General features: G+C 71.9%; 48 protein-coding genes (2 of these 48 only partly in view). 28 read left to right on the forward strand and 20 right to left on the reverse strand.

All coding sequences use genetic code 11. From position 1 onward, the window contains the following. Both ACZ5L9_RS18635 and ACZ5L9_RS18640 read left to right on the forward strand, forming a co-directional pair. Positions 1 to 995, forward strand: partial view of an MFS transporter gene (locus ACZ5L9_RS18635; protein WP_464530710.1) — the 3' portion only. Its footprint begins 370 nt before the window's first position; the window shows 995 of its 1,365 coding nt (coding positions 371-1,365); its start codon lies beyond the left edge, outside the window; the stop codon is at positions 993 to 995. Between the two features lie 17 nt (positions 996 to 1,012). Continuing rightward, the gene (locus tag ACZ5L9_RS18640) at positions 1,013 to 3,334 is read left to right on the forward strand and encodes an arylsulfatase (protein WP_464530712.1); all 2,322 of its coding nucleotides are present in this window, start codon (positions 1,013 to 1,015) and stop codon (positions 3,332 to 3,334) included. Between the two features lie 8 nt (positions 3,335 to 3,342). On the opposite strand, the gene ACZ5L9_RS18645 is transcribed toward ACZ5L9_RS18640, so the two are convergent. Together ACZ5L9_RS18645 and ACZ5L9_RS18650 are read right to left on the reverse strand one after the other, a co-directional pair. Then, positions 3,343 to 4,686 (reverse strand): HupE/UreJ family protein, encoded by a 1,344-nt coding sequence (locus ACZ5L9_RS18645; RefSeq protein WP_464530715.1) that lies wholly within the window; start codon positions 4,684 to 4,686, stop codon positions 3,343 to 3,345. Further along, on the reverse strand, positions 4,686 to 5,996 hold the full coding sequence (locus tag ACZ5L9_RS18650) for a DUF3500 domain-containing protein (protein ID WP_464530718.1): 1,311 nt from the start codon (positions 5,994 to 5,996) through the stop codon (positions 4,686 to 4,688). Before ACZ5L9_RS18650 ends, ACZ5L9_RS18645 begins: the two co-directional genes overlap by 1 nt. Before the next feature lie 117 nt (positions 5,997 to 6,113). On the opposite strand from ACZ5L9_RS18650, the gene ACZ5L9_RS18655 reads away from it, so the two are divergent. From ACZ5L9_RS18655 to ACZ5L9_RS18685, 7 genes are all read left to right on the forward strand, one after another. Next, entirely contained in the window at positions 6,114 to 6,542 is a 429-nt protein-coding gene (locus ACZ5L9_RS18655) for an MOSC domain-containing protein (RefSeq protein WP_464530722.1), read from the forward strand. An 80-nt stretch (positions 6,543 to 6,622) separates the two neighbouring features. Next, the gene (locus ACZ5L9_RS18660) at positions 6,623 to 7,486 is read left to right on the forward strand and encodes a serine hydrolase domain-containing protein (RefSeq protein ID WP_464530726.1); all 864 of its coding nucleotides are present in this window, start codon (positions 6,623 to 6,625) and stop codon (positions 7,484 to 7,486) included. Further along, a complete protein-coding gene (locus ACZ5L9_RS18665; RefSeq protein WP_464530730.1) occupies positions 7,483 to 8,289 on the forward strand; it encodes a helix-turn-helix domain-containing protein in 807 nt (268 codons plus the stop codon). Before ACZ5L9_RS18660 ends, ACZ5L9_RS18665 begins: the two co-directional genes overlap by 4 nt. Positions 8,290 to 8,464: 175 nt before the next feature. Continuing rightward, the gene (locus ACZ5L9_RS18670) at positions 8,465 to 9,325 is read left to right on the forward strand and encodes an ABC transporter ATP-binding protein (RefSeq protein WP_464530734.1); all 861 of its coding nucleotides are present in this window, start codon (positions 8,465 to 8,467) and stop codon (positions 9,323 to 9,325) included. 11 nt (positions 9,326 to 9,336) lie between these two features. Beyond that, entirely contained in the window at positions 9,337 to 10,395 is a 1,059-nt protein-coding gene (locus ACZ5L9_RS18675) for an iron-siderophore ABC transporter substrate-binding protein (protein WP_464530738.1), read from the forward strand. After that, positions 10,392 to 12,515, forward strand: a complete 2,124-nt coding sequence (locus ACZ5L9_RS18680) for an iron ABC transporter permease (protein WP_464530740.1) — start codon at positions 10,392 to 10,394, stop codon at positions 12,513 to 12,515. The genes ACZ5L9_RS18675 and ACZ5L9_RS18680 overlap by 4 nt, the downstream gene beginning before the upstream one ends. Positions 12,516 to 12,595: 80 nt before the next feature. After that, positions 12,596 to 13,501 (forward strand): helix-turn-helix transcriptional regulator, encoded by a 906-nt coding sequence (locus ACZ5L9_RS18685; protein ID WP_464530743.1) that lies wholly within the window; start codon positions 12,596 to 12,598, stop codon positions 13,499 to 13,501. Between the two features lie 38 nt (positions 13,502 to 13,539). Here the strand turns inward: ACZ5L9_RS18685 and ACZ5L9_RS18690 are convergent, their stop codons facing one another. The 4 genes from ACZ5L9_RS18690 to ACZ5L9_RS18705 form a co-directional block, all read right to left on the reverse strand. Next, positions 13,540 to 14,562 (reverse strand): aldo/keto reductase, encoded by a 1,023-nt coding sequence (locus ACZ5L9_RS18690; protein ID WP_464530746.1) that lies wholly within the window; start codon positions 14,560 to 14,562, stop codon positions 13,540 to 13,542. Between the two features lie 10 nt (positions 14,563 to 14,572). Next, the gene (locus tag ACZ5L9_RS18695) at positions 14,573 to 15,463 is read right to left on the reverse strand and encodes an aldo/keto reductase (RefSeq protein WP_464530749.1); all 891 of its coding nucleotides are present in this window, start codon (positions 15,461 to 15,463) and stop codon (positions 14,573 to 14,575) included. Between the two features lies 1 nt (position 15,464). Continuing rightward, on the reverse strand, positions 15,465 to 15,878 hold the full coding sequence (locus ACZ5L9_RS18700) for a (R)-mandelonitrile lyase (RefSeq protein ID WP_464530752.1): 414 nt from the start codon (positions 15,876 to 15,878) through the stop codon (positions 15,465 to 15,467). Between the two features lie 111 nt (positions 15,879 to 15,989). Next, a complete protein-coding gene (locus ACZ5L9_RS18705; RefSeq protein ID WP_464530756.1) occupies positions 15,990 to 16,502 on the reverse strand; it encodes a tRNA (cytidine(34)-2'-O)-methyltransferase in 513 nt (170 codons plus the stop codon). 499 nt (positions 16,503 to 17,001) lie between these two features. Between ACZ5L9_RS18705 and ACZ5L9_RS18710 the strand changes: the two genes are divergently transcribed. Further along, positions 17,002 to 17,433, forward strand: a complete 432-nt coding sequence (locus ACZ5L9_RS18710; RefSeq protein WP_464530761.1) for a hypothetical protein — start codon at positions 17,002 to 17,004, stop codon at positions 17,431 to 17,433. Positions 17,434 to 18,074: 641 nt separating this feature from the next. On the opposite strand, the gene ACZ5L9_RS18715 is transcribed toward ACZ5L9_RS18710, so the two are convergent. The 6 genes from ACZ5L9_RS18715 to hutH all read right to left on the reverse strand — a co-directional run bounded on the left by ACZ5L9_RS18715 (position 18,075) and on the right by hutH (position 25,590). After that, positions 18,075 to 18,224, reverse strand: coding sequence for a hypothetical protein (locus tag ACZ5L9_RS18715; RefSeq protein ID WP_464530764.1), 150 nt, complete (start codon positions 18,222 to 18,224; stop codon positions 18,075 to 18,077). Positions 18,225 to 18,430: 206 nt separating this feature from the next. After that, on the reverse strand, positions 18,431 to 19,696 hold the full coding sequence (hutI, locus tag ACZ5L9_RS18720) for an imidazolonepropionase (protein ID WP_464530768.1): 1,266 nt from the start codon (positions 19,694 to 19,696) through the stop codon (positions 18,431 to 18,433). After that, positions 19,693 to 21,018, reverse strand: a complete 1,326-nt coding sequence (locus ACZ5L9_RS18725) for a formimidoylglutamate deiminase (protein WP_464530772.1) — start codon at positions 21,016 to 21,018, stop codon at positions 19,693 to 19,695. Before ACZ5L9_RS18725 ends, hutI begins: the two co-directional genes overlap by 4 nt. Continuing rightward, positions 21,015 to 22,259 (reverse strand): allantoate amidohydrolase, encoded by a 1,245-nt coding sequence (locus tag ACZ5L9_RS18730; protein ID WP_464530775.1) that lies wholly within the window; start codon positions 22,257 to 22,259, stop codon positions 21,015 to 21,017. The genes ACZ5L9_RS18725 and ACZ5L9_RS18730 overlap by 4 nt, the downstream gene beginning before the upstream one ends. 5 nt (positions 22,260 to 22,264) lie before the next feature. After that, positions 22,265 to 24,019 carry a urocanate hydratase gene (gene hutU, locus ACZ5L9_RS18735; RefSeq protein ID WP_464530779.1) on the reverse strand — a complete coding sequence of 585 codons (1,755 nt, stop codon included), beginning with the start codon at positions 24,017 to 24,019 and terminating at the stop codon, positions 22,265 to 22,267. Next, positions 24,016 to 25,590, reverse strand: coding sequence for a histidine ammonia-lyase (hutH, locus tag ACZ5L9_RS18740; RefSeq protein WP_464530782.1), 1,575 nt, complete (start codon positions 25,588 to 25,590; stop codon positions 24,016 to 24,018). Before hutH ends, hutU begins: the two co-directional genes overlap by 4 nt. Positions 25,591 to 25,873: 283 nt before the next feature. Between hutH and ACZ5L9_RS18745 the strand changes: the two genes are divergently transcribed. From ACZ5L9_RS18745 to ACZ5L9_RS18770, 6 genes are all read left to right on the forward strand, one after another. Then, on the forward strand, positions 25,874 to 27,784 hold the full coding sequence (locus ACZ5L9_RS18745; protein WP_464530786.1) for a glycosyltransferase family 2 protein: 1,911 nt from the start codon (positions 25,874 to 25,876) through the stop codon (positions 27,782 to 27,784). After that, complete coding sequence (locus ACZ5L9_RS18750; protein ID WP_464530789.1) at positions 27,781 to 28,995, forward strand: acyltransferase family protein; 1,215 nt, start codon at positions 27,781 to 27,783, stop codon at positions 28,993 to 28,995. The genes ACZ5L9_RS18745 and ACZ5L9_RS18750 overlap by 4 nt, the downstream gene beginning before the upstream one ends. A gap of 57 nt (positions 28,996 to 29,052) precedes the next feature. After that, positions 29,053 to 29,802: an IclR family transcriptional regulator gene (locus ACZ5L9_RS18755; RefSeq protein WP_464530791.1), complete on the forward strand. Its 750-nt coding sequence runs from the start codon at positions 29,053 to 29,055 to the stop codon at positions 29,800 to 29,802. Between the two features lie 254 nt (positions 29,803 to 30,056). Next, entirely contained in the window at positions 30,057 to 31,625 is a 1,569-nt protein-coding gene (locus ACZ5L9_RS18760; protein ID WP_464530795.1) for a GAF domain-containing protein, read from the forward strand. A gap of 53 nt (positions 31,626 to 31,678) precedes the next feature. Then, positions 31,679 to 32,209, forward strand: a complete 531-nt coding sequence (locus ACZ5L9_RS18765) for a macro domain-containing protein (protein ID WP_464530798.1) — start codon at positions 31,679 to 31,681, stop codon at positions 32,207 to 32,209. Positions 32,210 to 32,361: 152 nt separating this feature from the next. Beyond that, the gene (locus ACZ5L9_RS18770; protein ID WP_464530801.1) at positions 32,362 to 33,852 is read left to right on the forward strand and encodes a DHA2 family efflux MFS transporter permease subunit; all 1,491 of its coding nucleotides are present in this window, start codon (positions 32,362 to 32,364) and stop codon (positions 33,850 to 33,852) included. On the opposite strand, the gene larC is transcribed toward ACZ5L9_RS18770, so the two are convergent. From larC to larB, 3 genes are read right to left on the reverse strand one after another with little or no spacing between them, the layout of a single operon-like run. Then, positions 33,853 to 35,097: a nickel pincer cofactor biosynthesis protein LarC gene (gene larC / locus ACZ5L9_RS18775; RefSeq protein WP_464530804.1), complete on the reverse strand. Its 1,245-nt coding sequence runs from the start codon at positions 35,095 to 35,097 to the stop codon at positions 33,853 to 33,855. Further along, entirely contained in the window at positions 35,094 to 35,921 is an 828-nt protein-coding gene (gene larE, locus ACZ5L9_RS18780; protein WP_464530807.1) for an ATP-dependent sacrificial sulfur transferase LarE, read from the reverse strand. Before larE ends, larC begins: the two co-directional genes overlap by 4 nt. Beyond that, complete coding sequence (larB, locus tag ACZ5L9_RS18785; RefSeq protein ID WP_464530812.1) at positions 35,918 to 36,646, reverse strand: nickel pincer cofactor biosynthesis protein LarB; 729 nt, start codon at positions 36,644 to 36,646, stop codon at positions 35,918 to 35,920. Before larB ends, larE begins: the two co-directional genes overlap by 4 nt. A gap of 101 nt (positions 36,647 to 36,747) precedes the next feature. Here larB and ACZ5L9_RS18790 point away from each other — a divergent pair, with 101 nt between their 5' ends. From ACZ5L9_RS18790 to ACZ5L9_RS18825, 8 genes are all read left to right on the forward strand, one after another. After that, a complete protein-coding gene (locus tag ACZ5L9_RS18790; RefSeq protein WP_464530816.1) occupies positions 36,748 to 39,060 on the forward strand; it encodes an HAD-IB family hydrolase in 2,313 nt (770 codons plus the stop codon). A gap of 1 nt (position 39,061) precedes the next feature. Beyond that, entirely contained in the window at positions 39,062 to 40,249 is a 1,188-nt protein-coding gene (locus tag ACZ5L9_RS18795) for a zinc-dependent alcohol dehydrogenase (RefSeq protein ID WP_464530819.1), read from the forward strand. Then, entirely contained in the window at positions 40,246 to 41,826 is a 1,581-nt protein-coding gene (larAH, locus tag ACZ5L9_RS18800) for an NPN-dependent hydroxyacid isomerase, LarAH14/15/16 family (protein ID WP_464530822.1), read from the forward strand. Before ACZ5L9_RS18795 ends, larAH begins: the two co-directional genes overlap by 4 nt. Next, positions 41,826 to 42,743, forward strand: coding sequence for a lysophospholipid acyltransferase family protein (locus tag ACZ5L9_RS18805; RefSeq protein WP_464530826.1), 918 nt, complete (start codon positions 41,826 to 41,828; stop codon positions 42,741 to 42,743). The genes larAH and ACZ5L9_RS18805 overlap by 1 nt, the downstream gene beginning before the upstream one ends. Positions 42,744 to 42,754: 11 nt before the next feature. Further along, a complete protein-coding gene (locus tag ACZ5L9_RS18810; RefSeq protein WP_464530830.1) occupies positions 42,755 to 43,153 on the forward strand; it encodes an acyl-CoA thioesterase in 399 nt (132 codons plus the stop codon). 147 nt (positions 43,154 to 43,300) lie between these two features. Further along, complete coding sequence (locus tag ACZ5L9_RS18815; RefSeq protein WP_464530833.1) at positions 43,301 to 43,702, forward strand: hypothetical protein; 402 nt, start codon at positions 43,301 to 43,303, stop codon at positions 43,700 to 43,702. Positions 43,703 to 43,716: 14 nt separating this feature from the next. Continuing rightward, entirely contained in the window at positions 43,717 to 44,874 is a 1,158-nt protein-coding gene (locus ACZ5L9_RS18820; protein WP_464530837.1) for a sensor histidine kinase, read from the forward strand. Further along, the gene (locus ACZ5L9_RS18825; protein WP_464530840.1) at positions 44,871 to 45,506 is read left to right on the forward strand and encodes a response regulator; all 636 of its coding nucleotides are present in this window, start codon (positions 44,871 to 44,873) and stop codon (positions 45,504 to 45,506) included. The genes ACZ5L9_RS18820 and ACZ5L9_RS18825 overlap by 4 nt, the downstream gene beginning before the upstream one ends. Before the next feature lie 16 nt (positions 45,507 to 45,522). Here ACZ5L9_RS18825 and ACZ5L9_RS18830 read toward each other — a convergent pair whose 3' ends face one another. Beyond that, a complete protein-coding gene (locus ACZ5L9_RS18830) occupies positions 45,523 to 45,840 on the reverse strand; it encodes an antibiotic biosynthesis monooxygenase family protein (RefSeq protein WP_464530843.1) in 318 nt (105 codons plus the stop codon). A 97-nt stretch (positions 45,841 to 45,937) separates the two neighbouring features. On the opposite strand from ACZ5L9_RS18830, the gene ACZ5L9_RS18835 reads away from it, so the two are divergent. Beyond that, on the forward strand, positions 45,938 to 46,741 hold the full coding sequence (locus ACZ5L9_RS18835) for a DUF3159 domain-containing protein (protein WP_464530847.1): 804 nt from the start codon (positions 45,938 to 45,940) through the stop codon (positions 46,739 to 46,741). Between the two features lies 1 nt (position 46,742). Here ACZ5L9_RS18835 and ACZ5L9_RS18840 read toward each other — a convergent pair whose 3' ends face one another. Beyond that, positions 46,743 to 47,339 (reverse strand): LysE/ArgO family amino acid transporter, encoded by a 597-nt coding sequence (locus ACZ5L9_RS18840; protein WP_464530851.1) that lies wholly within the window; start codon positions 47,337 to 47,339, stop codon positions 46,743 to 46,745. Between the two features lie 70 nt (positions 47,340 to 47,409). On the opposite strand from ACZ5L9_RS18840, the gene ACZ5L9_RS18845 reads away from it, so the two are divergent. From ACZ5L9_RS18845 to ACZ5L9_RS18855, 3 genes are all read left to right on the forward strand, one after another. Continuing rightward, on the forward strand, positions 47,410 to 48,300 hold the full coding sequence (locus tag ACZ5L9_RS18845; RefSeq protein WP_464530856.1) for a LysR family transcriptional regulator ArgP: 891 nt from the start codon (positions 47,410 to 47,412) through the stop codon (positions 48,298 to 48,300). Between the two features lie 64 nt (positions 48,301 to 48,364). After that, on the forward strand, positions 48,365 to 50,194 hold the full coding sequence (locus tag ACZ5L9_RS18850; RefSeq protein ID WP_464530859.1) for a putative bifunctional diguanylate cyclase/phosphodiesterase: 1,830 nt from the start codon (positions 48,365 to 48,367) through the stop codon (positions 50,192 to 50,194). Positions 50,195 to 50,365: 171 nt separating this feature from the next. Then, a complete protein-coding gene (locus tag ACZ5L9_RS18855; protein WP_464530862.1) occupies positions 50,366 to 51,808 on the forward strand; it encodes a lytic transglycosylase domain-containing protein in 1,443 nt (480 codons plus the stop codon). A 237-nt stretch (positions 51,809 to 52,045) separates the two neighbouring features. On the opposite strand, the gene ACZ5L9_RS18860 is transcribed toward ACZ5L9_RS18855, so the two are convergent. From ACZ5L9_RS18860 to ACZ5L9_RS18870, 3 genes are all read right to left on the reverse strand, one after another. Next, on the reverse strand, positions 52,046 to 53,971 hold the full coding sequence (locus ACZ5L9_RS18860) for a methyl-accepting chemotaxis protein (RefSeq protein ID WP_464530867.1): 1,926 nt from the start codon (positions 53,969 to 53,971) through the stop codon (positions 52,046 to 52,048). 77 nt (positions 53,972 to 54,048) lie between these two features. Next, positions 54,049 to 54,819: an SDR family oxidoreductase gene (locus ACZ5L9_RS18865; RefSeq protein ID WP_464530869.1), complete on the reverse strand. Its 771-nt coding sequence runs from the start codon at positions 54,817 to 54,819 to the stop codon at positions 54,049 to 54,051. A gap of 105 nt (positions 54,820 to 54,924) precedes the next feature. After that, positions 54,925 to 57,422: the 3' portion of an ATP-binding protein gene (locus tag ACZ5L9_RS18870; RefSeq protein WP_464530871.1), read on the reverse strand. 964 nt of this gene lie beyond the right edge of the window; 2,498 of the gene's 3,462 nt are visible here — the last part of the coding sequence; its start codon lies off the right edge, out of view; the stop codon is at positions 54,925 to 54,927.

Here is a 57,422-nt window from a genome sequence, read left to right on the forward strand (position 1 = left end):
GAGCGCTGATCCTGCCCACGACCCTGTCGATCATCACCACGACGCTGCCGGCGGAGCGGCGCGCGACGGCGGTCGGGACCTGGGTCGGCCTCGCCGGGGCCGGAGCGGTCGTCGGGATGCTGAGCTCGGCGCTCCTGCTCGAGTGGTTCGAGTGGAACGCGGTCTTCGTGCTCACCGTGGTCCTGGTCGCGGCCGCACTGGCCGGTGCCGTCTTCTGGCTGCCCTCGATCCCGTCGTCCTCGCGCAAGCGGTTCGACCTCGGAGGCGCCGTGCTCTCCCTGGTCGGCATCGCCGCCCTGGTGGTCGGCCTGCTCGAAGGCCCCGATCGGGGGTGGGGGGACGCCCTCACGGTGACCTGCCTGGTCGTCGCCGTGGTCCTCCCCCTGTCGCGCTACGCGCCCACCGTGTCGGCCCGGTTCGGGATGAGGGCCACCATGACCACGGGCTTCCTGATCTCCGCGGCCGGGTTCCTCGTGTGTCGCCAGCTCGACGTCGACATCGCGTACGTCGTCCTCTTCGCGGGCCTGATCGGGATGGGCATGGGCGTCGCCCTGGTCAGCACCCCGGCAACGTCGGCCATCGTCACGTCCCTATCCGACGACGAGCAGGGTGTCGGTGCCGGGCTGGGCCAGACCGCCCGGCAGATCGCCGGGTCGGTGGGCATCGCCCTGATCGGCGCGGTGCTCAACTCCGGCTACTCCTCCTCGATCGCCGCCGTCACGCCGCCGCAGACCCCGGCCCCCGTCGCCGAGCAGGCGGAGGCCTCCATCGTCGCCGCCCAGGCGATCGCCTCGCACGCCGACCGGTACGGCGAGGCGATCAACCGCGCCGCCGCGCAGGCGTTCGTCGACGGATTCCACGACGCCCTCCTGACCGCCATCGCGATCAGCCTCGTCGGGGCGGCGTACGCGTTCTGGCGCTGCCCACACACCCCGGCCACCCACGATCACGACCCGGTGCCATCCACCGGGCCCACCACCCTGCCGCACCACTGAGAGGAATGTGCACCACGATGAACGAGGACTTCAACGGCGAGATCAAGCTCGACGTGCGCGACTCCACGCCCGACTGGGCGCCGTACGCCCTCACGGTGGCCCCGAAGGGGTCACCGAACGTCCTGGTCGTCCTGTACGACGACACCGGCCTGGCCGCGTGGTCGCCGTACGGCGGCCGGATCAACATGCCGACGATGGAGCGCCTGGCCGCCAACGGTCTCACGTACACCCAGTGGCACACCACGGCGCTGTGCTCCCCGACGCGCTCGACCTTCCTCACCGGGCGCAACCATCACGTCAACCGCTGCGCGACGATCATGGAGGCCACCGACGGCTTCCCCGGCGCGGCGGGCCGGCTGCCGGACGAGGCGGCGACGGTCAGCCACATCCTGCAGGACAACGGCTACTCCACGTTCTGGGTCGGCAAGGACCACAACGTCCCGGAGGAGGACAACGCACCCGGCGGATCCCGGTCGATGTGGCCGGTCCAGCTCGGCTTCGACCGCTTCTACGGCTTCCTCGGCGGGGAGACGAACAACTGGTATCCGGACCTGGTCGAGGACAACCACTTCATCGAGCAGCCCGCCCTGCCCGAGGACGGCTACCACCTGTCGAAGGACCTCGCCGACCAGGCGCTGAAGATGCTGCGCAACCAGCAGGCGTCGAACCCGTCCAAGCCGTGGTACCTGTGGTTCTGCCCGGGCGCCAACCACGCCCCGCACCACGCGCCGGAGGAGTACATCGCCAAGTACAAGGGCGCCTTCGACGACGGCTACGAGGCGTATCGCGAGTGGGTCCTGGCGCGGATGATCGAGAAGGGCATCATGCCCGACGGCACGACCCTGACACCGCTCAACCCGATGCCCGAGGACGTGGCGAACCCGGCCGACTTCGTCCGACCGTGGGACGAGCTCAGCGCGGATGAGAAGGCGCTCTTCGCCCGGTTCGCCGAGGTCTACGCCGGCTTCTCGGAGTACACCGACGCCCAGGTCGGGCGCATCGTCGACTACCTGGAGGAGACCGGCCAGCTCGACAACACGCTGATCTTCTACTGCGCCGACAACGGTGCGTCGGGCGAGGGCTCGCCCAACGGGTCGGTCAACGAGAACAAGTTCTTCAACGGCTACCCCGACGACCTCGCCGAGAACATGGCGATGCTGGAGCGGCTCGGCTCCCCCGACGCCTACAACCACTACCCGACCGGCTGGGCCGCGGCGTTCTCGACGCCGTTCCAGATGTTCAAGCGCTACAGCCAGTTCGCCGGCGGCACGTGCGACCCGATGGTGATCCACTGGCCGGCCGGGATCGCCGCCAAGGGCGAGATCCGCCACCAGTACCACCACTCCACCGACATCGTCTCCACGGTGCTGGACGTGTGCGGGCTGGAGATGCCCGACACCTACCGCGGGGTCAAGCAGCACCCGCTGGCCGGGGTCTCGATGCGCTACTCCTTCGACTCCGCCGAGGCACCGACGGAGAAGAAGGTGCAGTACTACGCGATGCTCGGCACCCGCGGGATCTGGAAGGACGGCTGGAAGGCCTCGGCGATCCACGCCCCGATCAGCGGCAAGGGCGGCTTCGAGAACGACGCCTGGGACCTGTACCACATCGACGCGGACCGCTCGGAGTCGAAGAACCTGGCCGAGGAGATGCCCGAGAAGCTCCAGGAGCTGATCGAGGCCTGGTTCGAGCAGGCGAAGGAGAACTTCGTCCTCCCGCTGGACGACCGCACACCGGTCGAGCTCACCTCGATCCAGCGGCCCATGGTGGAGCCGATCCGGGACCGGTACGTCTACTACCCCGGCGCCACCGCGGTGCCCGAGAGCGTGGCGGTCAGCGTCCGCGGACGCTCCTACAAGATCGTCGCCGACGCGCGCCTGGACGAGGGCGCCGAGGGCGTCCTGTTCGCCCACGGCGCCCGGTTCGGTGGGCACTCGCTGTTCATCAAGGACAACAAGCTGCACTACGTCTACAACTTCCTGGGCATCCCTCCGGAGCAGGTCTTCGTCTCCCCCGCGCTCACCGCCGGTCCGCACACCCTCGGCGTCGAGTTCGTCCGGGAGGGCGCCGGCCAGTACGGCGAGTCGGTCGGCACGGCGAAGCTCTACGTCGATGACAGCGTGGTCGCCGAGGGCCCGATGAAGGCGCAGTTCGGCAAGTTCACCCTCTGTGGCGACGGGCTCTGCGTCGGCTTCGACTCCGCCGACCCGGTCAGTGAGCTCTACGACAACGGCTTCGCCTTCACCGGCGGAGAGCTGCTCTCCGTCACCGTCGACGTCAGCGGTGAGTCCTACCTCGACCTCGAGCTCGAGGCAGCGGCGATGATGTCGCGCGAGTAGAGCGAGCCTCAGCTCGTCGGCACGAGCCCGCCATCGACGCGTCGGTGGCGGGCTCGTGCCGTACGGGACACCAGCGCGGCCAGCCACAGGACGAGCACGACGGGTGCGGCGACGGCCCCGAGCCGGTCGGCGGCGTCCGCGACCGGGTTGGCGTGGCCGAGCCGGGCCGCCAGCCAGCCCAGGGCGGCCACGCCGGTGGCGACGGCGGCGTCGAGCCGCAGCCAGCGGTACTGCTCGAAGCGGGCCAGCATCAGCAGCGGTGGCAGCACCAGCGCGACCACGATCAGCTGCATCGCCTCGATGCCGAGGTTGAACCCGAGCAGGGCGAGCACGAGGTGGGTCCCGCTGAGGTGGAGGGCGCGCAGGGTCTCGGAGAAGGTCAGCCCGTGGACCAGCCCGAAGCCGGCGGCGACCAGCGCCTCCCGTCCGGGGAAGATCGGCCTGATCGCATGGACGGCGGCGACCAGGATGCTCACAGCGATCGCCGCCTCGACCAGCTGTTGCGGCGCCGGTACGCCGAGTGCACCCAGCGCCAGCGTGATCGAGTGACCCAGTGTGAACGACAAGGTGACAGCGCCGATCCGTTGCAGGGCGCGCCGGCCGCCGACCGCGCCGCTCCACCGACGAGCCCGGACCAGCAGCGGCGCCGGCAGCAGCAGGGTGAGCAGGAAGAGCTGGTGGTCGGTGCCCTCCTGGATGTGCCGCATGCCCAGCGTCACCATGTCTCGGAACGCTGTACCGGCGCCGCCGGAGCCGAGGTCGACGTGCAGCCCCTCGACCTTGTTCGTGACGGTGCTGCGCTGCACGGTCCCGACCTCGTACGCGCCGCTGAAGTCGTCGCCGGTCGTGTCCGAGTCGACCGTCACGATCACGGTGTGGGTCGCGATCCTGTCGACGACGGCGTCGTACCCGAGGTTGAAGGAGCCCTCCTCCTGCGCGGTGTCGTTGCCGGCGGGCGGCGTCAGGGTGAACGTGGTGGCGAGCTGCTCGTAGAGGCCGGTGGTGGCGGTGTTACCGGCGGTGGCGACGCTCAGCGCGCCCTCGGCGACGGTCCACTTCGCGCCGTCGTCGCTGGTCGGGGCGAAGTGCTCGAGGAGATACGCCTCGATCGCGTCGGCGCTGGCGTCGACCTCGGCCTGGGTGCCGTCGCCGAGGTCGATCCCGCTCGCGTCCTCGAGGTCGTCCAGGGGGATGTCGACGGTGGCGACGATGTTCGTGTCGGTGACCGCGAGCTGGATCGTCGAGGTGGGGACGACGTGGGCCGACGCGGGCTGCGCGAGGCCGAGTGCTGCCAGCAGGACGAGCGCGAGCGTCGCGAAGGCGCCCGCCACCCGTGCCGGGACGCGGAGCATCAGCTCTTCGTCCCGCCGTAGTCCGTGGTGCGGTCGCGCCACAGCGAGTGCGGGTGGTTTCCCGGGAGCACGATGCCGTTCTGCATCGAGAACTCGATCCACACCGAGGGCCCGTCGATGCGGACGTAGTCGTTCTTCTCGGTCAGCGCGGTCGTGCCGGAGTAGGCGACGTAGGTGTCGTCCAGCTCGCTCTCGTACCGCTTCACGATGGTCGCGGCGTCGCTGTCGGCGACGTCGTCGACGTAGGTCGCGATGGCGGCGAGCACCCGCTTCCTCTGGTTGCCCGACAGGGTCGAGACCTTGACGCCCTCGCGGTCGGTCGGGAAGGCCCAGTCCTTGCCCGGGCCGAGCACGAGGTCGGTGTAGACGTCGGGGAGCCTCGCGCTGGCCAGCTGGGTGCTGGACAGGCCTGCCAGGAGCGTGGTGAACGCGGCCTCCTTGACCTTCAACGGCTGGTTGGTCCGGCCGTCGAGCTTGAACGCCGCGTTGGGCTCGATACCGCGGAAGGACGGGGTCGCGCCGACCAGCTTGCCGTCGGTGTACGTGTTGGCCACCGCGAGGTGGTGGCCGCCGAACTGGAACTCCCAGGTGCCGGAGTCCTGCGGGCTGCCCAGGATGGCCACGTAGAAGTTCCCGCGGCCGTACGTGTCGCCGCCACCGTGGTCCTGGAGGTAGTCGTCGGCGTTCAGGTGCTGGGTGATCTCGTCGTAGCCGAGTCCGCCGCGGGTGCCGGTCGCCGCCTTGAGCAGCGCGGTGAACGCGGCGAGCTGGGTCGTGTTCAGCTCGCCGAGGCTGATGCCGACGCGGGTGCTGCTGCCGGTGCCACCCGCCGCGCCGGCGCCGCCGGGTGCACCGCCGGCGCCACCGTTCGGCAGATCGGTCGGCAGATCGGTCGGCAGATCGGTCGGCATGCCGGTGGGCTTCCCCGTGGGCATGCCGCCGGGACCTCCGCCCGCGGCTGCACCACCTGCACCACCACCGGCCCCGCCGGCGAGGAGGCCCTGCGGGAGGTTCGACCAGCGGACCGCGTTGCTCAGGCTGTAGTCGAGCAGCGTCGCGGTCTTCTGGTCGTCGTCGAGGGTGGCGTAGAAGGCCTGCGCCAGGGCGGCAACCGAGCCGGCCGCGGCCGTGCCGGTGGCCACGGCCGTGCTGCTGGCACTCGCCGAGGCGCTGCCGGACGACACCGACGACGACGCCGCCGACGAGGAGTTGTTCGAGGAGCACCCGGCGGCCACGAGGGCCGTGCCGCTGAGCCCGGCCAGCAGCCAGCGACGGGAGACGGGTCGTTCGGTGAGCGCGATCTTGGTCATGGCTCGACCGTAGGGACGCTCTCTGGACGGCAGCGTAGGCCGGCCTGAGATCAGGCTAAAAGCAGGCGACCCCGACATGCGCCCTCCGCGCATCCACCCGTTTGCGAGGATGATGCGGTGCGTGTGACCGCGATCCACATCGCGCCGGGGCGTCGCCTGCCGGTGAAGTACGTCGAGTCCGTGACGGCCGAGGCCGGCAAGGGCCTGATCGGTGACCGCTACCACGGCGCCAAGCACCGGCACGTGACGCTCCAGGCGCAGGACGAGCTGGACGAGGCGGCCGCCGCCCTGGGCGTCGCGTTCCAGCCCGGCCAGACGCGGCGCAACATCACCGTCGATCGCGGTCCCGTCCCGACGAAGCCGGGAGAGCGTCTGCGGATCGGCGACGTCGACCTCGAAGTCGTCCGCATCGCCGCCCCGTGTCGGATCCTCGACGACACCATCGCCCCCGGTGCCGCAGCGGCGTTGCGACGTCGTGCCGGCACCTGCTTCCGGATCCTGGCGGGTGGCGAGATCCGCATCGGGGACGAGGTCATCTCCGCCTGACGAGCTCGTACCGGCTCCTCGGACCTGCCGAGGCGCCGAGCGATCGTTCGGCGCCACCCGTGGCTGGGCATACTGTGCCCGTGGCTCTCGCACCGGACGTCCTGGACCGCATCGTCGGTGCCGCGGCGGAGCTCGACTTCACCGCGTACGGCGTGCACGTCCGCACCGGTGACGAGACCGCCGCCCACCTCTGGGCCCCGGACGAGCGCCGCGACATCCACTCCGTCGCCAAGGGCGTCTGCGTCCTGGCCGCCGGGATGGCCTCCGATGCCGGGATCTTCGACGTCGATGCACCCGTGGCGCAGTACTTCGAAGGGTGGCGGCTGGGCGAGGGCGTCGAGCACGTCACGACCCGCCACCTGCTCGGCATGACCAGCGGCATCGACCAGCCCTGGACCGAGACCGAGATGACGGACTGGCCCGACCTCGCCCAGGAGTTCCTGAGCCGCCCGTCGGCGGGGCGGGTCTTCCAGTACGCGACGGCCAGCACCTATACCGCGATGCGGGCACTGGCCACCGTCGTGGGCGACGTCCGTACCTGGCTGCTCCCCCGGCTGTTCGAGCCGCTCGGGATCGACGACCCCGCCTGGGAGCGCTGCCCCCACGGCTGGATCGTCGCCGCCGGCGGCCTCCACCTGAGCAACGCCGAGATGGCCCGCCTCGGTCGGCTGATCCGCGACGACGGCGTCTGGGAGGGCCGGCGCCTGGTCTCAGCCGCGTGGCCCCGGGCCATGCACTCGGACTGGAGCTGGCACGACACCGACCCCGCCTACCAGCGCTACGCGCTCGCCGGGTGGGGCGGCCCCGGCAGGGCGTGGCGGCTGCACGGCGCATACGGGCAGATGCTGATCTTCCTCGACGACGCCGTCGTCACGATCACCGCCGACGACCACTTCGGCGCGGACCGGATGGCCGAGCACGTCGCCGCGATCCTGGAACGATGAGCGCCTCGGTCCAGGGCGCATGGCGCCGCGAGCCGCAGACCGTGGTCCTGCACGAGGTCGACTCGCCGCAGGAGGTCCCGGAGCCGTTCGCGATCCTGTCGGAGAGCGCGTACGTCGCGCCGCCGTTGGAGTTCCCGCGCCACACCCACCCGCTGCACGAGCTCGTCTGGGTCCGCGGCGGGACGATGACGGTCGACCTCGACGACCGGGTGGTCACGGTGCCCGAGGGACACGGCCTGTGGATCCCGGCCGGCACCGTGCACTCGGGCCGCACCACCGCGGGCACGTCCCTGTACGACGCGCTCTTCGACCCGGAGCGCTCGCCGGTCGGCTTCCCCGAGCCCGCGGCGGTCGACATCACACCCGTGCTCGCCTCCCTGCTGACCCACCTCGAGCGGACCGACCTCGAGCCGCAGGCCCGGCTGCGCGCGGAGGCCGTGGTGTTCGACGTCCTGGTCCTCTCCGACGAGCAGCTGAGCCTCCACGTCCCGCGGGCCGAGCGGATCGGGCCGATCGTGGCGGCGCTCCTCGAGGACCCGACCGACGAGCGCACCCTGCCGCAGTGGGCCGAGACCCTTCAGCTGAGCGAGCGCACCGTCACCCGACTCTTCCGGGCGCACACCGGCCTCTCCTTCAACCAGTGGCGCCAGGCGCTGCGCGTGCACCACGCGATCGCCCTGATGGCCGAGGGGCTCACCGTCCAGGAGGTGTCCGAGGAGATGGGATACGCCCAGCCGAGCACCTTCATCGCCACGTTCAAGCGCGTCGTCGGCACCACGCCCGGGTCGTACGGCCGCTCGTAGCCCTCAGCGGACGCGTCCGGGCCATGTCCGGTTCTCCGTATCGAATGGCGCAATGCCTCGATTGCGGACGCGAAGGCCGCCCTTTAGACTCCGTGAGGTAAGGCCAGCCTTACCTGACCTGCGGCACGTCGCGGGCTCCATCTTCCGCCCGACCCCGACACCGCGCAGGACTCCGATGAACACCGCCTCCCGACCGGCCGCCCCGCCGCGCCTGTCCGGCACCGACCTCGTGCTCGGCTTCGGGAACCACCTCGTGGTCGACGGCGCCGACATCGCCCTGCACCGCGGTCACGTCACCGCGCTGGTCGGACCCAACGGCTCGGGCAAGTCCACGCTGCTGCGCGGCCTCGCGCGCCTGCATCCCGTCACGGCCGGACACGTCCTGGTCGGCGGCGACGAGGCGAACGACGTGCCTCGCCCCGCCGGCGCGCTGAGCGCCCGTGAGTTCGCCAGGCAGGTGACCCTCTTCGCCCAGTCACGGACGGCCCCGCAGGGGCTCAGCGTCCGCGACGTGGTCGCCTTCGGGCGCCACCCGTACCGGCGTGCCTTGGCCGGCATCACCGCCGCCGACCGCGGCGCCGTCGACCGGGCCCTGGCCGTCACCGGCCTCGAGCCGATGGCGCACCGCGCGGCCGGCGAGCTCTCCGGCGGCGAGCTGCAGCGGGTCTGGCTCGCCGCCTGCCTCGCCCAGGAGACCGGGGTGGTCCTGCTCGACGAACCCACCAACCACCTCGACCTGCGCTACCAGGTCGAGACGCTCGACCTGATCCGCGACCTGGCCGACGAGCACGACGTCGCCGTCGGGGTCGTGCTGCACGACCTCGACCACGCCGCCCGGGTCGCCGACCGGCTGCTGCTGATGGCGTCGGGGCGTGTCCTCGCCGAAGGCGCCGCGCAGGACGTCCTGACCGCGGACAACATCCGCCTCGCCTACGGGCTCGACGTCGAGGTCAGCCTCGACGAGCGCACCGGGCGCCTGCGCATCGACCCGGTCGGCCGCCACTCCCCTCGCTCCCCCGCTCCCCACCGTCCCTGAAAGGACCCCGCATGACCCCCGCTCGTCGATTCACCGCCGCGGCCGCCGCAGCCGGCGTCGCCGTCCTGGCGCTCTCCTCCTGCGCCACGACGGACGTCAGCGCCAGCGGCAGCGCCGCGCCCACGCAGGCCCCCGCCTCCCAGGGCTGCGACGGCGTCACCACCGACTCGGGTCCCGTCTCGATGACCGACAGCCTCGGCCGCACCATCCAGCTCGACCAGCCCGCCAAGCGCGTGGTGGTGCTCGAGTGGCAGCAGACCGAGGACCTGCTCTCGCTCTGCGTCACCCCGGTGGGAGCGGCCTCCATCGGTGAGTACAAGACGTACGTCAGCGCCGAGAAGCTCCCCGACAGCGTCACCGACGTCGGCGAGCGTGGCGAGCCCGACCTCGACGCGCTCTACGGGACGAACCCGGATCTCATCGTCATCGAGGCGTACAGCAAGAACGACGAGCTGCTCAAGAAGCTCGAGCAGCGCGACGTCCCGGTCCTCGCCACCATCGGCGCGGACGCCACCGGGCAGATCGCGAACATGAAGAAGGTGTTCTCGATGATCGGCGAGGCCACCGGTCGCACCGAGCGCGCCGACCAGGTGCTCGACGAGTTCGACCAGCATCTCGCCGAGGCGAAGACCAAGGTCGCCGGCGCCGACCTCGCCACCAAGGACTTCGTCTTCTTCGACGGCTGGATCGAAGGCGGCAACGTCGTCATCCGCCCCTACGGCGAGGGCGCGCTGTTCACCGAGCTCGGTGAGGAGCTGGGCCTGACCGGCGCCTGGACCGACCAGGTCAACGACTCCTACGGCAGCGGCGGCGTCGATCCGGCGTACGGGCTGGCGCAGACCGACATCGAGGGCCTGACCGCCGTCGGCGATGCGAACCTGATCTACTCCAACGACGACACCAAGGACAGCTACGTCCCCCAGCTGGAGAAGAACTCCATCTGGAAGTCGCTGCCGGCCGTCAAGCAGGGTCGCGCCTACGCGTTCCCTCCGGGCGTCTGGGGCGCGGGTGGCCCGCGCTCGGCCGAGCAGGCCATCGATGCCTTCGTCTCGGTGATCACCGGGGCGTGAAGGCACCGGCAACCCTGCCACGTCCGGGCTCGACCGCGTCCACCCGCCCGGTCGAGCCCGGTGCCGGCGGGCACACAGCACTCGGCGGCGTCGCGCTCCTGGTCGTCCTCACGCTCCTGGTGGTGGTCGTCGGGCTGGTGCACCTGACGCAGGGCACCTCCGGCATGGGCGCGGGCGACCTCCTGCGCGCGCTGCGCGGCCAGTCGGTCGACACCGGCGGCGTCTCCGCGCACGACATCTTCCTCGGCTCGCGACTGCCGCGACTGTGCGCGGGCGCCGCGGTCGGCCTGGCCCTCGGCGTCGCCGGCTGCCTGCTGCAGTCGGTCACCCGCAACCAGCTCGCCTCTCCCGACACCCTCGCTGTCACCTCGGGCGCCTACTTCGCGCTCACCGCCGTCGCCGCGTTCGGCGTCACCGCCCCGCTGTGGGCCTCGAGCGGGGTGGCGTTCATCGGCGGGATCCTCGCCGCCGCCCTGGTGCTCGGCCTGACCGGCACGAGCGGCGGCACGATGACCACCCGGCTCATCCTCGCCGGCTCGGCGGTCGCGATGGCGCTCGACGCCGGCACCGCGATGCTGCTCATCCTCTTCAAGGAGCGGACCACCGGCCTGTTCGCCTGGGGCAGCGGCTCGCTCACCCAGCTCAATCTCGACGCCTCGGTGCGGGCCGCGCCGGTGATCGCCGCGGTGCTGCTCGTCGCGCTGCTGATCGCCCGGCGACTCGACGTCCTCGGTCTCGGCGAGGACGCCGCGTCCTCGCTCGGCGTGCCGGTCCGCTCGACCCGTCTGGTCGCCATCCTCTGCGCGGTGCTGCTGACCGGCGCGGCCGTGACGCTCGCCGGTCCGATCGCCTTCGTCGGCCTGGGCGCTCCCGTGCTGGCCCGCCTCCTCGCCCCGCGGGTGACGGCGCTGCGCCGGCACGCGTTCCTCATCCCTGCCTCGGGCCTGCTCGGGGCCCTGCTCATCCTGCTGGCCGACGTCGCGCTGCGCGCCGTGCTCGGCGCCACCGCCGCTGTCACGATCCCGACCGGCATCCCCACCGCCCTGCTCGGCGGCCTGATCATCATCCTGCTCGCCCGCGGCGTGCGCGACGCGCAGAGCGTACGGACGCCGCCCACCGCCCGTTCGGCGCTGCGGAGCACCCGGCGATTCGTCGTCGTCGCGTCGATCGCCGTCGCGCTCCTCGTGATCTGCGTCCTGCTCGCCCTGCTCGCAGGCAGCCTGTGGCTCCAGGTGGGCGACGTGGGGCTGTGGCTCCACCACAGCGCACCCGACCTCGTCGCCCGCGCGCTGGACGAGCGGGCCGCGCGCATCGCTGCGGCCGTGGCCGGCGGGGCGGCCCTCGCCCTCGCCGGCGTCGGGGTCCAGGGCGTGGTCCGCAACCCGCTGGCCGAGCCGGGGCTCCTCGGGATCACCGCGGGCGCCGGCCTCGGCGCGGTCATCGTGGTGACGACCGGCCTCGGCGGGGGCGGGCGCGGCGCGCTGGTCGCGATGGCCGTCACGACCGGGCTGCTGACCTTCGCGCTGACCACGGCGCTGGCCTGGCGCGGCGGACTCTCGCCGGACCGGTTCGTCCTCACCGGCATCGGCTGCGGGTACGCGCTGAACGCCGTCACGACGTTCCTGCTGCTGCGCTCCGACCCCTGGGAGACGCCCCGGATCCTGACCTGGCTGTCGGGGACGACGTACGGGCGATCGATCGGCGACGTGGTGCCCGTCGCCGCCGCCCTGCTGGTCGCGACACCGCTCCTCCTCGGCATCCGCCGCCAGCTGGACCTCCTGGCGATCGACGAGGACACGCCGCGGATCCTGGGGATCGCCACGGATCGCGCCCGGTTCGGGGTGCTGGCGCTGTCGGCCCTGCTCGCGGCGCTCGCGGTCGTGGCCATCGGCACGGTCGGCTTCGTCGGTCTCGTCGCCCCGCACCTGGCCCGGAGCCTCGTCGGGGCCCGCCACGGGCGCGTCATCCCGGTCGCGCTCGTCCTGGGAGGCCTGCTCGTGCTGGTCGCCGACACGCTGGGCAGGACCCTCATCGCGCCGTCCCAGCTGCCGGCGGGCCTGATGATCGCCTTGATCGGCGCGCCGTACTTCGTCTGGCTGCTGCGCCGCACCCGCGTCTGAGGTCGCGCCCGCGGCGTCCGATCCTGCCGGGTACTGCCCGGGCCTCCCTCGGGGAGGGCCGATTGCCTACGGTGGATGCCATGGACGAGGTCGACGTGCGTGCCCAGGTGCGGGAGTTCCTCAGCAGCCGGCGCGCCCGGCTGACGCCGCAGCAGGCCGGGCTGCCCGTGTACGGCGGCAACCGACGCGTGAAGGGGCTGCGCCGCGAGGAGGTGGCGATGCTCGCGGGCGTCTCGGTCGACTACTACGTCCGGATGGAGCGCGGCGACGTGGGCGGCGCCTCGGAGGGCGTGCTGGACGCGCTCGCGCAGGCGCTGCAGCTGGACGAGGCCGAGCGCGACCACCTGTTCGCGCTCGCCCGCGAGACCGGGCCCACGCGGAGTCGGCGCCGGGTGGTGCCGAAGACGGTGCGCCCCGTCATCCAGCAGGTCCTCGACGCCATCACCGAGGCGCCCGCGTGGGTCCGCAACGGGCGTCACGACGTCCTGGCGATGAACGCCCTCGCCCGGGCGCTCTACTCGCCCGTCCTGTCGTCCCCCGTCGCCGGCGCGACGGCACGCCGACCCGCCAACACGACGCGGTTCGTCTACCTCGACCCGGCGGCGACGAACTTCTTCATGGACTACGACGTCATCGCTGCCGACGCCGCCGCCAAGCTGCGCCTCGAGGCGGGCCGCAACCCGCACGACCAGGAGCTGATCGCGCTGGTCGGCGAGCTGTCCACCCAGAGCGAGGTGTTCCGGCAGCGCTGGGCCTCCCAGGACGTGAAGTTCCACCGCTCCGGTCGCAAGCGGCTGCGTCACCCCGTCGTCGGGGAGCTGGACATGAACTTCGAGGCGCTGGAGCTGCCGTCGGAGCCCGGGCTGCAAATGAACGTCTACACCGCAGACCCGAACACCCCCGCCCACGACGGGCTGCGCCTGCTGGCCTCCTGGGCAGCCACCCAGGAGGCCGGCGAGGCGCTCGACGAGACGACGCCGCGCTGAGCGATCAGGCCCGGCGAGCGATCAGGCCCGGCGAGCGATCAGGCCTGGCGGCGCCGGGCTGCGGGCGCCAGCTCGACCTCGCCGTAGCTGTTGTCGTCGGGGTTGAGCGTCACGCCTGGGGCGACGATCTCGTCGATCCGATCGAGGACGTCGCTCGACAGGACCACGTCGGCACCGGTCAGCTGCGACTCCAGCTGCTCCATCGTGCGCGGCCCGATGATCGCCGAGGTCACCGCGGGGTGGTTGACCACGAACGCCAGCGCCAGCTCGATCAGCGTGACACCCGCCTCCTCGGCGAGGACGGCGAGCCGCTCGACGACGTCGAGCTTGAGCTGGTTGGCCGCGCTCGTCATGTCGAAGCGTGCCGGCGGGCGGGCCGAGGAGGTCGGCGAGGACGCGGCGTCCCTGCGCCAGCGACCTGACAGCCAGCCACCCGCGAGCGGGCTGTAGGAGAGGATGCCCATCCCGTGCCGCCGAGCGGTCGGGAGCACGTCCTGCTCGATGCCGCGGACCAGCAGCGAGTACGGCGGCTGCTCGGTCACGAAGCGCTGCAGGTGCCGCTCGCGCGCGACCCACTGCGCCTCGACGATCTGGCTGGCCGCGTACGACGAGGAGCCGATCGAGCGGACCTTGCCCTGGCGCACCAGGTCGGTCAGGGCCGACAGGGTCTCCTCCACGTCGGTGTCCCGGCTGGGCCGGTGCACCTGGTAGAGATCGAGGTAGTCGGTGTCGAGCCGGCGCAGGGACTCCTCGACCTCGCGGATGATCCATCGGCGCGAGCCGCCGCGCTGGTTGGGTGAGTCCCCCATCGGCATGAAGAACTTGGTGGCCAGCACGACGTCGTCCCGTCGGCCCTTGAGCGCCTTGCCCACGATGCGCTCGGACTCGCCCGCCGAGTAGACGTCGGCGGTGTCGACGAAGTTGATCCCCGCGTCGAGGGCGCGATGGATCACGCGGATGGAGTCGGCCTCGTCCTCGTTGCCCCACGGCCCGAACATCATCGTGCCCAGACACAGCGGGCTGACGTGGACGCCGGTGCGCCCGAGCGGTCGGTACTGCATCGGTGCCACCTCAGGCTTCCGGGATCGGCATGTCGAAACGCTCGGGGCGGGGTACGTCGGGGTCGGGCCCGTTGCGTACGCCCGTGTCGAGCGCCTCGATCCGGCCGATCTCCTCGTCGGTGAGGGTGAAGCCGAGGACGTCGAAGTTCTCCGCGATCCGACCAGGGTTGGTCGACTTGGGGATCGCCGAACGGCCCTGCTGCAGGTGCCAGCGCAGCATCACCTGGGCCGGCGTACGTCCGTGCTCTCCTGCGATGGCCTGCAGCGCGGGGTCGTCCATCACGCTGCGCCGCTCCTCGCCCCAGCCGGGGTAGAACGTGATCCCGCCGATCGGGGACCAGGCCTGATCGAGGATGCCGTGCTCGGCGTCGGCGCGCCGCACGTCGGGCTGGGTGAAGTAGGGGTGCAGCTCGATCTGGTTGACCGCAGGCACGACCTCGGTCACGTCGAGCAGGTCGCGCAGGTGGTGCGGCATGAAGTTGCTGACGCCGATGGCCCGCACCTTGCCGTCGGCCAACAGGCGCTCGAGCGCCCGATAGGCGGCGACGGTCTTCTCCCACCGGTCCGGGGCGGGCTGGTGCAGGATCAGCAGGTCGAGCCGCTCGACGCCGAGCTTGGCCACCGCCTTCTCCCAGGCGTGCAGGGTCTCGTCGAAGCCGAAGTCGCTGACCCAGACCTTGGTCTCCAAGAACACCTCGGAGCGGTCCACGCCGGAGCGACGCAGCCCCTCGCCGACCTCGCGCTCGTTGCCGTACGCGGCGGCGGTGTCGATGTGGCGGTAGCCGACCCGCAGGGCGGTGTCGACAGCGGCGGCGGTCTCCTCGGGCGGGCTCTGGAAGACCCCGAAGCCGAGGGCGGGCATGGTGACCCCGTTGTTGAGGGTCAGGGTGGGGATGCTCATCTCAGGACTCCTTCGCCTGCTGGACGGCCGTGTCGTACTCCTCGTCGGTGACGTGCGCTCCCCAGGTGGCGTCGTCGTCCTCCCACATCGCGAGGTGGGTCATGAACTGGTCACCGAGGGCGCCGTGCCAGTGCTCCTCCCCGGGCGGGGTGTGCACGGTGTCGCCGGGCCGCATGACGATGACCCGCTGGCCGTCGGGTCCACGGGTGGCGACGACGCCCACGCCGTCGGTCACGTGCAGCGTCTGCCCGAGGCTGTGGCTGTGCCACGCCGTACGGGCGCAGGGCGCGAAGCGGACGGTGTTGACCCGGATGCGGGACTCGCCCTCGCCGCGGGCGATGGCGTTGAAGTAGACGGAGCCGGTGAACATCTCGGCGGGACCCTGGACGGTCGGTTGGTTCTCGATTCGTTCCACGCCTCCCACGCTAGGCAGTGCGCCGGGCACATGGGAGGCACTGGCGTTACCCCGAACGGCAGTCCCTCCCGCGACCGGGGGTGTCGGGTCGAGCCCGGCCGGGCGGGACGCCTACACCGCGCCGGGGAACCCCTGTTGGCGCCACGCCTCGTACGTCACGACGGCGGCGGCGTTCGACAGGTTCAGCGAGCGGCGGCCCTCGAGCATGGGGATCCGGATCAGGTCCTCGACGCGGGGGTGGCGCAGCGCCTCGTCGGGCAGGCCGGTCGGCTCGGGACCGAAGAGCAGCACGTCACCGGCGCGGAACTCGGTGTCGGTGTGCCAACGGTCCGCCTTGGCGGTGAAGGCGAAGACCCGCGCGCCGGCGAGCTGCTCGCTGGCCAGTGCGGTGTCGAGATCCGGGTGGATCACCACCGACGCCAGGTCGTGGTAGTCCAGGCCCGCCCGCTTCAGCTTCGCATCCGACAGGTCGAACCCGAGCGGCTCGACCAGGTGGAGCGTGGCTCCGGTGCCGGCGACCATCCGGATCGCGTTGCCCGTGTTGGGAGGGATCCGGGGCTCGAGGAACATCACGTGGAACGTGCTGAGCGTGGGCTGCGACTCTTTGCGGTCCCTTGACGTCATATGTGCGAGTGTGCGGAAACAGGCCCCTGACCTGCAAGTTCAGCGGCCATCCACGACTGCGGCCCTTTGAGCGGCCTTGCGGTCCTTTGCGATACATAGCGCGACAAAAGTGCGCCATCGGAGCCCAACAGCGACACCCCCATGACCGGGAGTCGGCTGGATGGACCAGGTCACGCTGGGGCTCAATCTCACCATGGCCTCGGGCTCCATCAGCGACACCCATCCCAGCCTCGCCGCGGACTGGGACACGAGCGGAACGCGCTTGAGGTACCGACCTTGAGTCCCCAGACCGTGAGTGCTGGCTCGAATCACAGAGTGTGGTGGGGCCACCAACGCGCCACCAGCAACACCGGGATCATCCTGATGGGGGCGCCTCTACAACCCGGCCACGGGCCGCTTCTTGTCGACAGACTCTCTGCCTGGCGGGAATCCCAACTCTTACACCTACCCGCTCGACCCGATCAACGGCTACGACATTGACGGGCGGTGGCCTCATTGGATGAAAAGCGCCGCCAAGAATGTGGCGACTTTGGCCTCCAACTACAAGGAGGAGATTGAGACCGACGGCTTCGTAGCATGCATTTTCGTAACCGACGGTTATTGCCTGGCGATAACCATCAGTGTGTCTGTCGGGACAAATTCGATCGCAACTGCCAGCGGCAATGAGAGCAAAGGGAACGCTGGGCACAACATCGTAATCGACACCGCGCTCGGATATGTTTCCTTTGGCCTAAGAACTACCGTGGAAAAGTCAGCGGAAAAGTTGAAGATGGAAAAGACGGATTTCCGCCTGATGCAGGGTACGCGCAACGCCGCCGACGGCGCCGTGCAGGCTGGCAGCATCGTTAAGAAGTACTCTGGTGGGACTACAGTCAGAGGCGGCTGTCGCATGTCGCCAAGCGTCAGGGCTCGCACAGTCTGTGCTGAATAGCGCGATGGCATTCAAATGCTGACGTATTCATTTTACTTCCGAGCCGGAGTTACCTACAGTTGCTAGAATCTATGCGTAAACAGGTGGAATCGGTCGGGCGCAGTCTCGATTGCAGCCTCGACGTCGAACTCAGGCCAGCGTCGATCGTTGTCCTTGGTTACACCGGATTTAGTCTCTTCAGTGCGCTTGCGCTGATCCTAGTGTCTTCACGGAATGATTTCCCTGTATCGAAGGGTGATGTCTGGTTCGTCCTTTCTTTCATGGTCCTTCCCGTTGCGATGTTCAATTGGCTCATAGCACGATTCACAAGGTTGCATATTTCTTCGAGAGGAATCAAAGTCACGAATCCCTTCAATGTCTTTGAGATTCCATGGTCTGAGGTCACCGACATTGACGAGAATGCGTCAGGTCGGATCAGGTTCCAAACGGCGCGCTGGTCGTGTAGCTCTTGGGCCGTCGCTGTCTCCAACTGGGAGCGGTGGCTCAACCGGCCCAACCGTGTGCAGGTGCTCATTAGCGTGCTCGCAACCAGGATTAAATCGCACGAGTCTGCGGAGGCCTTGGCGCAGCAGACCGCTCAGAGGCGTTGGAGAATTCCTCGTCGCGACGCCATAGTTTATTTGGTCGTCTGGGCCGCTTGTTCAATGATATTTCTCGCGCCGTAGTCGATGAGGATTTTGTTGCGTCAATGAGCAGGCTTCACCTGCCTTCAGCGTCGGCCTAGTCGTGATGTCTGGCCCATTCGTGGCGCTGGTGATCAGGCAATTCACGCCGTGGTCGGTCAGGCTCACGGACCAACGCTGCTCCGTTGACCGATGGGAACCTCGGAGATCTCCAGTGACCCACATGCCGCCGATGCGCCAAGCGTCGCGTCAGCTGTTCATCCCGTACTACTGCCGCCTTCAAGGTTGGCTAAATGCCCAGGTCAGACGCCTATTCGATTCCGCGTCGATCACCACTTGATGTGAAGGTCGAGGAACATCACGTGGAACACGGCTCACCGTATCCCGGCGACGCTCCTCGCCCGCACCGCCCTCTCCCGGCCGCCGGCCCAGACCGTGTCGACGAGCGGCACACCCGGGCGGTACGCGAGGTGGACGTGGCTGGGCGCGTCCAGCAGCACGAGGTCGGCACGCCGGCCGGGGACGAGCGCTCCGACATCGGCTCGCGCCAGCGCCGCGGCCCCTCCGGCGGTGGCGGCGTACACCGCCTCGGCGGGGCTCATCCCCATCTCGCGCACGGCGAGGGCGATGCACAGCGGCAGCGAGCTGGTGTAGCAGGAGCCCGGGTTGCAGTCGCTGGCCAGCGCGACCGGGACGCCGGCGTCGAGCAGCCGGCGTGCGTCCGGGTAGGGCTGGCGGGTGGAGAACTCCACCCCCGGAAGGAGGGTGGCGATGGTGCCGGCCTCGCGCAGCGCATGCACGTCCTCGTCGCGGAGGTGGGTGCAGTGGTCGACGGCGACCAGCCCGAGCTCGGCGGCGAGCCGGGCACCCGGCCCGGGGCCGAGCTGGTTGGCGTGCAGCCGGCCGCGAAGACCCGCGGAGGCACCCGCCAGCAGCACGGCGCGCGCCTGGTCGGCGTCGAACGCGCCGCGCTCGCAGAACGCGTCGATCCACCGGGCATGCGGCGCGGCCGCCGCGAGCATCGGCCCGGTGACGAGGTCGACGTACGCGGCGGGGTCGTCGGCGTACTCGGGCGCGACGACGTGGGCGCCGAGGAAGGTGGTCTCCTCGGTGAACCGCCGCGCGACCCGCAGGGAGCGGGCCTCGTCCTCGACGGAGAGCCCGTAGCCGGACTTGATCTCCACGGTCGTGGTGCCCTGGCGCAGCATCTCTGCGACGTGGCGGTCCACGCCGGCAGCAAGGGCCTCGTCGCTCGCCGCGCGGGTCGCCGCGACGGTGGTGCGGATACCGCCGGCGGAGTAGGGCTCCCCCGTCATCCGGGCCTGGAACTCGCGGGCGCGATCCCCGGCGAAGACCAGGTGGCTGTGGCTGTCCACGAAGCCCGGCAGCACCGCGCGGCCCTGGGCGTCGACCACCTCGTCCGCAGCGGGCGCGTGGTCGGCGTCGCCGACCCACGCCACCACCTGGTCCTCGATGACCAGCGCCGCGTCGGTACGGATCCCGAGCAGGTCCTCGGCGACCGGATCGTTGGTGACCAGCTCGCCGATGTTGGTGATGAGGATGCTGACGGGGTCCTGGCGGCGGTGTTCGGCGGAGGAGCGCAGCGGAGGAGCCGACGAAGGTCGCGCGGTGTCGTTCATGCCCAGATCGCTCCGACCGTCTCGCCCAGGGCGCGGCCCACGCCGTGGTGATCCCCGCCGAAGACGACTCTGCCGTCCACCACGACCTGGGTCACGTCGGCCGCGCCGGCGGCGAAGACTGCGGCGTGCTCGTCCTGGCCGGAGCCGGCCGTCCGGGGCGAGGCGAGGTCGACGGTGACCAGATCGGCACGGTGTCCGACGGCGAGCTCGCCGGCGTCGGCGAACCCCAGGCTGCGGTGTCCGTCGATCGTCCCCGCCACGAGCAGCTCGACCGCGCTCCAGTGCCCGCGCTGCTGGGTGGCGAGGCGCTCGTCCAGCTCCAGCGCCCGCATCTCCTCGAACGCGTCGATCACCGCGTGGCTGTCGGAGCCCAGCGTCAACACCGCGCCCGCGTCCCGCAGCCGGCGGCTCGGCCCGATGCCGTCGCCGAGGTCACGCTCGGTGGTGGGGCAGAACGATGCGTACGCGCGCGCCTCGCCCAGCAGCCGGATGTCCTCGTCGGTGAGATGCGTGGCGTGCACGGCGCTCGTCGTCGGGCCCAGCAGGCCGTGCTCGGCGAGCAGGCCCGTCGGCGTCAGGCCGTACGCCGCGCGGCAGTCGTCGTTCTCCTGGACCTGCTCGGAGAGGTGCACGTGGACCGGCAGGCCGGCCGCGACGGCGGGGGCGAGCAACCTCAGGGCGTGGTCCGGCACCGCCCGCACCGAGTGGGCGGCGACGCCGATCCGGGCCGCCGCTCCCGCGGGAGCGCGCAGTGCCGCGACCCGGTCCTGCCACGCCTCCCCGGTGCCGTCGTCGAAGCGCCGCTGCACGCCCTGCGGCGCGGCGCCGAAGCCGCTGGACAGGTAGAGCGTGTCGAGCAGCGTCATCCGGATCCCGGCGTCGTACGCCGCCGCCAGCAGGGCATGTCCCATCGCGTTGGGGTCGTCGTAGGGCGCGCCGTCGGCCTGGTGGTGGAGGTAGTGGAACTCCCCCACCGCCGTGTAGCCCGCCGCCAGCATCTCGCCGTAGACCGCGCGGGCGAGCGCGTAGTACGAGTCCGGGTCGAGCCGACCCGCGACGGCGTACATCTGCTCGCGCCAGGTCCAGAACGTGCCGCGGTCGGCCTGGGTGCGACCGCGCAGCGCGCGGTGGAAGGCGTGGCTGTGGGTGTTGGCGAAGCCGGGCAGGGTCAGCCCGTCGAGGCGGATCGCACCCGCGGCCTGGGCGGTGTCGACGTCGGCGTCTGGGGTGATCCGGGTGAAGCGGCCGGCGTCGATCTCGACCAGGACCGCATCGCGGACCCGGCCCGCGACCCAGGCTCGCTGCAGCAGGTAGGCCGTCATCGGACCAGCCCGGTGAGCGCATCGGCGAGGGCCTCGACGCCGGCGAGGCAGTCGGCCGTCCCGGCGGTCTCCTCCGGCGAGTGCGAGACGCCGCTCGGGTTGCGGACGAAGAGCATCGCGGAGCGGATGCCCTGCTCCTGCAGGATGCCCGCGTCGTGGCCCGCCTGCGTCGCCAGCACGGGCACCGCGCCGCGCGCCCCCGCGCGGGTGACAGCGGGGGTGGCAGTGAGGGTGGCGGCGAGGGCATCGCGCAGGGGCACGTCGAAGGCGACCTCGCCGCTGACCGACTCCGCGGTGACCCTCAGGCGCGTGCCGTCGTGGGCCGCGCGGTCGGCGCCGCGCCGCTCGATCGCACCGACCAGGTCGGCCAGCGCCGCGTCGGACCCGGCCCGCGCGTCCAGCCAGGCCGTGACGTGCGACGGGACCGCGTTGGTGCCGTTGGGCCGTACGTCGATGCGCCCGAACGTCGCACGTGCTCCGCCGAGGCGGGCCAGCTCGCCGGCCGCCAGCGCCGTCGCGGCGTAGGTGAGCATGGGATCGGCGCGGTCCTCCATCCGGGTGGTCCCGGCGTGGTCGGCGCGACCGGCCAGGTCGTACCGGAAGCGGCCGTGCGGCCAGATCCCGGCGCCGATCCCGACGGGCGCGTCGTGATCGATCAGCCCGCGGCCCTGCTCGACGTGCAGCTCGACGTAGGTGCCGACGCCCGCGAGCAGGGTGGAGGTGCCGCCCTCGACGACGTCGCCGAGGCGGACGCCCTCGCGATCGGTGAGCCCGCGCGCGTCGTCCCACGACATCGCGCCGCTCGCCAGCCGCGACCCGAGGCAGGCCCGCCCGAAGCGGGAACCCTCCTCCTCGACGAACGCCGCGATACCGAGCGGTCGGCTGGGCACCACGCCGCGCTCGCGCATCAGGTCGAGCGCCGCGAACGACGACACCACGCCGAGCGGGCCGTCGAAGGCACCGCCGTCCAGCACGGAGTCGAGGTGCGATCCGGTCAGGACGCGGCTCCCGGAGGTCGAGCCTGTCGAGACCTCCGGCGACGGAGCCCACCAGGCGACCAGGTTGCCGAACGGGTCCTCCTCGACGGTGAGCCCGCGGGTGGAAGCCGCCTCGCGGAACCATGCCCGCAGCTCCAGCTCCGCGGAGAGCCAGGGCTGGCGGAAGTACCCGCCCGATGACGTCGAGCGGCCGATCGGCGTGAGGTCGCGCCACATCTGCTCGAAGTCGGCCAGCTCCGGCACGGCGCTCAGCCCTCCTCAAGGGACTGGGCGCCTCGACCAGCTCGGCGTCCGTGGTCGGTCTCAGCCATGGGGATGCGGACGCCGCGCTCGGCGGCGACCTCGGCGGCGCGCTCGTAGCCCGCGTCGACGTGCCGGATGATGCCCATGCCCGGGTCGTTGGTCAGCACCCGCTCGATCTTCTGCGCGGCCAGATCGGTGCCGTCGGCGACGCAGACCTGGCCGGCGTGGATGGAGCGGCCCATGCCGACGCCGCCACCGTGGTGGATCGAGACCCAGGTCGCGCCGGATGCGGTGTTGACCAGCGCGTTGAGCAGCGCCCAGTCGGCGATGGCGTCGGAGCCGTCCAACATCGCCTCGGTCTCGCGATAGGGCGAGGCGACCGAGCCGCAGTCGAGGTGGTCGCGACCGATCACGATCGGCGCCTTGAGCTCGCCGTTGCGCACCATCTCGTTGAACTTCAGCCCGGCGAGGTGGCGCTCGCCGTACCCGAGCCAGCAGATCCGAGCCGGCAGGCCCTGGTAGTGCACCCGCTCCTGTGCCATCCGGATCCACGTGTGCAGCCGGGCGTTGTCGGGGAACAGCTCGAGGATCGCCTCGTCGGTCTTGCGGATGTCCTCCGGGTCGCCCGACAGCGCCGCCCAGCGGAACGGGCCCTTGCCCTCGCAGAAGAGCGGACGGATGTACGCCGGCACGAAGCCCGGGAACTCGAAGGCACGGTCGTAGCCGCCCTTGCGGGCCTCGTCGCGGATCGAGTTGCCGTAGTCGAACACCTCGGCACCGGCGTCCTGGAACTCCACCATCGCCCGTACGTGCGCCGCCATCGAGGCCTGCGCCTCCTTGATGAAGCCCTCCGGGTCGCGCGCCGCGCGCTCGTGCCACTCCTCGAACGGCACGCCGATCGGCAGGTAAGACAGCGGGTCGTGCGCCGAGGTCTGGTCGGTGACGACGTCGATCGGCGCCTTGCGTGCCAGCAGTGCCGGGAAGACCTCGGCGGCGTTGCCGAGCAGGCCGATGGACAGTCCACGCCTGGCATCGCGGGCCTCGACCGCCAGCTCGAGCGCGTGCTCGATCGAGTCGGCCTGCACGTCGAGGTAGCGGTGCTCGATGCGGCGCTTGATCCGCGAGTCGTCGACGTCGATGCAGATCGCGACGCCGTCGTTCATGGTGACGGCGAGCGGCTGCGCGCCACCCATGCCACCGAGGCCGGCGGTGAGGGTGATGGTGCCCGCGAGCGTGCCGCGCTCGCCGGTGATCGAGCCTGTCGAGATCTTGTCCGCGACGGCCGCGAAGGTCTCGAAGGTGCCCTGGAGGATCCCCTGGGTGCCGATGTAGATCCACGACCCTGCGGTCATCTGGCCGTACATCGTCAGACCGAGGTCCTCGAGGCGGCGGAACTCCTCCCAGTTGGCCCAGTCGCCGACCAGGTTGGAGTTGGCGATCAGCACGCGCGGCGCCCACTCGTGGGTGCGCATCACGCCGACCGGCTTGCCGCTCTGGACCAGCATCGTCTCGTCCGGCTCGAGGTCGCGCAGCGTGCGCACGAGCGCGTCGTACGCCTCCCACGACCGCGCCGCGCGGCCGGTGCCGCCGTAGACCACCAGGTCCTCGGGGCGCTCGGCGACCTCGGGATCGAGGTTGTTCATCAGCATCCGCAGCGGGGCCTCGGTCTGCCACGACTTCGCGGTCAGCTCGGTGCCGGTGGCGGCGTGGATGGGCAGGCGTGCGTTCGCCGAGCTTGTCGAGGCGGTCGAGACGTTCATGCGAGTTCTCCGATCACGCTCGCGACGGTCGCCGTGACGTGGCGGCCGACGACGAGCTGGTAGGCGATGTCGATGTCGGGGGCGAGGAAGCGGTCGGTGCCGGGGCCCTCGACGCCGGCCTCGCGCAGCAGCGCCACGACGGCACCGGTGGCGGGGCTCGGGGTCGTCCCGGCGGTCGAGCCCGTCGAGACCCGCAGGTCCAGCGCGCGGGCGGCGGTCATCAGCTCGATGCCCAGCACGCGGGCCAGGCCGTCGACCGAGCGACGCAGCTTGCGGGCGGCCGACCAGCCCATCGAGACGTGGTCCTCCTGCATGGCGCTGCTCGGGATGGAGTCCACCGAGGCCGGGTTGGCGAGCCGCTTGAGCTCGGAGACGATCGCGGCCTGGGTGTACTGGGCGATCATCAGGCCCGAGTCCACGCCCGGGTCGTCGGCGAGGAACGGTGGCAGGCCGTGGTTGCGGGAGGTGTCGAGGAAGCGGTCCGTACGCCGCTCGGCGATCGAGGCGACGTCGGCGGCGACGATGGCCAGGAAGTCGAGCACGTAGGCGACCGGTGCGCCGTGGAAGTTGCCGTTGGACTCCACCCGTCCCTCGGATCCCTCGCCGACCAGCACCACCGGGTTGTCCACGGCCGACGCGAGCTCACGCCCGGCGACCGTGACGGCGTGGGCGACGGTGTCCCGGGCGGCGCCGTGCACCTGCGGCGAGCAGCGCAGGGAGTACGCGTCCTGCACCCGGTTGCAGTCCGGGCCGCGGTGGGAGGCGACCACGCCGGAGTCGCGCAGCAGCGCGGTCAGGTTCGCGGCCGAGAGCGCCTGGCCGGGATGGGGTCGGATCGCCTGGAGCTCGGGCGCGAAGACCCGGTCGGTGCCCAGCTGGCCCTCCACCGACATCGCGGCGGTGACGTCGGCGACCTTGAGCAGGTCGGTCAGGTCGTCGATCGCCAGCGCGAGCATGCCCAGCATGCCGTCGGTGCCGTTGATCAGGGCGAGGCCCTCCTTCTCGACCAGCTCGACGGGCTCCAGGCCGGCGGCGGCGAGCGCGTCGGCCGCCGGCATCCGGGTGCCCTCGGCGTCGAAGACCTCGCCCTCGCCCATCAGGGTCAGCGCGCAGTGCGCGAGCGGCGCCAGATCGCCGGAGCAGCCCAGCGAGCCGTACTCGTGCACGACGGGGGTGATGCCGGCCGAGAGCATGCCGGCCATCAGCTGGGCGGTCTCGCGGCGCACGCCGGTCCGACCGGTGGCCAGGGTGGAGAGCCGCAGCAGCATCAGCGCGCGCACGACCTCGCGCTCCACGACGGGGCCGGAGCCGGCCGCATGCGAGCGGACCAGCGAGCGCTGCAGCTGGGTGCGCAGGTCGCTGGGGATGTGCCGGGTGGCGAGAGCGCCGAAGCCGGTCGAGACGCCGTACACCGGCGTCTCGGAGGCCGCGAGCGCGTCGATCGCCCTGCGTGCGGTGTCGATCGCCGTGAGCGCATCGGCACTCAGCTCCACCGCGGCGCCGTGCCGGGCGACCGCGACGACGTCGTCGATGGAGAGCGGTCCGACGCCGACCGTGATGAGTTCAACCATGGCTCCATTGCAGCGCCGCCGGGCCGACGGAGCCAGACCGCGGCACGCGAACGTGTCTCATATCCGAGACTGCCCCGTGTGGCGAACACCACTCCGGCTTCCCTTAGATGGGGCATGCATGCCCTCTCGCCCGTTCTCTACGCTCGAGAGGAGTCACCCGTCGCGATGTACTCGCTCCGGACACGGTCAACGGCGACCGGTCGTCCCACCCTTCCCGTCCAGGAAATGCGCCCCCTTCGAAGGGGGTGGACCGCAAGGCACCTCGACCAGATCGGATCGACCGATGGCCACCTTCCGGTGGGCGCCTGTGTCGCGCCCTGAAGCACGTCATGCCCAACACCCGGCCCAACACCCGACCCAGCACCCCGTCGACGAGCACCCCGACGCGAGGCAGGCGGGCGTCCTCGCCATCCTCGCGGTCCCGCACAGCCGTGCCGACAGCCATCCGCAGGCGGAGGCCGCGGACGCTGCGGCGAGCGACGCGATCCTCTCCGAGGCGATCCTCGGGCGGATCAGGCCCTTCCTGCTCGAGGGAGAGACCAGCATCGCCGACGCGGACGACCACCAGGTCCGCGTCACGCTCGCGCGCCAACCGCGACGGCACACCTCCGCCCGGCTCGAGGCGATGTGTCGGGCTCTGTCCGTGGAGCCGTTCACCTCCCCCGACGGCGCCGCGCAATGGGTCCGTGCGGGAACGAGCTGGTCCCACCGGCGACCACGCTCGCTGACGGCTCGAGCGACCCTGCTGACCCGGGTCCAGGAGACTGCGCACACGGCCTCCGGACTCGGCGACCTGGTGGCGCGCCACGTCGGCACCACCTCGCTCCGGGTACGCCGCACGCACAGCGCGGTGCTGTGGGTCCAGATCCTCGCGGCGTTCGCACTGAGCCTGGTGGTGCCGTTCCTGATCCTCGTCGCCAGCTACCGCGCCGGCGTGGACCTCTCCTCGGTCCTCTATTGGTTCGTGGTGATCGCGCTTGCCTTCACCGCGGGTCTGATCTGGATCGAGTCGCTGCACGCGCTCACCCCACCCACGCCACCACCAGCCGTCGCGCCGCCTCCACCGGCCACGGCGATCGTCGCGGCGTACCTGCCCAACGAGGCCGACACGATCCTCGACACGCTGACCACCTTCCTGGCCCACGAGTACGGCGGAGGGCTGCAGATCGTCCTGGCCTACAACACCCCGCAGACCCATCCGATCGAGGACGAGCTGGCCGAGCTGGCGCGGCACGATCCGCGGCTGGTCCTGCTGCGTGTGGAGGGAAGCACCAGCAAGGCGCAGAACGTCAACGCCGCCATGCCGCTGGTCACCGGCGAGTTCGTCGGCATCTTCGATGCCGACCACCACCCCATGCCCGGCGCCTTCGACCGGGCGTGGCAGTGGATCGGCTCCGGGATCGACGTCGTCCAGGGGCACTGCGTCGTACGCAACGGCGCGCACTCCCTGCTCGCCAAGATGGTGGCGGTCGAGTTCGAGCAGATCTACGCCGTCAGCCACCCCGGACGCGCCTCGATGCACGGCTTCGGGCTGTTCGGCGGCTCGAACGGCTTCTGGCGCACCTCGGTGATCCGCTCCATCCGGATGCGCACGGACCGACTGACCGAGGACATCGACTGCTCGATCCGCGCCACCCGCGAGGGGCACCGCATCGTCAGCGACCCCGGCCTGGTCTCGCTCGAGCTGGCCCCCACCTCGGTGCACGCGCTGTGGCGCCAGCGGCTGCGCTGGGCGCAGGGCTGGGTGCAGGTCTCCGCCCGCTACCTGGCGCGCACCGTCGCCTCGCCGACGCTCACGCTGCGCCAGCGCTGGGGCGTGGTGGTGCTGCTCGGCTGGCGCGAGATCTACCCGTGGATCTCCCCGCTGCCGATCCCGCTGCTGGCGTTCCTCGCCTGGCGCGACGGCGTACTGCACTGGTCGGCGCCGCTGTTCTTGATGACGACGCTGTTCACCCTCGTCGCCGGTCCGCTCCAGGTGATGTTCGCCTGGCGACTGGCCGTCCCGCGCATCCGACGGCACCGGTGGTGGTTCGTGGGCTACCTGGTGTTCTCCCTCGTCGCCTACACCGAGGCCAAGAATCTGGCCATGCGCGTCGCGCAGATCAAGCACGTGTGCGGCGAGCGGGAGTGGACCGTCACTCCGCGCGACCTGCGCGCGGTGGAGCAGGAGCCGCTCGAGGTGGTGGCGGCATGACCGCGGCCACGCTCGCGCCGGATGCCGGCCCGCCGGTCGCCCCGGCCGTACGCCGCTGGTTCCCGCTGGAGAGCGTGCGCGGGATGGCGGCGCTGTCGGTGGTGTTGTTCCACTCCTACCAGAACCAGCTCGGCGACATCGCCGGGGTCGGCGGCCGCCTCTCCCTGACGACCCGGCTGCTCGCCACCGTCAGCGACCTGGCGGTGGACCTGTTCTTCGTGCTCAGCTCGTTCGTGCTCTTCCTCCCCGTGGCCAGGTCCGCGCTGAGCGCTGAGCCACCTCGCTCGGCGATCGACATGCTGCTGCGTCGCTTCGCCCGGCTGGTGCCGCTCTACTACACGGTGGTGTTCCTGGTGTGGGGCATCACCAACACCCGGCTGCCCGGCAACTGGCACGACCTGCTGCTGCACCTGACCTTCACGCAGGTGCACAGCGAGACCTACATCTACTGGACCGACGGTCCGGCCTGGTCCCTGGCCGTGGAGTTCCACTTCTACGTCCTCATGGCTGTGGCCGCAGTGGTGATCGGCCGGCTGTGCCGGCGCGTCTCCACGCGACGCGCACGGCTGCTGATCCTCGCGGTCTTCCCGGTCTCGATGATGGTCCTGGGCACCGCCTGGATGGGCTACCACGCCCTCGTGGCGCGCACGCCGTACACGGACTGGCCGGTGTGGTTCGGCCCGCTCGCGAAGGGGATGGCCTTCGGCTCCGGGATGATGCTGGCGCTGGTGACGGCGGCCGGGGTCGAGTTCCGCGCCGCGTGGGTACGGCCGGCGGCGTGCCTCGCGGCAGGGGCTCTGGTCGCGGTCGCGGTGACCCTCCGCTCCGACGACGTGGCGACCGAGTGGCTGCACTACCTGGACATCGCGGCGTCGGTGCTGGCGGTCGGTGCGCTGGTCCTGGCCCGCCGCCGCGATCCGAGGTGGCTGCTGTGGCGGCCCCTGGTCCTCCTCGGCGCGATCAGCTACGGGGTCTACCTGCTGCATGAGCCGATGATGCGGATCCTGCGGGCCGGCGGTGTGCTGCCGGCGCGCGACGGGCAGCTGGTCGACGTCTGGATCACCGCGACCGCCGTGTCGGTCGCCGCGATCGGGGCGGCGTGGGTGAGCAACCGGGTCATCGAGCGCAACGGGCTGCGCCTGCTGGCGCAGTTCGACGGCCGCGGCCGGATGCGGGAGTACTACCCCCACCTGGTGGCCAGCGGCTTCTGACCTGACGGGGCGCCCGCCGCCTCCACGGCGCCGCGTCGGACGTGGCACGCTCGGCACATGAGTCAGGTGCCGGCCGCCACCCGGGCGCTGCGCGTGCTGCGCTTCCTCGCCACCCAGGCCGACCCGGTGCCGATCGAGGCGGTGATGCGGGCGTGCGAGCTGCCCCGCAGCACCGCATACCACCTGGTCAACGCGATGATCGACGAGGGCTTCGTGGTCCACCTGGCCGACGAGCGACGCTACGGCCTCGGGGTGGCGGCGTTCGAGGTCGGCAGCGGCTACAGCCGGCAGGGGCCGCTGCAGCGGATCGCGCGCCGGCCGCTGGCCCAGCTGGTCGATCGCGTCGGCCACAGCGCTCACCTCGCGGTGCTGCACGGCCGCGACGTCCTCTACGTCGTCGAGGAGCGCGCGCCCGGCCGGCCACCGTTGGTGACCGACGTGGGCGTACGTCTGCCGGCGCACCTGACCGCGAGCGGTCGCGCCATCATGGGCGGCCTCTCCGCCAGTCAGGTCCGAGCGCTGTACCCCGACCGGGCGGCCTTCGCCGACCGTACGGGCCACGGCCCGCAGTCCCCCACCGCCCTGCGGACCGTGCTGACCGAGCAGCGGCGCCGCGGGTACGCCGTGGAGGACGGCGAGGTCACCCAGGGCATGGCGAGTGTGGCGACGGCGGTCCGCGATCACAACCGCCACCCGGTCGCCGGACTCGCGATCACGTTCCCCCGGGACGAGGCCGACCCGGACGAGGTCGCCCGGCTGCTCACGCACACGGCGGACCTGTTGTCGCGCCGCCTGAGCGGACGCTGACGGCGGCCCCAGGTAAAGATCTGATCATTGACCTTGAAACACCTCACCCGTCTGGACCACCGGCCGATCGCTCACGTGCTACCCCCTATCCCCTACGCCCGACTCACCTCGGCGAGGTGTTTCCCACGGTCCACGCGTGACTCGGCACCGACGCGGAGAAGCACGCTCATCACGTGATCGTCGCGACGAGCCCGATCGGCACGTCGCGACTCGGTCGCAGCCTCCCCCAGGCGATCCCCCAAGGAGCACCACCCGTGAGCATCAACCTAGCCGTCCCGACCCCGCGGCCCTCGCCCGATCAGGTGGACGATCCCGCGGTCGCCGAGGCACGTCAGAACACCTGGGCCATCACCGCGGTGCTCGAGGCCCTGCGCGGCGCGACCACGGTGGACGAGGCCATCGACGCGGCGCTGCGGACGGTACGCGAGCGGTTCGCGTGGGCCTACGCGTCGTACTGGTCGCTCAGCGAGCAGGATCGCCTCCTGGTCTTCGCGCAGGAGTCCGGCGATGCCGGCGAGGAGTTCCGCCGGGTGACGAGAGCCGCGTCGTTCGCCGAGGGCGTCGGCCTCTCCGGCCGGGCCTGGCACGCCCGTGACCTGATCTTCGTCGCCGACCTCGGCCGGCTGACCGACTGCGTGCGGGCACCGGCCGCCCAGCGCGCCGGCGTCCGCAGCGGGATCTGCCTGCCGATCCTCGTCGCCGGCGAGATCGCCGGCACGATGGACTTCTTCACCACCGAGCACCTCGAGCCCTCGCAGGAGCGCCTCGCCGCCCTGCGCACCGTCGGCACCCTCGTCTCCCAGACCATCGACCGGCTGGCCACGAGCGCCGACCAGGAGCGCTCCGCCCAGGACATCGCCGCCGTCACCACCGTCCTGCGAGAGATCTCCCAGGCCACCAGCGCCGAGCAGGGGATGTCGCTCGCGCTCGAGACGATCCGGCGCGACTTCGGGTGGGACTACGCCTCCTACTGGCGCATCGCCGAGCACGACCGTGCGCTGCACTTCGTCCAGGAGTCCGGCAGCGTCAACGAGGAGTTCCGCCGCGTCACCCGGACGGCGTCGTTCGCCGAGGGCGTGGGTCTGTCCGGCCGCGCCTGGGAGGCACGCGACCTGGTCTTCGTCCCCGACCTCGCCGAGCTGACCGACTGCGTGCGCGCACCCGCGGCCGGCCGGGCCGGCGTGAAGTCCGGGGTCTGCCTGCCGATCGTCGTACGCGGCGAGGTCGTCGGCACCATGGACTTCTTCGCGACCCGTACGCTGACCCTCTCCGAGGGTCGGCGCAGCGCCCTGCGCAGCACGGCCGTCCTGCTCGGCCAGGTGATCGAGCGCTTCGACGCCGCCGGTCGCCTCTCCCGGGCCGGCCAGGAGCTGGTCCTGTCGATCGAGGAGGTCGAGCGGCACGTGGTCGCGGCGACCTCGGTCGCCCAGCGGGGTGGCGCGCTGGTCCAGGGCGCGAACCAGGACATCGCCGATCTGCGGGTGGCCAGCTCCCAGATCGGCGACATCGTCAAGGTCATCCAGACGATCGCCTCCCAGACGAACCTGCTCGCGCTCAACGCCACCATCGAGGCCGCCCGCGCCGGCGAGGCCGGTCGCGGCTTCGCGGTCGTGGCCGGCGAGGTCAAGCAGCTCGCCTCCCAGACCGCCGCGGCCACCACCACCGTCGAGGACAACGTCTCCACGATCCAGTCACAGGTCACCCGCCTCGTCGACTCGCTGCGGCAGATCGACTCCTCGGTCCAGGAGATCAACGAGACCCAGCACAGCATCAGCGAGGTGCTGGCCGAGCAGGCCAACGTCACCCGGGCCATCCTCGACTGAGCGAGGCCGACTCTGACCCTGCGGAAGGACCGTGGCGGGCTAGGGTGACCGGGGTGCGCATCACCGTGGTCGAGGGCGACATCACGACGCAGCAGGTGGACGCCGTCGTCAACGCGGCCAGCCGCGCGATGCGCGGCGGTGGCGGCGTCGACGGGGCGATCCACCGCGCGGGCGGTCCCGCGATCCTCGAGGACTGCATACGGCGCTTCCCCGACGGGCTCGCGACCGGGGACGCGGGCTGGACGACCGCCGGCCTCCTGCCCGCACGCTGGGTCATCCACGTCGTCGGACCCGACTTCACCGCCGGCGAGCGTGATCGGTCGCTGCTGACGTCCTGCTACGCCCGGGCGCTGGAGGTCGCCGACGAGCTGGACGCGGCGAGCATCGCCCTTCCTCTCGTCAGCGCCGGCGTCTACGGCTGGCCGAAGGACGACGCCGTCGCAACCGCCGTCGCGGCGCTCTCGTCGGCGGCGACAGGGGTCGCGGAGGCCCGGATGGTGGCGTACGACCACCCCACCTACAGCGCCATCGCCCTAGCCATCGCGAGGGTCGCGCGCGGGGCGATCGTTAAAAGGTCGGGCTGATGGTACTCACGGGGAACATGTGACCCACGCCACTGGTTGCGTGAGAATGGGGCGCGTCAGGTGCCCCGTCGATGAGCTCCACCACCGGGTTCCTTCGGCATCGCCCCGGCACCCGGCCCCGCCATCCTCAGGACAATCCGAAGGGATCTCCCATGGCATCCTCCACACCTCAGCCCGGTGCGCGGACGAGCTATCCCGATCACATCGACGCGGCCGTCCTGAAGGTGGCCGGCGTGGTCGTGCTCGGCGCCATCATGTCGATCCTCGACATCACGGTCGTGAACGTCGCGCTCCCCACGTTCCAGCACGTCTTCGCCGACGACGGCCAGGTGCTCGCCTACTCCCACGTCGCCTGGACGGTCACCGGCTACACCCTCGCCCTCGCCACCGTCATCCCGCTCACGGGCTGGGCCGCGGATCGGTTCGGCACCAAGCGCCTCTACATGACGGCGATCCTGCTCTTCTCCGCCGGCTCCGCGCTGTGCGCCGCCGCCTCCAGCATCAACATGCTGATCGCGTTCCGAGTCGTGCAGGGACTCGGCGGCGGCATGCTGATGCCGCTCGGCATGACGATCCTGACCCACGCGGCCGGACCCCACCGGATGGGCCGGCTGATGGCGATCCTCGGCGTGCCGATGCTGCTCGGCCCGATCATGGGCCCGATCCTCGGCGGCTGGCTGATCCAGGTGGCCAGCTGGCACTGGATCTTCCTGATCAACGTGCCGCTCGGGGTGGCGGCGCTGATCTACGCGTACGTCGTCCTGGACAAGGACGCCCCCGAGCCTTCCGAATCCTTCGACTTCGTCGGCATGGCCCTGATGTCCCCGGGCCTGGCGCTGTTCCTGTACGGCGTCTCCTCCCTGCCCAGCCACGGTGGTGACCTCGGCGACGCCCACGTGTGGCTGCCCGGCCTGGTCGGGCTCGCGCTGATGGGGACCTTCGTGTGGTGGTCGTTCCGTCCCCGCCATCCCCTGCTGGACCTGCGGCTGCTCGCCAACCGCAACCTGGCCGTCTCGCTGGGCACGATGTTCCTGTTCGCCGGGGCGTTCTTCGGCGGTCTGCTGCTGGTGCCGACGTACTTCCAGGAGATCCGCGGCGAGTCCACGCTCCACGCCGGCCTGCTGGTCGCGCCGCAGGGGCTGGGCGCGATGATGACGATGCCGATCGCCGGGCGGCTCTCCGATCGGGTCCCGATCGGGCGGATCGTGCCGGTCGGCCTGCTCCTGATCCTCGTCGGCATGTTCGGGCTCACCCAGATCACCGACACCACGTCGTACGGGGTGATCATCGCCGTCCTCGTGGTGATGGGCTGGGGCATGGGCGCGACGATGATGCCGATCATGACCACCGCGCTGCGGACCCTGCGCCCCCACGAGATCGCCCGTGGCTCCACGCTCCTCAACATCAACCAGCAGATCGCCAGCTCGGTCGGCGTCGCGACGATGTCGGTGGTCCTCACCAACCACCTGTCGGGCGCCAAGGGCCCGGCCGACGCGGCCGGCGCGTTCGCCGACACGTACTGGGTCGCCTGGGGCGTGATCGTGGTGGCGCTGCTGGTCTCGCTGCTGCTGCCGCGCCGCCAGGAGGCGGTCGTGCCTGCCCACGGCGAGGACGACGAGGCGCCGCCGGTCGCGATCCTCTGATCAGGCCCGATCGGGGGTTGCGCCCCACAGCGCGTGCGCGGCGTGGATGGCGGCGGCCAGGACGGCCTTCTCCGGCCGCCCGGTCGCCGTCGCCACCCGGGCGACGTCGTCGTACTCCGGGGTGGCGCTGACGACCGCGCCGTCCAGCCGGGCCAGCTTGACCCGCACCCGGGAGCCGAGGACGTCGACCTCGGCGGTCTCGCGCGGCAACGGCAGCTTGTCGACGGAGCGACGGCGCAGTCCGATGGTGCTGGTGTGGGTCAGCAGCACCCGGGCCAGGGTCGCCGTCAGGGACGGCGGCGCGAGCACCGAGACGGTGTGCGCCGGGCGGCCCTTCTTCATCACGATCGGTGTCAGCCAGGCGTCGTCGGCGCCGGCCGCGAGCAGCGCGCCGAGCACGCCCGGCCACAGCCGCGGATCGAGGTCGTCGACGTTGGCCTCCAGCACGCAGGCCGGCTCCGCCTCGGGCAGCGAGTCGCCGGCGTCGGTCGGGGCGGCTTCGGTCGGGGCGGCGTCAGACGGGGCTGGGCCGATGACGAGCCGCAGCAGGTTGGGATGGCCCTCGGGATCAGCCGAGCCGGCCCCCGCCCCGGTGAGCTCCGGCACGATCGGCGGCATCGCGCCGAAGCCGTCGGCGAGCGTGACGACCACGGCGACGCCGGTCGGGGTGGCCAGCTCACGCTCGATCGGGCCGCCGTGCGAGGGCGCACCGGCCGAGCGCAGCAGCTCCAGGACCGCTGGTACGGGCACCGGGAGGGAGCCGTGGGCGGCCCGCACCCGCCCTCCGCCGAGCGCGATCGGACCGCACACCAGCCGCTCCACGCCCAGCCAGTGCAGACCCGCCACCGCTCCGACGACGTCGGCGATGCTGTCGAGCGCGCCGACCTCGTGGAAGCCCACCTCGTCGGGCGAGACCCGGTGCACGGCGGCCTCGGCGACGGCGAGCGTACGGAAGACGTCACCCGCTCGCTCCCGTACGGGCGCGTCGAGTCGCTCCAGCAGCGCGAGGATGTCGCCCAGGCGGCGGTGGTGGTGCGACTCCGCGACCTCGACGCGGACCCGGGTGCCGCCGATCCCGGCGCGGGTCACCTGCTCGGCGGAGAGCACGACCGTCTCCGGCAGCCTGAGCGCGTCGATGGTCTCCTGCAGGACCTCGATCGGGACGCCCGCGTCGAGGCACGCGCCGAGCAGCATGTCGCCGCTGACGCCGCTGCTCGCGTCGAGCCAGCCGACGCGCCGGGTCACCGGGACTCGTTCATCGAGCCGGAGCGGAAGCCGCGATCGTCGAGCTCGACCGTCGTGAACCCCGTCACCGCGGCCAGCACCTCCGGGCGGCCGGACAGCTCGCCGACCAGGTCGTGGTCCACCTCGACGCGCGCGCGGTCGCCGAGGTCGCGGACCCGGAGGTCGCGCACGGCCAGCCCGGCACCGGACAGCGCGGCCCGCAGGTCCCGTTCCGCCCGCTCGACGCGGCCCAGCCGCAGCGGGGTGATCTCGAGTCCGTAGGCGACCCGGCTGGCCAGGCAGGCCGCTGCCGGCTTGTCGGCCGTGACCAGCCCCCACGAGCGGGACAGCGCACGGACCTCGTCCTTCGTCAGGCCCGCGTCCGCGAGCGGCGTGACGGCACCGGCGTCGCGTGCGGCGCGGATGCCGGGCCGGAAGCGATCGCGTACGTCGTCGGCGTTGGTGCCGGTCGCGACAGCGGCCAGCCCCAGCTCGACAGCGAGCGGGCCGAGCACCGAGAGCAGCTCGGCCTTGCAGTGGAAGCACCGGTCGCGCCCGTTCTCGGCGTATCCCGGTCGCGCCATCTCGTCGGTGCGCGGCGTGTGGAGCACGACCCCGAGGCCCGCGGCGAACGCCCGGGCGCCGTCGAGCTCGCTGGCCGGCAGGGAGGCGCTGATGGCGGTGGCGGCGGCAACGCGGGAGGCGCCGAGGGCACGGACAGCCGCGGCGAGCACGAGCGCGGAGTCGGCGCCCCCGGAGAAGGCGACCAGCACCGAGCCGAGCTCGCCGAGCCCGGCCTCCAGTGCTGCGGCCTTCTCCTGCAGCGTCTCGTCCAATACGGTCATCGGTCCTGCTCGCGTTCGTCGGACGCGCGTCCGTTGAGGAAGCGCACCGCGGCACATGCGGCGCCGAAGCCGTTGTCGATGCCGACCACCGTGATCCCCGGGCTGCAGGAGGCGAGCATCGAGAGCAGCGCCGTGACGCCCTCCAGCCCGGCGCCGTAGCCGGTGCTGGTGGGCACGCCGATCACCGGGGCACGGGTGAGTCCGGCCGCCACGCTCGCGAGTGCGCCCTCCATGCCGGCGACCACGAGGACGACGTCGGCGGCCGCCAGCGCCTCCTGCTGGGCGAGGATCCGGTGCAGTCCGGCGACGCCGACGTCGGCGACGAGCCGGGTGCCGACGCCGTACGCCTCCAGCACCGCCGCCGCCTCGTGGGCGACGGGGAGGTCGCTGGTGCCGGCGGTCAGGACCAGCGCCTTGCCGGGACGGGGCGGCTGCCGGCGCCACACCAGCGTCTGGAGCCCTGTGGATGTGTCCGCACCGGCCGTGTCGCTGCTCATCGTGTCGGTGCTCATCGTGTCGGTGCTCGTCGCGCCGGGGCTGGCCGCGATGGCGGCGGCGGCCTGCTCGGCGGAGGCCCGGGTCAGCAGCACGGGGCCGGTCCCGGGGCCGGCGAGCAGCTCGGAGACCGCGGTGGCACACTGCTGGGGTGACTTCCCCGGGGCATAGACGGCCTCTGCGACGCCGGTGCGCTGCTCGCGGTGGTGGTCCACACGGAGGTCTGTCACGTCGCCGATCCTTGCACAGCGCACCAGCCCCACCCTCCCCTCCTTCCCCTATCCGGACATAGTGTCGACTTCGGATCCCCGCATATGGAAGGTTCGTCACCATGACCTCTGACCCGGCCTGCCAGGAGGCGCGGCCGCCCGTCCGGGCGAGTCTGGCGGGGCAGCACCTGCTCCTCACCGGAGTGACCGGTTTCGTCGGCGAGGCGCTGCTGCACCTGCTGCTCACCGAGGTCCCCGACGTCCGGGTCTCGGCGCTGGTGCGCTCGAAGGGCTCGACGTCCGGGCAGGCCCGGATCGCCAAACTGCTGGCCAAGCCCATCTTCGCCGACGCGGTCGAGGCCGCCGGAGGCGTCGACGCGCTGATGGCGCGTCGCCTCGCCGTCGTCGAGGGTGACCTGGCCGATCCTCCCGCCCTCCCCCGCGACCTCGACGCCGTCGTGCACTGCGCCGGCGACGTCTCCTTCGACCCGGCCGTGGACGACGCCTTCCGGACCAACGTGGTCGGAGTGCGTGCTCTGCTGGCCAGGGTCGAGGAGGCCAGCCCCGCAGCGCACTACCTGCACGTGTCCACCGCCTACGTCTCCGGACGCCGGCGCGGCCACATCCCCGAGGGACCCGTCGAGCACGACGTCGATCTGGACGCCGAGCTCGCCTGGGGCCTCGGGCAGCGCACCGAGATCGAGGCACGCTCCCGGCAGGCCGACGTCCTCGTCGACCTGCGCAAGAAGGCCGAGCGCGAGCACGGCCGGGCCGGCCTGGTGACCGCTGCCGCCTCCGCCGAGGAGGAGCGCAAGCGGTGGGTCCGTCACGAGCTGGTCCGGGTCGGGACCGAGCGCGCCCGCAGCCTCGGCTGGACCGACTGCTACACCTTCACCAAGGCGCTCGGCGAGCGCGTCGTGGAGGCGTACGCCTCCGCCGGGCACCGGGTGACCATCTACCGCCCGAGCATCATCGAATCGGCCCTCGAGCGCCCGCGCCCCGGCTGGATCGAGGGCTTCAAGATGGCCGAGCCACTCATCCTGGCGTACGGCCGCGGCGAGCTGCCGGTCTTCCCCGGCAACCCGGACACGACGGTCGACATCGTCCCGGTCGATCAGGTCGTCAGCTCGATCGTGGCGGCGCTGGCCTACCCGCCCGAGCCGGGCGAGCCGGCCTACTTCCATCTCGCCTCCGGACACCGCAACCCGCTCAGCTTCGGCGAGCTGGTGGACCTCGTGCGCGCCTACTTCGAGAAGGAGCCGTTCACCAACGGCGAGCGGGGCGCGGCCCGGCTGCCCGAGCGGCTCTTCCCGGGGCCGGCCGTGGTCGAGCGGATGCTGCTGACCGGCGAGCGGGCGCAGCGGGCGGCCGACTGGCTGATCACGCGGGTGCCGCGCAGCGAGCGCACCCGGGCGATGGCCCGCACCATCGACTCCCAGGGGCACCGGCTGCGGTTCCTGCGGCGCTACCTCTCGCTCTACGAGGAGTACGCCCAGGCCGATCTGCGCTTCGTCGACGACCGGATGAAGGCGCTCCACGACTCGCTCGGGCCGGAGGACCGCGCGACCTTCGCGTTCGACACCGCGACGATCGACTGGAAGCACTACCTGTACGACACCCACATCCCGGCCGTCACCCAGCCCATCCGCGACCTCGACGCACTCCGCTCGCGCCGCAAGCCCGCCTCGAGCAGCCGGCTCCGGACGATCGAGCGGCCGTCGGGCGACGCGGCCGCCGAGCCGGGGGTGGCCGCGTTCTTCGACATGGACGGCACCCTGCTGTCCTCCAACGTGATCGAGACCTACCTGTGGATGCGGCTCGGCGAGCTGCCGGCAGGCGGCCGCCTGGGCGAGCTCTCCCGGGTGGTCGCGAGGCTCCCCCGCTGGGTGCAGGCCGACCGCCGCGAGCGCGGCGGCTTCTTGCGCTCGGTCTACGAGCAGTACGCGGGGGCACGACTCGCCGATCTCGAGGCGATCGCCGACGGGGACCTGACCCAGCACGTGCTCTCCCGGCTCTCCCCCGACGCGGTCAGGCGCATCCGCGAGCACCGGGCGGCCGGGCACCGGACCGTCCTGGTCACCGGGGCGATCCGCCCGTTGACCAGGCCGCTCGCCCCGCTCTTCGACCACATCGAGGCGGCCGACCTGGCCGTCGACCGGGCGGGCGTGTGCACGGGTCGTCTCTCCTCCTCGCCGCTGGTCGGGGAGGCACGCGCCGCGTTCGCCCGGGCCTATGCCCGCGAGCACGGCCTCGACCTGGCCGCCTCCTTCGCCTACGCAGACTCCCACTCCGACCTGCCGCTGCTGGCGGCCGTCGGCCGACCGGTGGCCGTCCGTCCCGACGTGTCGCTCTACCGGTACGCCACCAGGGCGCACTGGTCGATCGTCGACTGGTCGTCGTCCGCGGCCACCGCGCGGATCCCGGGGGTGCGCTGAGATGTTGGCTCTGGAGATGGTCCGCAGCCTGCCCAAGACGGCGCTCGGCAAGGTCGCCGGCGGTCGGATCCCCCTGCTGCTCACCGGCGTCGCGGCGCCGCTGCGCCTGGTGACGCTCGACCCGCCCCGCGTCGCGCGGCCGGGCTGGGCCCGGCTTCGGGTGCGGATGTCGGGTATCTGCGGCTCGGACCTCGGCATGCTGTCGGGCGCGACGTCGCTCTACTTCAGCGCCCTGGTCTCGCTGCCGTTCGTACCCGGTCACGAGGTCGTCGCGGAGCTGATCGACGACTGCGAGGATCTGCCCGCAGGCACCCGGGTCGTGATCGACCCGGTGCTGGGCTGCGCCGCGCGTGGCGTCGAGCCGTGCGAGGCCTGCTCCCGCGGGGAGAGCAACCGCTGCTCGCGGATCACCGTCGGCGACGTCTCCCCCGGCCTGCAGACCGGCTTCTGCCACGACACCGGCGGCGGCTGGAGCGAGCAGCTCGTCGCCCACCGCTCCCAGCTGCACCCGGTGCCCGAGGGGCTCAGCGACGAGCAGGCCCTGCTCGTCGAGCCGGTCGCCTGCGCGATCCACACCGCCGCCCGGGCCGGGATCCGTCCCGGTGACCGGGTCCTGGTCTCGGGTGCGGGCGCGGTCGGCCTGCTGGCCACGCTCGCCCTGCGCGAGCTGACCGGCGCCGGCGAGATCCTGGTCGTGGCCAAGCACGGCCACCAGGAGGAGCTCGCCCGCGAGTTCGGTGCGACCGAGGTCGTCCGGCCCAAGGAGGTGCTGCGGCGGGTGCGCCGGAGCACGGGGGCGTTCCAGCTGGAGCCGGAGTTCGGCTCGCCGTACCTGCTCGGCGGGGTCGACGTCGCCCTCGACGCCGTCGGCAGCTCCGGCTCGCTGGAGACCTGCCTGCACGCCACCCGCGCCGGCGGCCGGGTGGTCCTGTCCGGGATGCCCGGCAAGGCCGACCTCTCCGCCGCGTGGTTCCGTGAGCTCGAGCTGGTCGGCACCTACGCCTCCGCGCACCGCGACGACACCTTCACCCGCGCGCTCGAGCTGGTGGGCCACGACGCCGTGGCCCGGCTCTCGAAGACCGTGGCCCCCTATCCGCTGCACCGCTGGCGCGAGGCGCTCGATCATGCGCACTCCGCCGGCCGCCTGGGCACCGTCAAGGTGGCCTTCGACCCGAGGAGAAGCGTATGAGCCGCCCCGGATTCGTCCTGGAGGTCGATGACCGGACCCCGCCGATGGTGATCCAGGAGGGCCTCGGGTTCCGGCTCGAGGAGCTCCCGCAGGGCTCGCGGGTGATCTACCCGCCCGAGTCGCTGCCCGCGATCGACGATGTCGAGGGCGCGATCCGCGACGCCCTGCTGAACCCCGTCGACGAGAAGCCGCTGCCCGAGCTGCTCTTCCCCGGCATGCGGCTGACGATCGCGATCGACGATCTCTCGCTGCCGCTGCCGTCGATGAAGGCGCCCGACATCCGGGGCCGGATCCTCGAGCAGGTGCTCACCATGGCGGCCGAGAAGGGGGTCGACGACGTCGAGATCGTCGCCGCCCTGGCCCTGCACCGGCGGATGACCGCCGACGAGCTGCGTCATGTCGTCGGCGAGCGTGTCTTCCGCAGCTTCTACCCGCAGGGCAAGCTCTACAACCACGACGCCGAGGACCGCGACAACCTGCTCCACGTCGGCCTGACGGAGAAGGGCGAGGACGTCGAGATCAACAAGCGGGCGGCCACCTCCGACCTGCTGATCTACGTCAACGTCAATCTCGTCGCGATGGACGGCGGCCACAAGTCCGTCGGGATCGGGCTGGCGTCGTACAAGTCGATCAAGCACCACCACAACGCCAAGACGATGGTGCACAGCCGCTCCTTCATGGACCACAAGCACTCCGAGATGCACTCCTCGGCGTGGCGGATGGGCCGGCTGATCGGCGAGAACGTCAAGGTCTTCCAGATCGAGACGACGCTGAACAACGACGTCTTCCCCAAGCCGTACGACTTCCTGATGAAGCGTGAGTGGGAATGGTCGATCAAGGACCAGGCCTCGGCGCTGGCCATGCGTCGTGGGCTGGCGCTGGCCCCGCAGCGGCTACGGCACAAGCTCTTCCACGACCTGCGCGGCAACTACGGGCTGACCGGCATCCAGGCCGGCTCGGTGGAGCCGGTGCACGAGCTCACCGTGCAGAAGGTCCACCAGCAGCAGCGGGTGAAGATCGAGGGCCAGAGCGACATCGTCATCTTCGGCGTGCCCTACCTCGGCCCCTACAACGTGTCGAGCTCGATGAACCCGATCCTGGCCGCGTGCATGGGGCTGGGGTACTACTTCAACTCCTACCTGCGTCAGCCGGTGGTGCGCGAGGGCGGCGTGGCGATCCTCTACCACCCGCTCGACGAGGGCTTCAACACGCTGCACCACCCCTCGTACGTCGACTTCTTCGAGGAGGTGCTCGCCACCTCGACGGACCCGCACGTGATCGGGCCGAAGTTCGAGGAGCAGTTCGCGACCGACCCCTGGTACATCCACCTGTACCGCACCTCGCACGCCTACCACGGCGTCCACCCGTTCTACATGTGGTACTGGACGGCGCACGCGCTCGACCACCTCGGCGACGTGATCTGGGTCGGGGGCGATCGCCGTGCCGCCGGCCGGATGGGACACCGGGCGGCCTCGACCCTCCAGGATGCGCTCGAGATGGCCTCCGCGACCGTGGGCACCTCGCCCTCGATCACCTACCTCCACAACCCGCCCCACCTGCTCGCGGACGTGCGCTGATGGGCTTCCTGCGGGACACCGCCCGCGACGTGCGGCAGATGAAGGACGGCTGGCGCTGGGGTCGGCGGCCCCAGGTGCCGCGCTCGGCGGAGCCGTTCGTGCCGGCGCCGTCGCAGAACGTGTATCCCAACGACTGGTCCCGTACGCCCGCCGCGATGCTCGCACGCGAGGCCGTCCAGAAGGTCGGGCTGACCCCGCTCTTCCGCTCGCAGGTCCGGGTCCGCGCCGAGGGCGCCGGCGGACTCGACCGGATCCAGGGGCCGGTGATCTTCGCCGCCAACCACGCCTCCCACCTCGACACCCCGTTGATCCTGCTCTCCCTGCCCGACTCCTGGCGACGGCGCACCGCCGTGGCGGCCGCGGCCGACTACTTCTTCGACACCTGGTGGCGCGCGGTCGGCTCATCGCTGGTCTTCAACACCATGCCGATCGATCGTCGCGGCGGGACGATGTCGGCGACGCCCGGCGAGGTGCTGGCCGACGGCTGGAGCCTGCTGATCTACCCCGAGGGCACCCGCTCGACCGACGGCTGGATGCGCAGCTTCCGGATGGGCGCCGCCTTCCTCGCCGTGGAGCACGGCGTGCCGGTGGTGCCCGTGGTCCATCGCGGCACCTTCGCGGCGATGCCGAAGGGCGCGTCCTGGCCGCGGCGCGGGCGACCGCAGCTCACGGTGCGGTTCGGCGATCCGATCGTCCCGACCGAGGGCGAGTCCGTCCGGGAGTTCGCGCCGCGCGTCCAGCGTGCCCTGGCCCAGGTGCTCGACGAGGACCGGACCGACTGGTACTCCTCTCTGCGCCGGGCCGAGAACGGCGAGACCCCGGACCCCGCCGGTCCGCCCGTCGCACAGTGGCGCCGGGTGTGGGCCTCGACTCAGTCCCCGGACGTCGACCCCGACCGCGTCCGCGCCTGGAGATGAGGACGGCACGCGTGCTGGACACCTTCGACATGACCGAGCGCCCGGGCCGTGGCCCGGCCTCGGCGCAGCCCGGCGCGCACCTGCCGTTCTACGACGTGCTGGAGGTCGTCTCGGAGGGGTGGCGCCTGCTCCTTCAGGAGACCGGGCGGGAGGATCTCGGCATCCAGAGCTTCGCTGTCGCCCACGTCGACGCCGACTTCCGCCGTGAGATGTTCCGTACCTCCCTCGAGGTGCGGACCGGCGTCGAGCGGATCGGCAACAGCTCGCTCACTCTCGTCACGACGATCGCCCAGGACGGGGACGACACCGGCTCCGCGAAGGCCGTGCTCGTCCGGATCGGGCCCGGCCGTACCGCGTCGGCGGCCTTCACCGACGAGCAGCGCGCGGCGCTGGCCGGGCTCCTCGACTGACGTCGCCCCAGCCGCGGTCGCCGCGTTCCGTGGGAGGCCCCAGATCTCCCACGTGAGTGATGACGTCGCTCCCTCGTGCGTGGGAAGGTGACGAAACCAGACTCGAGCCATCGAGGCCGGCCGGCCTCCCGAGTCCAGGAGTTCGCCATGTCCCTTCCCTCCATCCCCCGCTCACTCTCGACATCCAAGGCCGCAGCAGCGGTCATCAACGCGATGATCAGCCTGGTCGGGCTGGCCGTCTCAATCGCACCGCTCTCGCTCGGTGCCGACGGCGTCGCCGCCCGCGACGACCAGCCGCCGTTCGCCGCGCTGGTCCTCGGCGTGGTCCTGGGCGTCCTCGGGCTGGTCGGCAGCTTCGGCATCTGGCAGGGCCAGCGCTGGGGCTCGTTCCTCACGATCGGCGTCCGCGGGTTCGACGGGCTGACGTCCCTGCTCGGCGTGACCGCCTCCGACCTCACGCTCCGCTCGCTCGCCATCCTGAGCGTCGTCGCCGCGGTGCTCGTCATCTTCCTCATCCTGCGCCGCGACCACCTCCCCACCCAGCCGTGACGACGGCCGGGCACGTGACGACGAGGGCCGCCCGCTGGCCCTCGTACGTCGCGCTCGCCCTCACCCTCGCTGCGCTCACGACCGCCTACGTCACCGTCGGCGCTCTGCTGGGCGCCGCGGGCGAGCCGCTCGCGGCGACCTGGCAGAACGCGATCGGGCTGCTCGTCGTGGCCGTGGCCGCGCGGCCGATCCGGCACTGGCTCGACGAGGGCGTCCACGAGCTCGCCTCCCAGCACCACGAGCCGTACGCGGCGATCCGGGCGATCGCCGCCCCGACCGTCCCGGGGACACCGACGCTCGCCTCCGCCATCGCGCGGGCGGCCCACCTGGACTGGGTGGAGGTCGACCTCGATGGCGCCGAGTCGGTCGGCGTACGGCTGCCCGGCAGGTCGGTCGTCGAGATCCCGATCGCCTACGACGACCAGCGGCTCGGCCTCATCCGCACCGCCGAGCGGAGCCCGGGGCGCGGCATCACCAAGGCCGATCGGCAGGTGCTCGAGGAGCTGGCCCGCCAGCTGGCGCTGCGGATCGTGGCCGAGCGCGCCGCAGCGCGCGTCCTGGAGTCCCGCAACCAGCTCGTCGCGGCGCGGGAGGAGGAGCGACTGCGGATCCGGCGCGATCTGCACGACGGCCTGGCGCCCTCGCTCGCCTCGATCCACCTGCAGCTCAAGGCGCTCCAGCGCGGCCTCGGCGAGCGCGACCCGATGCGCGCGAGCATCGACGGGCTGCTCGCCGACATCGCCGGCACCTCCGCCGACCTGCGCCGGCTGGTCTACGACCTGCGTCCGCCGCTCCTCGACGAGCTCGGGATCGCCGGCGCCCTCACGCACCAGCTCGCGGGCATCGAGGAGCCGCGCATGCGGATCACGGTCGAGGTCGCGGACCTGCCGGCAGCCGTCGAGGTGGCCCTGTTCCGGATCGCGACCGAGGCCGTGCGCAACACGGTCCGGCACGCCCGGGCGAGCGAGGTCACCGTCACGATCGAGCGGACCGGTGGGGTCGTCCGGCTCACCGTGGCCGACGACGGGATCGGCATCGCCGGGGATGTCGTACCCGGCGTCGGCCTCACCGCCATGCGGGAGCGGGCCGATGAGGTCGGAGGCAGCCTCACCCTCCACGCGGCACCGGGCCGTGGCACGACGGTCGTCGCCGAGCTGCGGGAGCCGGCGTGACGCGGGTGCTGCTGGTCGACGACCACGCCCTGTTCCGGCGGGGCGTGCAGGCGCTGCTCGCCACGGTGCCCGAGGTCGACGTGGTCGGCGAGGCCGACAGCGGTCCCGCCGCGATCGAGGCGACCCGGGCGCTGCGGCCGGACCTCGTCCTGCTCGACCTGCAGATGCCGGGCGGCGGCGGGCTCGACGCCCTTCCGGAGATCCTGCGGGATCCTCCGGTCCCCGCCGTCCTGGTCGTGACGATGCGGGCGGACAGCGCGGCCGTACGGGAGGCGCTGCTGCTCGGCGCGCGCGGCTACGTCCTCAAGGACGCCGACGGCGACGACTTCCTCCGCGCGGTCACGACCGTCGCACGCGGCGACGCCTACCTCGGCCACGAGCTCGCCGCCCACCTCGCCGAGCTGCTGCGCGATCGCGAGCAGGCACCGCCGTTCCCCGAGCTCACCGAGCGCGAGCGCACGATCCTGCGGCTGATGGCCCGGGGCGACGGCAACGGCGAGATCGCGCGCCACCTCCACCTCACCACCAAGAGCGTGCAGAACTACGTCAGCCGCATCTTCGCCAAGCTCGCGGTCGCCGATCGGCCGCGGGCCATCGTGTTGGCCCGTGAGGCGGGGCTGCACCTCGACTGACGGCCGGGGCAGCGTGTCAGGCCGGCTTGACGTCCAGCACGACCTCGAACTCCAGCAGGTCGGCGCCGGTGGAGACGGGCCGCTTGGGCGCCTCGCCCTCCGGGGTCGCGTGCGCCGCGCGGGCGTCCCCGTCGCGCCAGGCGGCGAAGGACTCCTCGGTGTCCCAGTGCGTGACGACGAAGTAGCGGGTGTCGCCGGCGGTCGGGCGCAGCAGCTGGAAGCCGAGGAAGCCCGGGGACTTGTCGACGGTTCCGGCGCGTGCGGCGAAGCGCTTCTCGAGCTCGGCGCCGGCACCCTCGGGGACGGAGATGGCGTTGATCTTCACGACGGACATGGGGCGAGCCTATGCGGTGTGGCCTGGTCGCGACCGCCGCGCCCATCGGGGCAGGATCCAGGTATCTGCCAGCCTGATGGCCCTACTGTTCGATGGCATGACCCGAACGGACCACTCGATGTCGACCGAGCACCGGTCCCGGACAGTTGGCCTGATCACGCACCATGGGGAGGACCGCTTCGCGGCCGACATCTCGGAGGAGCCCCGTTTGATCACCACACCCGCCGTCGTCCACCTCGGCTGCCTGAGGTCCCTGGTGACCCGCAGCGCGCTCATCCTGGGCGAGGTGGTGATCGTCCCCGGCATGCTGCTCTACGCCTTCGTCGCCGCCGGCCAGCCGATGCTCGGGCTGGTCGCGGTCTTCGGCTGGCGCGCGGCGTGGATCGGCTCGCGGCTGGGCACCGGCGTACGGGTCCCGGCGACCTGCTGGCTCGCGTTCGGGCTCTTCCTGACCCGTACCGGCGTCGGCCTGGCACTCGGGTCGATCAGCCTCTACCTGGTGGTGCCGATCGCATTGTGCGCCGCTCAGGGCCTGCTCCAGCTCGCCACCTGCTTCACCCGGCGTCCCCTGATGATGCGGCTCGCCAGCGACTACGTCGAGGACCTTCCCCAGCACCCGGAGCTGCGCAGCGTCTTCGCCGAGCTCTCCGCGATCTGGGGCGTGGTCCACCTGGTCTGCGCGGGCCTCGGCCTGTATGCCCTGACCCTGCCCCCGACCGGTGCCGTCGCGCTGACCAGCGCCGTCGGCCTGGTCTGCACCGTCGCCTCGATCGGGGGCTGCATCGGCTGGGCGCTGTGGCGCACGGCCCGCATCCCGAGCCTGCGCATCGCCGTGGGCGAGCGTCCGCACCTGGTCTCGGCCCTCCCGGACCTGCAGGGCGCGCTGCCCGAGGCCGCCTGACTCAGCTGAGGGCGAGCTTGAGCGCGATCACCAGCATGGTGACACCGATCAGGACGTCGAGGACCTGCCAGGCGCGCGGCGTGGCGAGCAGCCGCTCTCCGGCGCGCGCGCCGAAGCCGATCACTGAGAACCACACCACGCTGGCCGTCATCGCGCCGAGCGCGAACCACCACCGGTGATCCTGGCCGTTCGCGATCGAGCCGAGCATCAGTACGGTGTCGAGGTAGACGTGCGGGTTGAGGAAGGTGAAGGCGAGCGCGGTGGTGATCGCCGCCTCGCGTGTCGGGGCGCCGCGCTCCGACGCGGACAGGGTCTGCGGGTGGCGGGCACTGCGCAGCGAGCGCAGGCCGTACCAGACCAGGAAGACGACGCCGATCCACCGGACCACGGTGATCGCCCATGACGCCTGCTCGATCACCGTACCGATGCCGGCGACACCGGCCGCGATCAGGACGATGTCGGCGAGGGCGCAGACCAGCACCACCGGCACGACGAAGCGCCGCGTCAGGCCCTGACGCAGGACGAACGCGTTCTGGGCGCCGATGGCGACGATGAGGGAGAGGCCCGTCAGCAGACCGGTCGCGGCGGAGTGAAGCACGGTGATGACCGTAGGCGTCGTACCCGATGAAGGCCAGCGAAGGAATCTGATGATCCCTTAGCGTTGCTTCATGACGCTACAGCCCGCACAGCTGGCCGCCCTCGTCGCCGTCGTCGATCACGGCACGTTCGAGGCGGCCGCCCGCCACCTGCACGTGACGCCGAGCGCCGTCAGCCAGCGCATCCGCGCCCTGGAGAGCGCCGCCGGCCAGGTCCTGGTCCGCCGGGCCGCGCCGTGCCGTCCGACCGAGGCCGGGGAGTCGCTGCTTCGGCTCGCCCGCCAGACCGAGCTGCTCTACGCGGAGGCCGCGGTGGCGCTCTCCCACGACCTGCCCGACGACACCTCCGCCATCGCCCTGCCGATCGCCGTCAACGCCGACTCGCTGGCGACCTGGTTCCACGATGTGCTCGGCGCTGCGGCCGGCTGGGAGGGCGTCAGCCTCCGGCTGCACGTCGAGGATCAGGCGTATTCCGCGAGCCTGCTGCGGGCGGGCGACGCGCTGGCCGCCGTCACCAGCGATCCGGTCCCGGTCCAGGGCTGTCTCCTCGAGCCGCTCGGCGTGCTCCGCTACATCCCGGCCGCCGCCCCGGTGTTCGCCGAGCGCTGGCAGCACGCCCGCTCGATGGCGTGGTCACAGATGCCGATGGTGGTCTTCAACGAGAAGGACGGCCTCCAGGACGACGTCCTGAGCGCGCGCGGCGCCACCCGCCCTACGACGGTCCACCACGTGCCGACGTCGCACGACTTCGTCGAGGCCGTCCGACGCGGGCTCGGCTGGGCGGCCGTCCCCGAGCCGCAGCTGCTCCCTCACCTGACGGACGGGTCGCTGGTCGTCCTGCCCGGGCGTGGCCACGTCGACGTACGGCTGTTCTGGCAGCGCTGGCGGCTCGACTCCCCCGCCCTCACCCGGCTCAGCGACGCCGTCCACGCGGCGGCGCGGGCGCACCTGCGCCGCGCCTGACGGCGAATCACTTCACTTCGGCGTCAGGCGCCCGATAGGAAGGGCACGCAACCCGGAGGAGCCCTTGCATCCCGCGCCGAACCCGCTGCTCGGACGTCTCGTCGAGACGAACCGGCTGAGCGCGTCCGGGACGACGGCTGCGGTGATCCCGGCCCCCTCCGATCCGAGCACCGAGCCGAGCACCGAGCGAGCGTTGCTGGAGCGGGCGCTCAAGCGGCAGGAGATCGCCGAGGAGGCCGCCCACGTCGGCACGTTCGAGGCCGATCTCGCGACCGGGCGGATCACGATCTCGCGCGAGATCGCCCGGCTGCACGACGTGTCACCGTCGGAGCTGGTGGTGTCGACCCAGGAGTTCTTCACCGCGGTGTATCCGGAGGACAAGGCCGTGCTCCTCGGCCTCGCCGGGCAGCGCGACGACTTCACCGTCGACTACCGCTACCGGCGCGAGGACGACACCACCCGGATCCTGGAGATCTCCGGTCGCTGGCTGCCCGGTGACGTCCCCGGACATCCCGGCTACTACATCGGCGTCGAGCGTGACGTCACCGAGCAGCGGGCCCAGGAGGCCCAGCTGCGCCAGCTCGCCCTGCACGACCCGCTGACCGGGGCGCTCAACCGGCGCGGCTTCGAGCAGCTCCTCGAGCAGCACGCCCGCCGGCACACGACCCGCGAGACGGGTTGCCTGCTGATGATCGACCTCGACGACTTCAAGCACCACAACGACACGTACGGCCACGCCATCGGCGACGCGATCCTGGTCGCGATCGCCGACGCGCTGCAGGAGCGGCTCGGCACATGCGACGCGATCGGCCGCATCGGCGGGGACGAGTTCGTCGTCCTGCTGACCGAGCGCCGTACCGTCGAGGCGATGGCGATCGCCGACGAGCTGCTCGCCGTGATCGCAGGCGCTGCCCACGACGTGTCCCCCGACCCTGAGCACCCGGTCACCGCGAGCATCGGCGTCGCGGGGTTCACCGACGACGAGGACGTCACCCTGGCGCTGCGCCGCGCCGACGAGGCGATGTACACGGCCAAGAGCGCCGGCGGCGCGCGCTCGGCGCGCTGGACCAAGCATCCCCTGACCGTGCACCGCACCGGCGACGACGTCGCGATCCTGCACCGGGCGATCGCGCAGCACGAGCTCGGTCTCGTCGTCCAGCCGTGCCTGCACCTCGAGACCGGTCTGTTCAACCGCGCCGAGACCCTGGCCCGCTGGTATCCGCCGGCCGGCGGCGTGATCGGCCCCGACCGCTTCATCCCGCTGGCCGAGGCGAGCGGACTGATCGTTCCTCTGGGCGAGGAGGTGCTGGAGGTCGCGATCGCCCACGCGCGGGCCTGGCCGGCGACGGCCCCCGCCATCCGGTTCTCGGTGAACGTCTCGGCGATGGAGCTGAGCACCCCCGGCTTCGCCGAGCGCCGGATCGCCCGGATCCGCGAGGCGGGACTGGACCCGCTGCAGATCACCTTCGAGGTCACCGAGACGACCCTGATGGAGAACCTCGAGACCAGCCGCGGCGCGCTCGAGAAGCTGACCGAGGCCGGGCACCGGATCCTCATCGACGACTTCGGCACCGGCTACTCCTCGATCTCACGGCTCTCGGAGATCCCGGCCAACGGCATCAAGATCGACATGGGGCTCATCCGCCGCCTCACCGTCGACCCGGCCGCCCGGGCGGTGCTGCGCGCGATCGTGGACATCGGGCGCGCGTACGACTTCACGGTGACGGCCGAGGGCATCGAGGACGCCGACACGCTCGAGATCGTGCGCGAGCTCGGCTGCGACTGGGGCCAGGGGTTCTTCCTGTGCCCGCCGGTATCAGCGGCCGAGCTGGCCGTGCTGGTCGCCCAGCCGTGGTCCGGCTCCGCCGCCGTGCCGAGCCCAGCGCCGGCGTGACGGCCCCGTGCACAGCGTCATCTGACCAGATGTGGGTAGTCCTCGTGGATCGGCCGGGCGTGTTCACCTCGATTCCACCTAAGATCCATCGGAGAACCCGATCGACGACCGAGCATGGCCGCCTGCACACCTGTCCGGCGCCGCCGGACCTGCTCGACTCCCGAAGGCATCATGACCCATCGCAACGCCCGTAGCACCCGTCTCGCCCGCGCACTCGTCGTGCTCCCGACCGCGCTGTGCGTCAGCGGCGTGGTGGTCGCAGCCGAGCACCAGGACCATCCGGCCGGGTTCCGCGCCGTCGGCGACCCCATGCCATCGCCCTCCCCGTCGCCGGCCGTGCCGTCGCCGTCGGTTGCGACGCCCATCGCGGGGGCCACGATCCCGGCCGCGCTCGTGATCGACAGCGCCAGCGTGACGCGCGTACGGCCTGGGCAGGCGGTGACGACCGCACCGACGCTGTTCGCCGCCCGGAAGGCGGCGACCGTGGGCGACACCGCCACCGACGCGGTGTCCGGGATCGGGACGACCGCGCTCGGCGCCTACCAGCGTGCGGCGGCCGTCGTCGATCAGGCGGACACCGCCTGCCGGCTCGACTGGACCCTGCTGGCCGCGATCGGCGAGGTCGAGTCCGGCCACGGCACGTACGGTGGCAGCGTGCTCGACGCGGCCGGCGTGGCCACGCCGGCGATCGAGGGTCCGGTCCTCGACGGCCGCCACCACACCCGGATGATCGCTGACACCGACGGTGGCCGACTCGACCACGACACCCGCTACGACCGGGCGCTGGGCCCGATGCAGATCCTGCCGTCGACCTGGCTGCAGATCGCCGTCGACGGCGACGGCGACGGTCGGCGCGACCCTCAGGACATCAACGACGCTTCGCTCGCCGCCGCGGTCTACCTGTGCTCGGGCGGCGACGACCTCGCCACGCCCGCGGGCGCACGCGCCGCGGTGCTGCGCTACAACCGCAGCGAGACGTACGCCGACACGGTCCTCGCACTGGCCGCCGGCTACCAGCAGGGCACCGTGGTCCCCGCCGGTCTGCTCGGCGTCGTGACCGGGGCGGGCGGCGTGGTGAGCGCCGTCGACGCCCAGCCGGTCGAGGTGAAGAAGCCGAAGCACCAGCACACCCGTACGCATCCGGCGAAGCACCACGCCGCCACGGCGGCGCACCACCCGAGCAAGCATGCCGGGCAGCATGCGGCCGTCGCCTCGCCGCCCGTCAGCGGCGGGCCCGCGCCGGCAGCGCCCTCCACCCCCGCCAAGCCGACATCCAAGCCGACCGCCGGATCCACCCCGACGGCCCCGGCGACGCCGGGCGCTCCGACCTCGGGCCCGCCGTCCGGCACCCCGGCGACCACGCGCGAGGACGTGTGCCGCGAGGCGATCGAGAAGACCTACCCGTCGGCGAGCGACGACGCCGTCACGGCCGCCGTCGACGCGTGTGTCACGGCACTCGCCGGCCTCGGCAACGACCAGGCCCAGGCCGCGCTGCCCGATCTGCTGGCGACGCTCCCGGACACCATCGCCGACCTCGGCCCCGCCGCTGCCCCCGTGACCACCGAGCCGACCGACACCCCCTCGCCGACGGCACAGGAGTCGGTCGCGCCGTAGCCGACTCGGCCCTCCCGCACCACCGACTCGGCCCCCAGGCACCACCGACTCGGCCCTCCCGCACCACCGACTCGGCCCCCAAGCACCACCGACTCGTCCGTTGGGCACGGCGATCCGCTCGCTCCTCGTGCTCAACGGCCGAGTCGCGCGTGCCCGAGGGCCGACTCGCGCGTGCCCGAGGGCCGACTCGCGTGTGCCCGAGGGCCGAGTCGCGTGTGCCGGAGGGCCGAGTCGGCGTCAGAGGGTGAAGCGGGCGACCAGCTGCTGGAGTTCGGAGGCGGCGCCGTCGAGGCCGGTGGCCGCCTGGAGCGTACGCGAGGCCGACGAGCTGGCCGCGGCAGCGGTGACAGCCACCTCGCTGACGTCGGCGGCGATGCCGTCGGCGCCGCGGGCGGCCTCGGTGACCGAGCGGGCGATCTCGTTCGTCGTCGCGGTCTGCTCCTCCACCGCCGAGGCGATGGTGGTCTGGATGTCGCTGATCCGGGTGATCACCTCGGCGATCCGGCCGATGGCACCGACCGCCTCGCCCGTACGCCCCTGGATGGCGCTGATCTGCGCCGAGATCTCCTCGGTGGCGCGTGCTGTCTGGCCGGCGAGCTCCTTGACCTCGTTGGCGACCACGGCGAAGCCCTTGCCGTGCTCGCCGGCCCGGGCGGCCTCGATGGTCGCGTTGAGCGCGAGGAGGTTGGTCTGCTGCGCGATCGAGGTGATCAGCTTGATCACCTGGCTGATCTGCGTGCTCGCCTCGCCGAGGGCCGCGACGGTGTCGGAGGCGCCGGTGGCGGCGTGGACCGCCTCGCCGGCAACGGTGGCCGCGGCGCTGGCGTTCTGCGCGATCTCGCGGATCGAGGAGGACATCTCCTCGGCTGCGGTCGCGACCGTCTGGATCGCCGCGGACGTCTGGGTCGCGGCCGAGGAGGCCGACTCGGCGCGGGCAGCCGAGGTGGACGCGCCGTCGCCGAGCTCGGTGGCCAGCCCGTTGAGCTCGCCGGAGGCGGACTGGAGGCCGGTGGCGGTCTCGCCGATCCGCGCCATCGAGGCGCGCAGCGAGGCGATCAGCTCGCCGAGCGCGTCCGCCATCAGGCCGATGTTGTCGTCGCCCGTCACGTCGATCGCGACGGTGAGGTCGCCCTCCCGCATCCGTCGGGTGGCGTCGAGCAGCACCTCGACGCGGCGCGCGTTCTCCGCGGCCTCGGTCGCCCGACGCTCCGCCTCGTGGGCGCGGGTGAAGGCGTCGCGCGTCGCCCGGATCATGTCCTCGAGCGCGTCGCGGATGCCGTCGAGGTCGATCGGCTCCTTGGCGAGGAACTCCAGCACACCGGCGATGCCGGAGTGCGGACCGAGCGGCAGCGCGAAGCCAGCGACGTATCCGTCGGCGACGGCGGCCGCCAGGTGCGGGTCATCGGTGAGCTCGGCGAGGTTCGCCGCCTCCGCGACGGACTCCGTCGCCCACGCGCGCCCGATCAGGCCGCGCGCGTCGCCGCGCTTGAAAACGGTGCCGGCGGCCTGCGCCGACGTACGGCCGATGTCCGCGGACTCGCCGAAGAACCGGGCCTCGTCCCCGACGATCTTGTGCCCGACGGCGTAGTCCACACCGAAGCTCTGCAGCACGTTGCCGATGACGACACCGACCATCTCGTCCTCGGTCGTCACCTCGGCCAGCGCGGCCAGCAGCGCACTGAGGGCCTCGGCGTTCTGGGCGGTACGCAGCGCGCGGACCTCGGCCGCCTTCTGCTCGGTGATGTCGTGGACCGAGAGCACGGCACCGAGGTAGCGGCCGGTGCGCGGCTCGAAGATCGGGTCGAGGTCCAGCTTGCGCCAGGCGCCGCGGAACTCGTACGAGTCCGAGAACGGCAGCAGGCTGCCGTCGCGGAGCAGGTCGCGGCCGTGCTCCGGGTTGAGGTACAGCCGCTCCATGTCGAGGCCACGAGCCTGCTCGATGGTCAGCGTCGGGTTGTCGGTCATGAACCGGATCCGCTCGATCCCGGCCTTGTTGAAGTGCTGCATCGTGTAATCGGGCGCGACCGCGTAGACGGCGTGCCGGAAGTGGTCGTACGCGCTGTAGTCCAGGTCCAGCAGGCCCACCTCGGGAGCCGCGTCGTCGCTCTCGCCTCGCGGGACGGGCACGGTGGAGGCGGTCGGCGGCAGCGCGGTGGAGGTCACGGCCGACCTAACGGCGAGGCCCGGGACATCCTGACGAAAGCAAAGCAAAAAGTTGACGTCTGCACCGCGCCCGAGCCTCAGCGCTGCGGGCCGTACTCGCTCACCAGCCATTCCTCGAACGTGCCACCCGCGATCTTCGCGCCGGGCGGCGCCTGGAGCACCCCGCGGCGGACCTTCGCGGCCGACGCACCCGGCAGCCACACCGGCACCACGACGAGCCGGCGACCGCGGGCGCGTGCCGTCGCTCGGACGAGCTCGGAGAGCTGCCGCTTGACCGGGCCGGCGAGGTCGCGGCGTACGTGCTGCTCGGTGAGCTCCTCGTGCGCGAGCGCGACCAGCTCCTCGGCGACGGCGTCGACGTCGACGGTCTGCACCGGCTGCTTCGGGCAGGGCATGAACGGGCCCTTGGCGATCCAGTCGGTGAGCTGTCCTGCGAAGCCGTGGAACTGGGTGGCGCGCAGGATCGCGGTCGGCACCGAACCGGCCCGGGTCGCGGCCTCCTGGGCGTTCTTGCCGTCGTAGTGGGCGAAGGCTCCCCCGCCGAGGCCGTCGATCCCGACGATCGACAGCGTCACGATCCGTCGTACGTCCGCGGCTGCGCCGCCGCTTTGCAGGGTGCGCGCGACCGCGCCGAAGAAGGCGATGCACTCCGAGGCCGTACGGGCAGTGGTCGAGGTGGCGTCGATGATCACCTCGACGCCCGCGAGAGCCTCGGCGACGCCGGTGCCGGCAACCAGATCGACGCCGGCCGAGCGGGCAAGGACCACCACCTCGTCCCCGCGCGTCTCGAGACGAGAGACGACCTTGCTTCCGACCAGGCCGGTTCCACCGGCGACAGCGATCCTCATGGCCCCTTCCTACCACCGCGTGCCGGAGGGCCGAGTCGACCGTTCCGGAGGGCCGAGTCGACCGTGCCGGAGGGCCGAGTCGACCGTGCCGGAGGGCCGAGTCGGCTACTTGCGGGCCGTGGTGTCGCGGATCGGGGTGATCCAGGACTGGTGGGTGGCCGGGTTCTTGGTGATCGCGAGCAGCTCGTCCATGTGCGGCTCGAGGCCGGTGACCTTGTCGAGCGGCACGCCGACGATCAGCTGGAAGCCCAGGCCGCGCCACGCCTGCACCGCGCGACCGGCGAACTCCGAGTCGGCCTTGACGAAGCCCTCGTCGAGGAACACCGGCGCGAATCGCGGCCGAGAGCGCATCTCGTCGCCGAGCCGGAAGCGCAGCGCGGAGCCGACGATGAACGCGACCAGCTCCTGCGACTCGCCGCCGGACTTCTCCCCCAGCGTGCGGTAGGTGGCCCGCAGCTCGCCGGAGACGTGGTCGTAGCGCTCAGCGCTGACCTCGACGTGCTTGCGCACGTCGAGCAGGCGGTCGCGCTCACTGGCGACATCCCCACCGCCAGCGCCGCCGTTGCCCGGCCGCAGCTGGGTCATGAAGCGGCTCAGGTCGACGAAGCGTCGCTCCAGTGCCTCCTCGGTCAGGTCCGAGGCCGACGAGGACGCCAGGGCACGCAGGTCCTTCATGAAGACCTGCACGTGCGCCGGCGTCAGCCGGCGCAGCCGGATCCGGAGCCGGTCGCCGGTGGCGCCGAACTCGAGGCGTCGCAGGATGTCGTTGATCGGACCGAGCCGGTCCTCGATCTCCTCGATCGAGGAGGCCATCGCCCCGAGCAGCGGCACCAGGTCCTGGCCACTCCACTCGGTGAGTCGCTTGCGCCACTCCGAACGCCGATCCGCCAGGCCCTTCGCGCGGATGTCGTCGAGGATGCGGGCGTAGTCGGGGTAGGAGTCGGGACCGGAGCCGAGGTTGGGCGAGTCCCACATCTGCTTGTACGTGGCGAAGACCCGGTTGAGCTCCTCCTCGACCCGCTTGATCTCGGCCTCGGAGTCGCCGACGGCGCCGTGCAGCCGGGCCTGGAGACGCTGCGAGTTGTCGACGAACTGATCCAGGTCGTCGGGGTCACCGGGCTCGACCGCCAGCCGCATCTCGACGCTCAGCGCGGCCGCCTGAGCCTCGGTCAGCTCGACCGAGCTGGAGCGCTCCATCGCGTCGAGCTGGTCGGAGACGATGTCCTCGGAGTCGACCAGCTCGCCGTGCGCGGCCGCGATCTGCTTCTGCCTGTTCTCCAGGCCGAAGCGGTCACGCTGGGTGGCCTCGAGCTGGGTGGCGAGGTCGTCGATCTGGCCCTGGAGCACCTGGAGCTGGTCGTCGGCCTCGAGGATCTGGGTCCGACGGCCCTCCAGGTCCGCGATCCGGCGCTCGCTGCCGGCCACGTCGACGTCCTCGAAGCGGACCATCGCGATGACGTCGTACGCCTTGCGCTGCTGCTCCAGTACGCGGGCGCGGCCCTCGATGCCGGCCAGCCGCTCGTCGAGGGCGCTCAGCCGCTCCTCCACCCGGGCGAGCTGGGCGTCGAGGTCGGCGATCGCCTCCTCGTTGGAGAAGCCGATGATGTTGCGCTGGTCGTTGCGACCGTGCGAGCCGCGGTTGCCGCTGCGGGTCTGGCCGGCGACGGTCACCCGATAGCCCGGGCCGTCGAGCTCGTCGGTGGTCTCGACGCAGAGCGCGTTGCGGGAGTGCTCGGCGACGTGCGACTCGACCCAGCCGGCGAACGGCGAGTCCTTGTAGAGCAGCTTGCCGGCGATCCGCTCTGGGTCGGCCGGCCCGCCCGAGGGCAGGTCGGTCGGAACGCCCTCGAAGGTGAGCCGGCCGTGCAGCCGCAGCCCGTCGATCGCCTCGGAGAACGCCCGCAGCCGATCGAGCGGCACCAGCATCAGTCGGGCCGAGCCGCCGAGGACGGTCTCGATCGCCGCCCGCCAGCGGGACTCCTCGGGAGCGACGTCGATCAGCTCGGCGACGAACGGCAGCTCCTCGGCGGACATCCCGGCGGCGTCGGCGACCGCTGTACGCAGGTCGTGGAGGTAGGCCGGCACCCGGCCGGCGCGGCTCTCCAGCGAGGCGCGCTCCTCGCGCAGCGCCTTCTGCTCGTTCTTCAGCGGCACCAGTCCGTCGCGGACCTCGTCGCGCTCGGCCCGGAGGGCGTCCTGCCGGGCGCCGCTCTCGGCGACCCTCGCACGGGCGTGGTCCTGCAGCCCGGCGAACGACTCGGCCGAGTCGAGCGCCGACTCGAGGTCGGGCACATCGGCGTCGGTCAGCCCGACCAGCGGGTAGAAGCGCTCCTCGAGCTCGGCGAGCCGGGTGCGGCGCTCCTCCCGTACGGCCTTCTCGGCGTCGGCCTGCGCGGCGAGCGCCTGCAGGTCGCCGCCACCGGCGGCCCGATGGGCGTCCTTGGCGGCCTCGAGATCGCCGACGAGCTGGGCCTCGGTGGTGCGGATCGAGCCGAGCTCGTCGAGCGTACGGGCGTGCTCGGCCCGGTTGGCGACCACGGCGTCGGCGAGCAGGCGGCGGTGGTGCTGGAGCAGCCAGAGCCGCACAGGCGTGGAGCCGCTGA

It is taken from the genome of Nocardioides sp. JCM 18998 (assembly GCF_055391535.1).

What these genes read in the sequence shown, in the direction of transcription:
- ACZ5L9_RS18640 (WP_464530712.1), top strand. Translation starts at nt 1,013, where the DNA reads ATGAACGAGGACTTCAACGGCGAGATCAAGCTCGACGTGCGCGACTCC.
- ACZ5L9_RS18645 (WP_464530715.1), bottom strand. Translation starts at nt 4,686, where the DNA reads ATGCTCCGCGTCCCGGCACGGGTGGCGGGCGCCTTCGCGACGCTCGCG.
- ACZ5L9_RS18650 (WP_464530718.1), bottom strand. Translation starts at nt 5,996, where the DNA reads ATGACCAAGATCGCGCTCACCGAACGACCCGTCTCCCGTCGCTGGCTG.
- ACZ5L9_RS18665 (WP_464530730.1), top strand. Translation starts at nt 7,483, where the DNA reads ATGAGCGCCTCGGTCCAGGGCGCATGGCGCCGCGAGCCGCAGACCGTG.
- ACZ5L9_RS18670 (WP_464530734.1), top strand. Translation starts at nt 8,465, where the DNA reads ATGAACACCGCCTCCCGACCGGCCGCCCCGCCGCGCCTGTCCGGCACC.
- ACZ5L9_RS18675 (WP_464530738.1), top strand. Translation starts at nt 9,337, where the DNA reads ATGACCCCCGCTCGTCGATTCACCGCCGCGGCCGCCGCAGCCGGCGTC.
- ACZ5L9_RS18685 (WP_464530743.1), top strand. Translation starts at nt 12,596, where the DNA reads ATGGACGAGGTCGACGTGCGTGCCCAGGTGCGGGAGTTCCTCAGCAGC.
- ACZ5L9_RS18690 (WP_464530746.1), bottom strand. Translation starts at nt 14,562, where the DNA reads ATGCAGTACCGACCGCTCGGGCGCACCGGCGTCCACGTCAGCCCGCTG.
- ACZ5L9_RS18695 (WP_464530749.1), bottom strand. Translation starts at nt 15,463, where the DNA reads ATGAGCATCCCCACCCTGACCCTCAACAACGGGGTCACCATGCCCGCC.
- ACZ5L9_RS18705 (WP_464530756.1), bottom strand. Translation starts at nt 16,502, where the DNA reads ATGACGTCAAGGGACCGCAAAGAGTCGCAGCCCACGCTCAGCACGTTC.
- ACZ5L9_RS18710 (WP_464530761.1), top strand. Translation starts at nt 17,002, where the DNA reads ATGAAAAGCGCCGCCAAGAATGTGGCGACTTTGGCCTCCAACTACAAG.
- hutI (WP_464530768.1), bottom strand. Translation starts at nt 19,696, where the DNA reads ATGAACGACACCGCGCGACCTTCGTCGGCTCCTCCGCTGCGCTCCTCC.
- ACZ5L9_RS18725 (WP_464530772.1), bottom strand. Translation starts at nt 21,018, where the DNA reads ATGACGGCCTACCTGCTGCAGCGAGCCTGGGTCGCGGGCCGGGTCCGC.
- hutU (WP_464530779.1), bottom strand. Translation starts at nt 24,019, where the DNA reads ATGAACGTCTCGACCGCCTCGACAAGCTCGGCGAACGCACGCCTGCCC.
- hutH (WP_464530782.1), bottom strand. Translation starts at nt 25,590, where the DNA reads ATGGTTGAACTCATCACGGTCGGCGTCGGACCGCTCTCCATCGACGAC.
- ACZ5L9_RS18745 (WP_464530786.1), top strand. Translation starts at nt 25,874, where the DNA reads ATGGCCACCTTCCGGTGGGCGCCTGTGTCGCGCCCTGAAGCACGTCAT.
- ACZ5L9_RS18750 (WP_464530789.1), top strand. Translation starts at nt 27,781, where the DNA reads ATGACCGCGGCCACGCTCGCGCCGGATGCCGGCCCGCCGGTCGCCCCG.
- ACZ5L9_RS18755 (WP_464530791.1), top strand. Translation starts at nt 29,053, where the DNA reads ATGAGTCAGGTGCCGGCCGCCACCCGGGCGCTGCGCGTGCTGCGCTTC.
- ACZ5L9_RS18770 (WP_464530801.1), top strand. Translation starts at nt 32,362, where the DNA reads ATGGCATCCTCCACACCTCAGCCCGGTGCGCGGACGAGCTATCCCGAT.
- larE (WP_464530807.1), bottom strand. Translation starts at nt 35,921, where the DNA reads ATGACCGTATTGGACGAGACGCTGCAGGAGAAGGCCGCAGCACTGGAG.
- ACZ5L9_RS18790 (WP_464530816.1), top strand. Translation starts at nt 36,748, where the DNA reads ATGACCTCTGACCCGGCCTGCCAGGAGGCGCGGCCGCCCGTCCGGGCG.
- ACZ5L9_RS18795 (WP_464530819.1), top strand. Translation starts at nt 39,062, where the DNA reads ATGTTGGCTCTGGAGATGGTCCGCAGCCTGCCCAAGACGGCGCTCGGC.
- larAH (WP_464530822.1), top strand. Translation starts at nt 40,246, where the DNA reads ATGAGCCGCCCCGGATTCGTCCTGGAGGTCGATGACCGGACCCCGCCG.
- ACZ5L9_RS18805 (WP_464530826.1), top strand. Translation starts at nt 41,826, where the DNA reads ATGGGCTTCCTGCGGGACACCGCCCGCGACGTGCGGCAGATGAAGGAC.
- ACZ5L9_RS18815 (WP_464530833.1), top strand. Translation starts at nt 43,301, where the DNA reads ATGTCCCTTCCCTCCATCCCCCGCTCACTCTCGACATCCAAGGCCGCA.
- ACZ5L9_RS18830 (WP_464530843.1), bottom strand. Translation starts at nt 45,840, where the DNA reads ATGTCCGTCGTGAAGATCAACGCCATCTCCGTCCCCGAGGGTGCCGGC.
- ACZ5L9_RS18835 (WP_464530847.1), top strand. Translation starts at nt 45,938, where the DNA reads ATGACCCGAACGGACCACTCGATGTCGACCGAGCACCGGTCCCGGACA.
- ACZ5L9_RS18845 (WP_464530856.1), top strand. Translation starts at nt 47,410, where the DNA reads ATGACGCTACAGCCCGCACAGCTGGCCGCCCTCGTCGCCGTCGTCGAT.
- ACZ5L9_RS18855 (WP_464530862.1), top strand. Translation starts at nt 50,366, where the DNA reads ATGACCCATCGCAACGCCCGTAGCACCCGTCTCGCCCGCGCACTCGTC.
- ACZ5L9_RS18865 (WP_464530869.1), bottom strand. Translation starts at nt 54,819, where the DNA reads ATGAGGATCGCTGTCGCCGGTGGAACCGGCCTGGTCGGAAGCAAGGTC.